This is a genomic window from Alphaproteobacteria bacterium, assembly GCA_026400645.1.
GTDB lineage: Bacteria > Pseudomonadota > Alphaproteobacteria > Paracaedibacterales > CAIULA01 > JAPLOP01.
The window spans coordinates 1-57,671 of the sequence record JAPLOP010000036.1 but is presented as its reverse complement, the minus strand read 5'-3'; the positions used below and the strand labels follow the sequence as shown (position 1 = coordinate 57,671).

At 45.1% G+C, this 57,671-nt stretch carries 55 protein-coding genes, 1 tRNA gene and 1 other RNA gene (1 of these 57 running past the window's edge); 31 read left to right on the top strand and 26 right to left on the bottom strand.

Annotation, left to right across the window (positions count from 1 at the left end; genetic code table 11):
• The 6 genes in view from NTX76_06050 to NTX76_06025 are tightly spaced (at most 15 nt apart) and all read right to left on the bottom strand, a layout consistent with a single transcriptional unit that may run on beyond the window.
• Positions 1–51, bottom strand: the start of a protein-coding gene (locus NTX76_06050; protein MCX7338820.1) for a hypothetical protein. 756 nt of this gene lie to the left of the window's left edge; the window shows 51 of its 807 coding nt (coding positions 1–51); the start codon lies at positions 49–51; its stop codon lies off the left edge, out of view.
• A gap of 5 nt (positions 52–56) precedes the next feature.
• Positions 57–1,262, bottom strand: coding sequence for a type II secretion system F family protein (locus NTX76_06045; GenBank protein ID MCX7338819.1), 1,206 nt, complete (start codon positions 1,260–1,262; stop codon positions 57–59).
• A complete protein-coding gene (locus NTX76_06040) occupies positions 1,262–2,071 on the bottom strand; it encodes a hypothetical protein (GenBank protein ID MCX7338818.1) in 810 nt (269 codons plus the stop codon). Before NTX76_06040 ends, NTX76_06045 begins: the two co-directional genes overlap by 1 nt.
• Before the next feature lie 4 nt (positions 2,072–2,075).
• Positions 2,076–2,603 (bottom strand): hypothetical protein, encoded by a 528-nt coding sequence (locus NTX76_06035; protein ID MCX7338817.1) that lies wholly within the window; start codon positions 2,601–2,603, stop codon positions 2,076–2,078.
• Positions 2,600–3,712, bottom strand: a complete 1,113-nt coding sequence (fliM, locus tag NTX76_06030; protein ID MCX7338816.1) for a flagellar motor switch protein FliM — start codon at positions 3,710–3,712, stop codon at positions 2,600–2,602. The genes NTX76_06035 and fliM overlap by 4 nt, the downstream gene beginning before the upstream one ends.
• Before the next feature lie 15 nt (positions 3,713–3,727).
• Complete coding sequence (locus NTX76_06025) at positions 3,728–4,270, bottom strand: flagellar basal body-associated FliL family protein (GenBank protein ID MCX7338815.1); 543 nt, start codon at positions 4,268–4,270, stop codon at positions 3,728–3,730.
• Between the two features lie 172 nt (positions 4,271–4,442).
• Here NTX76_06025 and NTX76_06020 point away from each other — a divergent pair, with 172 nt between their 5' ends.
• A complete protein-coding gene (locus tag NTX76_06020) occupies positions 4,443–4,925 on the top strand; it encodes an Lrp/AsnC family transcriptional regulator (GenBank protein ID MCX7338814.1) in 483 nt (160 codons plus the stop codon).
• Between the two features lie 192 nt (positions 4,926–5,117).
• On the opposite strand, the gene lpdA is transcribed toward NTX76_06020, so the two are convergent.
• Positions 5,118–6,515, bottom strand: a complete 1,398-nt coding sequence (gene lpdA, locus NTX76_06015) for a dihydrolipoyl dehydrogenase (protein MCX7338813.1) — start codon at positions 6,513–6,515, stop codon at positions 5,118–5,120.
• Between the two features lie 117 nt (positions 6,516–6,632).
• On the opposite strand from lpdA, the gene NTX76_06010 reads away from it, so the two are divergent.
• On the top strand, positions 6,633–7,091 hold the full coding sequence (locus NTX76_06010; GenBank protein ID MCX7338812.1) for a hypothetical protein: 459 nt from the start codon (positions 6,633–6,635) through the stop codon (positions 7,089–7,091).
• A gap of 49 nt (positions 7,092–7,140) precedes the next feature.
• On the opposite strand, the gene NTX76_06005 is transcribed toward NTX76_06010, so the two are convergent.
• From NTX76_06005 to ndk, 4 genes are all read right to left on the bottom strand, one after another.
• Positions 7,141–7,668 carry a cytochrome c oxidase assembly protein gene (locus tag NTX76_06005; protein ID MCX7338811.1) on the bottom strand — a complete coding sequence of 176 codons (528 nt, stop codon included), beginning with the start codon at positions 7,666–7,668 and terminating at the stop codon, positions 7,141–7,143.
• Positions 7,669–7,791: 123 nt separating this feature from the next.
• The gene (locus NTX76_06000) at positions 7,792–8,868 is read right to left on the bottom strand and encodes an AI-2E family transporter (protein ID MCX7338810.1); all 1,077 of its coding nucleotides are present in this window, start codon (positions 8,866–8,868) and stop codon (positions 7,792–7,794) included.
• Positions 8,831–9,418, bottom strand: a complete 588-nt coding sequence (locus NTX76_05995; protein MCX7338809.1) for a CDP-alcohol phosphatidyltransferase family protein — start codon at positions 9,416–9,418, stop codon at positions 8,831–8,833. The genes NTX76_06000 and NTX76_05995 overlap by 38 nt, the downstream gene beginning before the upstream one ends.
• A complete protein-coding gene (ndk, locus tag NTX76_05990) occupies positions 9,375–9,797 on the bottom strand; it encodes a nucleoside-diphosphate kinase (GenBank protein MCX7338808.1) in 423 nt (140 codons plus the stop codon). Before ndk ends, NTX76_05995 begins: the two co-directional genes overlap by 44 nt.
• Before the next feature lie 132 nt (positions 9,798–9,929).
• Between ndk and NTX76_05985 the strand changes: the two genes are divergently transcribed.
• The 3 genes from NTX76_05985 to fliP are packed head-to-tail and all read left to right on the top strand — an operon-like array spanning position 9,930 to position 11,266.
• Positions 9,930–10,253 carry a hypothetical protein gene (locus tag NTX76_05985; GenBank protein ID MCX7338807.1) on the top strand — a complete coding sequence of 108 codons (324 nt, stop codon included), beginning with the start codon at positions 9,930–9,932 and terminating at the stop codon, positions 10,251–10,253.
• A gap of 16 nt (positions 10,254–10,269) precedes the next feature.
• Positions 10,270–10,545, top strand: a complete 276-nt coding sequence (locus NTX76_05980; protein MCX7338806.1) for a flagellar biosynthetic protein FliO — start codon at positions 10,270–10,272, stop codon at positions 10,543–10,545.
• The gene (fliP, locus tag NTX76_05975; GenBank protein ID MCX7338805.1) at positions 10,535–11,266 is read left to right on the top strand and encodes a flagellar type III secretion system pore protein FliP; all 732 of its coding nucleotides are present in this window, start codon (positions 10,535–10,537) and stop codon (positions 11,264–11,266) included. Before NTX76_05980 ends, fliP begins: the two co-directional genes overlap by 11 nt.
• On the opposite strand, the gene lepA is transcribed toward fliP, so the two are convergent.
• Positions 11,263–13,065: a translation elongation factor 4 gene (gene lepA / locus NTX76_05970; protein MCX7338804.1), complete on the bottom strand. Its 1,803-nt coding sequence runs from the start codon at positions 13,063–13,065 to the stop codon at positions 11,263–11,265. The genes fliP and lepA overlap by 4 nt on opposite strands.
• A gap of 37 nt (positions 13,066–13,102) precedes the next feature.
• A complete protein-coding gene (locus NTX76_05965) occupies positions 13,103–13,810 on the bottom strand; it encodes an HI0074 family nucleotidyltransferase substrate-binding subunit (protein ID MCX7338803.1) in 708 nt (235 codons plus the stop codon).
• A gap of 28 nt (positions 13,811–13,838) precedes the next feature.
• Here NTX76_05965 and NTX76_05960 point away from each other — a divergent pair, with 28 nt between their 5' ends.
• Entirely contained in the window at positions 13,839–14,954 is a 1,116-nt protein-coding gene (locus tag NTX76_05960; protein MCX7338802.1) for a glycosyltransferase family 9 protein, read from the top strand.
• Here the strand turns inward: NTX76_05960 and flgC are convergent.
• Positions 14,943–15,365, bottom strand: a complete 423-nt coding sequence (gene flgC / locus NTX76_05955) for a flagellar basal body rod protein FlgC (protein ID MCX7338801.1) — start codon at positions 15,363–15,365, stop codon at positions 14,943–14,945. The two genes, NTX76_05960 and flgC, sit on opposite strands and share 12 nt — an antisense overlap.
• A gap of 15 nt (positions 15,366–15,380) precedes the next feature.
• A complete protein-coding gene (locus tag NTX76_05950) occupies positions 15,381–15,749 on the bottom strand; it encodes a hypothetical protein (protein MCX7338800.1) in 369 nt (122 codons plus the stop codon).
• A 261-nt stretch (positions 15,750–16,010) separates the two neighbouring features.
• Here NTX76_05950 and NTX76_05945 point away from each other — a divergent pair, with 261 nt between their 5' ends.
• From NTX76_05945 to ssrS, 3 genes are all read left to right on the top strand, one after another.
• Complete coding sequence (locus NTX76_05945; protein ID MCX7338799.1) at positions 16,011–16,922, top strand: tyrosine recombinase XerC; 912 nt, start codon at positions 16,011–16,013, stop codon at positions 16,920–16,922.
• Positions 16,923–16,925: 3 nt separating this feature from the next.
• Positions 16,926–17,600 (top strand): lysophospholipid acyltransferase family protein, encoded by a 675-nt coding sequence (locus tag NTX76_05940; protein MCX7338798.1) that lies wholly within the window; start codon positions 16,926–16,928, stop codon positions 17,598–17,600.
• A 36-nt stretch (positions 17,601–17,636) separates the two neighbouring features.
• Positions 17,637–17,794, top strand: a non-coding RNA gene (ssrS, locus tag NTX76_05935) — 6S RNA.
• Positions 17,795–17,841: 47 nt separating this feature from the next.
• Here ssrS and NTX76_05930 read toward each other — a convergent pair.
• The gene (locus tag NTX76_05930) at positions 17,842–19,125 is read right to left on the bottom strand and encodes an RsmB/NOP family class I SAM-dependent RNA methyltransferase (protein ID MCX7338797.1); all 1,284 of its coding nucleotides are present in this window, start codon (positions 19,123–19,125) and stop codon (positions 17,842–17,844) included.
• A gap of 4 nt (positions 19,126–19,129) precedes the next feature.
• The gene (locus tag NTX76_05925; protein ID MCX7338796.1) at positions 19,130–20,014 is read right to left on the bottom strand and encodes a cation diffusion facilitator family transporter; all 885 of its coding nucleotides are present in this window, start codon (positions 20,012–20,014) and stop codon (positions 19,130–19,132) included.
• A 210-nt stretch (positions 20,015–20,224) separates the two neighbouring features.
• On the opposite strand from NTX76_05925, the gene NTX76_05920 reads away from it, so the two are divergent.
• The 4 genes from NTX76_05920 to NTX76_05905 all read left to right on the top strand — a co-directional run bounded on the left by NTX76_05920 (position 20,225) and on the right by NTX76_05905 (position 23,666).
• Positions 20,225–21,292, top strand: coding sequence for a patatin-like phospholipase family protein (locus NTX76_05920; GenBank protein ID MCX7338795.1), 1,068 nt, complete (start codon positions 20,225–20,227; stop codon positions 21,290–21,292).
• A 53-nt stretch (positions 21,293–21,345) separates the two neighbouring features.
• Positions 21,346–22,371 (top strand): SPFH/Band 7/PHB domain protein, encoded by a 1,026-nt coding sequence (locus NTX76_05915; protein ID MCX7338794.1) that lies wholly within the window; start codon positions 21,346–21,348, stop codon positions 22,369–22,371.
• A gap of 13 nt (positions 22,372–22,384) precedes the next feature.
• Entirely contained in the window at positions 22,385–22,846 is a 462-nt protein-coding gene (locus NTX76_05910; GenBank protein MCX7338793.1) for an NfeD family protein, read from the top strand.
• 139 nt (positions 22,847–22,985) lie between these two features.
• Positions 22,986–23,666, top strand: a complete 681-nt coding sequence (locus tag NTX76_05905) for an alanine--tRNA ligase-related protein (GenBank protein MCX7338792.1) — start codon at positions 22,986–22,988, stop codon at positions 23,664–23,666.
• Positions 23,667–23,953: 287 nt separating this feature from the next.
• On the opposite strand, the gene ptsP is transcribed toward NTX76_05905, so the two are convergent.
• Together ptsP and NTX76_05895 are read right to left on the bottom strand one after the other, a co-directional pair.
• Positions 23,954–25,795 carry a phosphoenolpyruvate--protein phosphotransferase gene (gene ptsP / locus NTX76_05900; GenBank protein MCX7338791.1) on the bottom strand — a complete coding sequence of 614 codons (1,842 nt, stop codon included), beginning with the start codon at positions 25,793–25,795 and terminating at the stop codon, positions 23,954–23,956.
• Positions 25,792–27,024: an aspartate kinase gene (locus tag NTX76_05895; GenBank protein ID MCX7338790.1), complete on the bottom strand. Its 1,233-nt coding sequence runs from the start codon at positions 27,022–27,024 to the stop codon at positions 25,792–25,794. The genes ptsP and NTX76_05895 overlap by 4 nt, the downstream gene beginning before the upstream one ends.
• Positions 27,025–27,098: 74 nt before the next feature.
• Between NTX76_05895 and ubiG the strand changes: the two genes are divergently transcribed.
• The 7 genes from ubiG to xseA all read left to right on the top strand — a co-directional run bounded on the left by ubiG (position 27,099) and on the right by xseA (position 35,017).
• The gene (ubiG, locus tag NTX76_05890; GenBank protein MCX7338789.1) at positions 27,099–27,800 is read left to right on the top strand and encodes a bifunctional 2-polyprenyl-6-hydroxyphenol methylase/3-demethylubiquinol 3-O-methyltransferase UbiG; all 702 of its coding nucleotides are present in this window, start codon (positions 27,099–27,101) and stop codon (positions 27,798–27,800) included.
• Between the two features lie 52 nt (positions 27,801–27,852).
• Positions 27,853–28,629, top strand: a complete 777-nt coding sequence (locus tag NTX76_05885; protein ID MCX7338788.1) for a hypothetical protein — start codon at positions 27,853–27,855, stop codon at positions 28,627–28,629.
• Between the two features lie 130 nt (positions 28,630–28,759).
• Positions 28,760–29,287, top strand: coding sequence for a DUF1013 domain-containing protein (locus tag NTX76_05880; protein MCX7338787.1), 528 nt, complete (start codon positions 28,760–28,762; stop codon positions 29,285–29,287).
• A 78-nt stretch (positions 29,288–29,365) separates the two neighbouring features.
• On the top strand, positions 29,366–31,066 hold the full coding sequence (gene kdpA, locus NTX76_05875) for a potassium-transporting ATPase subunit KdpA (GenBank protein ID MCX7338786.1): 1,701 nt from the start codon (positions 29,366–29,368) through the stop codon (positions 31,064–31,066).
• 38 nt (positions 31,067–31,104) lie between these two features.
• Positions 31,105–33,153 carry a potassium-transporting ATPase subunit KdpB gene (gene kdpB, locus NTX76_05870; GenBank protein MCX7338785.1) on the top strand — a complete coding sequence of 683 codons (2,049 nt, stop codon included), beginning with the start codon at positions 31,105–31,107 and terminating at the stop codon, positions 33,151–33,153.
• Positions 33,154–33,164: 11 nt separating this feature from the next.
• Positions 33,165–33,605, top strand: coding sequence for a potassium-transporting ATPase subunit C (locus tag NTX76_05865; protein MCX7338784.1), 441 nt, complete (start codon positions 33,165–33,167; stop codon positions 33,603–33,605).
• A gap of 47 nt (positions 33,606–33,652) precedes the next feature.
• Positions 33,653–35,017, top strand: a complete 1,365-nt coding sequence (gene xseA, locus NTX76_05860; GenBank protein ID MCX7338783.1) for an exodeoxyribonuclease VII large subunit — start codon at positions 33,653–33,655, stop codon at positions 35,015–35,017.
• Here the strand turns inward: xseA and NTX76_05855 are convergent.
• Together NTX76_05855 and NTX76_05850 are read right to left on the bottom strand one after the other, a co-directional pair.
• Entirely contained in the window at positions 34,989–36,002 is a 1,014-nt protein-coding gene (locus NTX76_05855; protein ID MCX7338782.1) for a hypothetical protein, read from the bottom strand. The genes xseA and NTX76_05855 overlap by 29 nt on opposite strands.
• Before the next feature lie 152 nt (positions 36,003–36,154).
• Positions 36,155–36,228, bottom strand: a tRNA-Gln gene (locus tag NTX76_05850).
• Positions 36,229–36,419: 191 nt separating this feature from the next.
• Here NTX76_05850 and NTX76_05845 point away from each other — a divergent pair.
• The 7 genes from NTX76_05845 (at position 36,420) to NTX76_05815 (ending at position 45,651) form a co-directional block, all read left to right on the top strand.
• Positions 36,420–37,538: a Ppx/GppA phosphatase family protein gene (locus NTX76_05845; GenBank protein ID MCX7338781.1), complete on the top strand. Its 1,119-nt coding sequence runs from the start codon at positions 36,420–36,422 to the stop codon at positions 37,536–37,538.
• A 17-nt stretch (positions 37,539–37,555) separates the two neighbouring features.
• Entirely contained in the window at positions 37,556–39,397 is a 1,842-nt protein-coding gene (gene dnaG, locus NTX76_05840) for a DNA primase (GenBank protein ID MCX7338780.1), read from the top strand.
• Positions 39,398–39,460: 63 nt separating this feature from the next.
• Positions 39,461–41,377: an RNA polymerase sigma factor RpoD gene (gene rpoD, locus NTX76_05835; protein MCX7338779.1), complete on the top strand. Its 1,917-nt coding sequence runs from the start codon at positions 39,461–39,463 to the stop codon at positions 41,375–41,377.
• Positions 41,378–41,445: 68 nt separating this feature from the next.
• Positions 41,446–42,348 (top strand): hypothetical protein, encoded by a 903-nt coding sequence (locus NTX76_05830; GenBank protein ID MCX7338778.1) that lies wholly within the window; start codon positions 41,446–41,448, stop codon positions 42,346–42,348.
• Between the two features lie 241 nt (positions 42,349–42,589).
• Positions 42,590–43,645 carry a hypothetical protein gene (locus tag NTX76_05825; GenBank protein MCX7338777.1) on the top strand — a complete coding sequence of 352 codons (1,056 nt, stop codon included), beginning with the start codon at positions 42,590–42,592 and terminating at the stop codon, positions 43,643–43,645.
• Between the two features lie 138 nt (positions 43,646–43,783).
• Positions 43,784–44,647 (top strand): flagellar motor stator protein MotA, encoded by an 864-nt coding sequence (motA, locus tag NTX76_05820; GenBank protein ID MCX7338776.1) that lies wholly within the window; start codon positions 43,784–43,786, stop codon positions 44,645–44,647.
• Positions 44,644–45,651, top strand: coding sequence for an OmpA family protein (locus tag NTX76_05815; protein ID MCX7338775.1), 1,008 nt, complete (start codon positions 44,644–44,646; stop codon positions 45,649–45,651). Before motA ends, NTX76_05815 begins: the two co-directional genes overlap by 4 nt.
• 158 nt (positions 45,652–45,809) lie before the next feature.
• Here the strand turns inward: NTX76_05815 and NTX76_05810 are convergent, their stop codons facing one another.
• From NTX76_05810 to NTX76_05800, 3 genes are all read right to left on the bottom strand, one after another.
• Complete coding sequence (locus NTX76_05810) at positions 45,810–46,787, bottom strand: RluA family pseudouridine synthase (protein MCX7338774.1); 978 nt, start codon at positions 46,785–46,787, stop codon at positions 45,810–45,812.
• Complete coding sequence (locus tag NTX76_05805; protein ID MCX7338773.1) at positions 46,784–47,137, bottom strand: NADH-ubiquinone oxidoreductase subunit NDUFA12 family protein; 354 nt, start codon at positions 47,135–47,137, stop codon at positions 46,784–46,786. Before NTX76_05805 ends, NTX76_05810 begins: the two co-directional genes overlap by 4 nt.
• A gap of 62 nt (positions 47,138–47,199) precedes the next feature.
• On the bottom strand, positions 47,200–48,117 hold the full coding sequence (locus NTX76_05800; GenBank protein MCX7338772.1) for a class I fructose-bisphosphate aldolase: 918 nt from the start codon (positions 48,115–48,117) through the stop codon (positions 47,200–47,202).
• Positions 48,118–48,322: 205 nt separating this feature from the next.
• On the opposite strand from NTX76_05800, the gene NTX76_05795 reads away from it, so the two are divergent.
• Positions 48,323–48,802 (top strand): hypothetical protein, encoded by a 480-nt coding sequence (locus NTX76_05795; GenBank protein ID MCX7338771.1) that lies wholly within the window; start codon positions 48,323–48,325, stop codon positions 48,800–48,802.
• 84 nt (positions 48,803–48,886) lie between these two features.
• On the opposite strand, the gene NTX76_05790 is transcribed toward NTX76_05795, so the two are convergent.
• Positions 48,887–49,759 (bottom strand): tetratricopeptide repeat protein, encoded by an 873-nt coding sequence (locus NTX76_05790; GenBank protein MCX7338770.1) that lies wholly within the window; start codon positions 49,757–49,759, stop codon positions 48,887–48,889.
• 134 nt (positions 49,760–49,893) lie between these two features.
• Positions 49,894–52,545, bottom strand: a complete 2,652-nt coding sequence (gene tssH, locus NTX76_05785) for a type VI secretion system ATPase TssH (GenBank protein MCX7338769.1) — start codon at positions 52,543–52,545, stop codon at positions 49,894–49,896.
• Positions 52,546–52,906: 361 nt separating this feature from the next.
• Between tssH and NTX76_05780 the strand changes: the two genes are divergently transcribed.
• Genes NTX76_05780 through trkA form a run of 3 tightly spaced genes read left to right on the top strand, consistent with a single transcriptional unit; the run spans position 52,907 to position 57,567 of the window.
• Complete coding sequence (locus NTX76_05780; GenBank protein MCX7338768.1) at positions 52,907–54,703, top strand: ATP-binding protein; 1,797 nt, start codon at positions 52,907–52,909, stop codon at positions 54,701–54,703.
• A 26-nt stretch (positions 54,704–54,729) separates the two neighbouring features.
• Positions 54,730–56,187 carry a sigma-54 dependent transcriptional regulator gene (locus NTX76_05775; GenBank protein ID MCX7338767.1) on the top strand — a complete coding sequence of 486 codons (1,458 nt, stop codon included), beginning with the start codon at positions 54,730–54,732 and terminating at the stop codon, positions 56,185–56,187.
• A gap of 3 nt (positions 56,188–56,190) precedes the next feature.
• The gene (gene trkA, locus NTX76_05770; protein MCX7338766.1) at positions 56,191–57,567 is read left to right on the top strand and encodes a Trk system potassium transporter TrkA; all 1,377 of its coding nucleotides are present in this window, start codon (positions 56,191–56,193) and stop codon (positions 57,565–57,567) included.
• Positions 57,568–57,671: the final 104 nt, after the last annotated feature.

The following is a 57,671-nucleotide window of genomic DNA, read 5'->3' as shown; positions in this document are numbered from 1 at the left end:
CCAGAAAAGACATTTGTTTTGAAGCCAGGGAATGATCTGTATTTTGTGCATCGCGCCTAAAAGTCAAGGAGGGCCAAATTCTCATACAGCGGTATTATTGTTGCAGAGACGACCCAAAGAATAATCAATCCCATGGTAATAACCAAAATGGGTTGTGTCCAGGCTAATAACATTTCCAGGCGTCGTATTGAATCTTTTAGCTCTATTTCAGATGCCAAATCCAACAATTGGGCCAGCTTACCTGTTTCCTCTCCGAGTCCGATTAATCGCACGATAAAGGGCGAAAAAACCTTGCCAGAACACGCCTCTGATAACTTGGTTCCTTGCCTGACAGACTGGTATACGGTATTGAGTTCATTTTTTATATAAAGGTTGGTCGTGTTCGCGATGGATCTTTCTATGCTTTCCAGAATTTCTAGGCCCTCCCCCAGCAAGATGGACAGGGTTTGAAGAAAACTCCCCACAAGCATCTCCCTTTTTATTTGACCCCAGAATGGCACCGATAACACGATTTTATGACAGGCTAGCCTAAACCGGGATGACAAGCGATGGGTCATAAAAACGATGCCCAAGCCACAGGTCAAACAACAGACCATCATGTCACCATAAATTTGGATGGCGTTGTTGAGCCATAAAAGCGTTTTGAGCGCTAATGGTTTTTCTGTCATGCCGACAACAGTTAGGTATTCCCCCAGGTGTGGCACCACAAAAATTATCATACAGGCAAAAAGACCCAACAAAACGCCTAACAAAATAAGGGGATAGCGAATCGCTTGATGCAGCTGTTTTTGGTGTTGTTTTTTGTGTTGTAGATACGATTGGATGCTGGAAAATGCTTGGCTGAAATTCCCTGTATTTTCTGCCATTGCCAAGCATTGGATGAAAACATCATCGAATACAGCTGGATACTGCTTGCAGGCTTGCGACACCATCTGGCCACTGTTTATCAAGCTGTGGATTGTCAGTAAAATGGATTTAAAATGTTTATTGGCAACGCTTTGCGCAAGAATTAAAATCGCCTCCGTCAGCGGGACTTTGACTTTGTCGAGCTGTTCCATATGCAAACAAAAATCCAGCAAATCATCCAGCGACACTGATGACCAGAATGCCCACGAAGACGCAGATTTTTTAATTGACCGGCATCGAACAAGGTTCAAGTTTCTTTTTTGAAGATAACAATACAGATCCTGTTCTGATGACCCAAACCAATCCCCTGATTGATAGTGTCCTTGATTGGTCAGGGCAAGATAATGGTAAAACACTACTTCCCCTTGGCCGGTGTGGTGGTGGCGGTTGCGGTTGCGTCAAAGGGATCCCTATGGGTTGCCAAAAGCATCGACAATTCTTTGGCTTTGTTAACATCCATACTCCCCAAAACAACCGAAACTTTTTTCTGGTTCATGCCCTGGACAATATCTTTGAGGATTCTGACATCAAGATGATCAAAAATACGCGCCGCTTCTTTTGGTTTCATGTTTTCATAAATTTTGATAAGTTTTGCGATATGCTCTTTTTTTTCTTTGTCCTTGATGGAAAGCAGTTGCTCTACCTCCTCCTTGACTTTGGCAAGAGATAGCATTTGATTCCTAATTAGGGATTCTGTCGTTTTGATCGCCAGCTCCTTTTTGACAAGCTCCCCCTCGCGTTTATCGAGATCTTGGCGTCGGTTTGATAGCATTTGCAATAACTTAACTTCCCCTTCGGATGAAAGGGCCAGCGGATCAAAAGAAGGATCCTTTGTTTTTGTGGGGCCATTTTCAGCCTCCTTAACAACGGGAACCTTATTGACGGCTGGTGGGGTGTCCGCTTTGGGCGGGGAAATTTCTGGTGCAGCGTGGGCCGATTTTCCAATACGAAACGGGAATATTTTTTTCAAGAACTGGCCGGAATCAAAGGTTGCATAGTTTTCCTTGCAGTTAACAAGACGAATCCCGCAAGCAATGCAGCCCAGGCTGATTCCAAAAAACATCACAAACTGCACGAGGTGAGTTTTTGCCGCCACTTTCCCCCATGCCTTTGACGGGGTCGATGTGGTGCCGCGGTTTGTTTGATATGCTTTTGGAATGGTCATCGGATTACCTGAGGCCCCTTAATGTCGATAACAGATTTCGATCTATGGGGAAATCCCTCACGAATGAATGCACCTGGGGTTCTTGTTCTGGTTGATGGTGGATAGGTTGCACAGAATCCTGTTCCCCATAACCATGAGTGGTGGGTGATGACAGAGGCTGATAGCGCCCACGTGTTGCAAGTTCTACGGTTTGATGAAGCCGTTTTTCTATCTGTTGTGCTTTTCCAATAAGGATATCAAGCCGGGTGGAAATTTTTTCACTGTGTTCCAATAATATATCAAGGTCATCTTTTAGGGATGCTGCCCGGGGAATTTTCTCACTTAATCCATTGTGTCCTTGGTCTGCTGCTTCCCTGAGCGTGTCAATTTGCTGGGATATTTTTCCAATATACGTAGAAAAATGCCGCAGAAATGGCTGCAAATCCCCGCCGATTTGTTTCATACCCTGTAACCTTTTATTAAGGCGCCAGCAAAAAACAATAGCCATCAATAAAAGAACGATCATAAATCCGTCGATCAGAATATTATTCATACAGAGCATCCTTTGTTTTTGCGCAAAACTTCTTCGATCATGATGGAAACTTTTCCAGATTTTTGGCCCATTTTTCCGGTGAATAAACTTTCACTGCCACATGTCACTGTAACCAATGATTCAGGTGTTGTTTTTAGTTGAATTTGTTCGCCAACCTTCCAATTCAACACCTTTTCTAGGGACATTATTTCTGAATCTAATGCTGCCTCGATCACAACATCTGTGTTCCATAATTGTTCGGCTAAGTGATCTTCCCAGATGGAATCGCGACCGAATCGTTCCCCCATGAAATTTTGAAGCAAAAGATCCCTAACGGGTTCAAGGGTGGCATAGGGTAACAAAAGATGAAGCCTGCCCCCCCTCTCGTCCATTTCTACCCTGAAATTGACAATGAGGGCTGCATTGCTAGGGCGAGCAATGAGGGCAAGCCTTGGTGCCGTTTCGAGGCGTTCAAAACTAAAGTTAATAGAACAAATGGGATCGAAGGACGAGCTTAAGTCACCCAGGATTACGCGCATCATTCGTTCAATAAGATTTCTTTCGATCGTTGTATAGGGTCTGTGCTCAATCTTTACGGGGGTTGATGCTGTCCCGCGGCGTCCACCCAAAAGGACGTCGACCACAGAATAAATCATGGGGCTATCAACAATAATCAAGCCATGGTTGTCCCACTCCTCTGCCTTGAAAATGCTTATCATTGCCGGCAGGGGGACAGTGTTTAAATAATCCCCAAACCGAGCGGAGCTTATTCCATCAAAAGAAACATCAACGTTGTCAGATGTAAAATTTCTAAGGCTTGTGGACATCATGCGAACGAGTCGATCAAAGACAACCTCCAACATAGGGAGCCGTTCATAGGAGACGTGATTGTTGCTGATAATCGCATCAAGGCCGCTTGCGGATCCTTGTTGTTTTGAGGGGGAGTCAGCCTCTAAGCCCAGAAGATTTATAAAATTATCAGTATCGATTGAGTTGTCGTTGGGCAATTCAACAAACAAAGATTCAGCAACCTCTTCTTTTTCTGGGCTTACTGATACAGGTTGTTCGCTTGCTTGCTCTTCTGGCTTTTGGGCGTCTTGGTCTGCATTTTTTTCTACGTCATCATCCATAAATTTAATACACCCTTACTGTAGTAAAAATTCTTTTAACAGAACTTGCCGTATTTTTCTGGGACTGATAATCGTATTAACGCGATTGAGGAGTTCTTGGCGAAGCCTTTCAAGACCAACGGCACCCTGAAGATCGCTGACCTCTTGTTCCCGCAAATAACTTTGAAATTGATCCACAATCAGTGGTTTGACGTGATCAACCTCCTCTTTGTCCTCGGGGGAATTCAGCTCGAAAACAAAGCTGGCCTTTAGCATGTTGCCGCGGGGTTTGTCTGATTTAAGATTGACGAGAATTTCTGGCATATTGAGAAACGCAACCTCTAACAAATTAACATCATCTGCCTTTTTTATTTTATCGTTGGTTGGCCAGATTTTGTCCTTAAGTGGGGTCAGGAAAATGGCGGCCGCGGATCCCCCAATTAATATGACGATAAGCCCAAATATCACGAGCAACTTCAAAAGGGTGTGGTCCTTAGAAGGGGTGGATGGTATTAATGCCGCAGGCTCATTTTCAGTTTCCTGGGGGTTTGGCTGTTGGTCGTTGTCATTCGGTATCATTTTACTTATTGTTGTATTTTAATCCTCGTCTGATTTTAGTATCGCGTAATTTTATTAAAATTTTATTAACGTGAGCATAAATTTTCCTTATAATTTAATTAAATTCGTTGCGGGATCACAGAGGCAGCTTTGAATTAACCCTCTCCCGCCACCACACTCAGCATTGGAAACCATTGTGAACTCTAAACTTGATAAAATTGATCTCAGCATCCTGAAAGATTTACAGGCAGAAGGCCGCTTAACAAATGTTGAGCTATCCAAGCGCGCTGGTATTTCAGCGCCACCTTGTCTGCGGCGGGTAAAGGATTTGGAGGATGAGGGGGTTATCGAAAGTTATCACGCGGTTTTAAATCAACACGCGCTTGGGTTTACTGTGACTATTTTTGCCGAAGTTGCCTTGAGCAGTCAAAATGATGCTGATCTTAGGGGGTTCGAGGAGCAAGTCCAAAAATGGCCGCTTGTTCGCGAATGTTATATGGTGACGGGTGGGACGGATTTTTTACTAAAAATTGTTGCCCAGGATTTTGATGCGTACCAGAATTTTTTATCCACAGAGCTGTCGACGATGATCAAAGTCGCCAACATTAAAACTCGCATGGTCATTCGTACGGCAAAAAATCTCCCTGGTATTCCAATTGATTTATACCAGGGCTAGAAATACCGTTTTCAATAAATGATTAGTGAGTTTTTCTGGATGGCCGCGCTTCACTCCGTTCGCTCGCCATGCCGTACGTCATTGCGATGAGGGCGAAGCCCGAGGAAGCAATCCAGAAATCCCCCCGTGCTTTGCCCGACCCCCTTGGGGGAGCAGGGGGATTTACAGAGCTTGGAAGCCTGCCCGCAGTCCCTAAAAATGAATAACTTTTCCATAGGCATCCAACACAGATTCATGCATCATCTCGGACAGCGTCGGATGGGGGAATATCGTGTGCATCAGGTCGGCTTCTGTTGTTTCCAGGGTTTTGGCCAAACAGAATCCCTGAACCAATTCGGTGACTTCGGCACCAATCATGTGCGCCCCTAAAAGCTCCCCCGTTTTGGCATTAAAGATGGTTTTGATAAGTCCATCAGGCTCTCCCATCGCCAGGGCCTTGCCATTTCCACGGAATGGGAAACGACCAACCTTAACATCATATCCGGCTTCTTTTGCTTTTGCTTCGGTCAGGCCGACGCTGGCGATTTGCGGCAGGCTATAGGTGCATCCCGGGATACAATCCTTTTTAAGGGGGTGAAGATCCTGGATGCCCGCTATTTTCTCCACACAGATGATCCCCTCGTGTGATGCCTTGTGGGCCAACCATGGGGCACCAGCAACGTCGCCAATTGCGTAAACGCCGGGCTCTGCGGTTTCGTTCCATTGATTGATAATAATCTGTCCTTTTTCCACGACAACCCTTGTTTTTTCAAGGCCGATATCCTCTGTATTGCCAACAATACCAATGGCAACAATGACTGCGTCCGCTACAACCGTATGCTTTTTCTTGGTTGCATCTTCGATAACGGCCGTCACTGTTTTGTCATCTACCTTTATGTCAGTGATCGTTGATCCAAGGTGAAATTTCATCCCTTGTTTGACAAAAGATTTTTGGGCAAGGGCGGATATTTCTTCATCTTCTTGCGGGAGGATGCGATTTTGCATTTCAACCATAGTGACGTCGGCCCCAAGGGTTCGATAAAAGCTGGCAAATTCAATCCCGATGGCGCCCGACCCAATGATCAATAAAGATTTTGGCATAAATTCCGGGATCATGGCCTGTTTTGCTGTCCATACGCGGGGATGGTTGACGGGCAAGGACGGCAACAGACGCGCCCTGGCGCCCGTCGCAATAATAATATGCTTGGCGGTTAGTGTTTCTTTTTTGCTATCTTTATCGGTAACGGAAAGTGTCCCGGGTGCCTCGAGGCGGGCGTGGCCATTATAGACGGTGATCTTATTTTTTTTGAGGAGGGCTCGAACGCCCCCCGCCAGCTGTTCCGAAACCTGACGGGATCGCTGGACAATTTTTTCTAGGTGAATCTTTGGGGCTGGAACCTCGATTCCATAATCCGCCGCATGATCAATGAGGTGTTTGATTTCGGCGCTACGCAAAAGGGCCTTTGTTGGAATGCATCCCCAATTAAGGCATACTCCGCCAATGTGTTCCCGTTCAATGACGGCTGTTTTGAAACCAAGCTGTCCCGCCCGAATAGCGGAAACATATCCGCCGGGGCCACTTCCGATAACGATTAAATCAAACTGACTCATTGTTTAAAACTCTCGTAAAATTTTGTTTTTGACTCAAAAATCCTTTGTCCGTTAACCAGATCTTAATGCTCTCCGCCTATATCTAGAGATGTAACCAAACCAACAAAGGATCTGTCAATGTTTAAAGAATGCATGAAATATGGGGCTTTGGCCATAACTTTATCAACTCTGTCTGTCGGTCAAGTCAATGCGGCAACTGCGGCCGTTAATGAGGAAGCAGGAAGTGGATGCTGGAAAAGCTTTACGGGTTGCATGACTCAAACATTCACAAGGGAGAATGCTCAGATTGTTCTGACTGGCCTCGATAAAGGTCTGCAAATCGGGATTCAGGTGACTCACACGCTGCAGCCACTTATTGAAGCATTGGATCCAAAGGATGCAAGTGCGGTTCAATCTGCGGTTGCCGTTGCTTTGTCAGCCGATGCGGTTGTGGCATCGCTTCAGAACAACCAGATTAATACCCCGGCGATTGCTAACTTAATCACCACCATTCAGGGCCTGAAAGCACAAGATCATCAGGATCCTCATGTATTCACAGCGTTGAAAACACTGACAGTTGAGCAAAATAAAATATAGTCGGATTATGGAATGGTATGGGTTTGAACCTATACCATTTTCACTATGTTCACTTCTTAAATTCAAAAAATGTATATGATAGCGTTATAACTTTTACATCTTTTAAATCGGGATCTTTGGCAAACTCAGGATCAAGGAAAAATAAAACTGGCATTTCCATGGATTGATGGGGCTCAAGTTTTTGTTCATCAAAACAAAAGCACTGAACCTTGCTGAAATAAATAGCAGCTTTATCGGGTGCAACATTATAGGTAGCCATCCCGATGATGGGACGTTCTGACTGGTTTTCTGCCAGATAAAAAGCCATGGTATTTTCGCCAACTTTAATCTTTGTCTGTGATTGTAGTGGCTTGAAAAGCCAGGGCAAATCCCGGTGTGTGTTTGCAACGAACTGAACGGTGACTTCTCTGTCCTCGATTATTTGCTGGGATGGGGCTTTGGCCATTTGTGTTGTGCCACCAAACCCTGTCTTTTGGCAGAATAGCATGTAAAGCGGAACGGATGCATAAGCCATTCCAAGCATGACAAAGCTTGCTGCTGCCAAAATAATAGCAAGGTTTTTATCATTTTTTTTCAACGCCCCCTCAACCGAGACCGCGCACTTTAATAAAAGCCAAGGCATAAAAAAGTAGGCTGAGTGATAAAAGGGCGACCAGTAGGATAATGTTACGCTGTTTTGGATTCTGGTTTCTTTTCACGTTCATGTATCCTGGACGACGCAATGTTCGCGAATTGATCGCACCAAAACACTGGCAATTGCAGCCATAGGCAGCGCAAACAAAGCCCCGGCAAAACCAAATAAATTACCGCCGGCCAACAGGGCAAACAAGATCCAAACTGGATGCAATCCGATCTTTCCACCGATGAAATTAGGTGTCAAAAAATTTGCATCAATCAACGGAACAATGAAATAAACAGACGCCACGCACGCTATAGAGGTCCAATCCGAAAACTGTGAAAAGGCAATTCCCATACAAACAACATACCCAATGAGTAGCCCAATCAATGGGATAAAGGATAAAATCCCCATGAGTAATCCCACAAAAACAGCCTGATGTAGTCCAACCAACCAAAGGGCAATCATATACAAGATCATAAGCGCCAGGGAAACCGCTATCTGTCCCTTAAGAAAGGCTATAAGCGCTTTATCAACGTTTTGTACGGTTTGACAGATCGTTGTTGCGTATTGTTTAGGCAGCAAAATTGTAATTTGTTTGATTAAATAGGGCCAATCTTTTAATAAATAAAATGTGATGATTGGCGTAAGAATGGTTAATGAAATCAGGTTGGCAATCGCAAAACTACTGGTCAATACGTTAATAAAGATTTGCAATCCCCATTGGAATATATCACCAAGATAATGATTAATGTGTTCCTTGATTAATGCGGGATCAACGTTTCCCATCTTGGTGGATACACGCTCTAAAACAGGAGAGAGGGAATTTAAAAAGGCAGATACAAATTGAGGTAAGTTTTCTGCAAGAACAACCAATTCCCGTTGCAAGTAAGGAAGGGCTACAAAAATCATAACGCTAATAAAAACAAGAAAGGTGATGATAATAAAAGCCGCAGCAAGTCCCCGTGTAAATTTCAGTCTTTCTAATTTTTCCACCAACCCATTTAATAAATAGGCCAAGATGCAGCTGACAATAAATGGCGGTAAAACACCGTTCAGAGCTTGCAGGATATGAATGGTGGCAATGGATCCTAAAATCCCCACCACAAGCAATCGATAGAAATTATCGTGACTGATAGCTTTGGTAAAAAATCCGGGCATAAATCATTCCTGACAGAACGGTTGTTGAGAGGGTGCAATAGACAAAAATTTCCAGATAATCTTCGAATGTAGTAATCCAAGGAAGAAAATCACGCCCTAGCAACAAAAGACACAGCGTGATTTGCAGTACCGTATTGAGTTTGCCGATTAAATGGGGACGCAAGATTAGGGTTAGATTGAAAAGCCACGCCACAAATACACCGCCAACAATCAACAGATCCCGCACGATGATCACGCCGGAAAGCCACCAGGGCATTATTTTTGATAAAGATAAAGCCACACAAACCCCAATCAACAAAACCTTGTCCGCGATAGGGTCTAAAATTTTACCCAACGGGGATTCTGTCTTATAGAGTCGGGCTATATAACCATCCATGAAATCGCTTGCTCCGGCAAACAGAAACACCCAAAAGGCCATTCTGTTCAGTCCGGTTACAACGAGATAAAAAACTACAGGGGCAGCCAAAAGGCGCACCCCTGTAATAACATTGGGAAGGGTTAGGTTGTTACCCAACAATCTCGAGTTTACTAAAGAAGAAAGTGATTTCATGTGCAGCATTTTCCTCAGAATCTGAACCGTGGACAGAGTTTGCTTCAATCGATTCCGCAAAGTCCCGACGTATCGTACCCTCTGCTGCGTTTGCTGGATTCGTTGCGCCCATAATTTCCCTATAGTGCGCAACGGCATTATCGCCTTCTAGGACTTGGGCCACAACGGGACCAGATATCATATAGTCACAAAGATCGTTGAAAAATGAACGTTCTGCATGAACGGCATAAAAACCTTGAACCTGTGCCCTTGTCAATTGTAAGCGTTTCTGGGCAATGATACGAAGGCCTGCGTCTTCTATTCTTTCGTTAATTTTTCCTGTAAGATTGCGCCGTGTCGCATCTGGCTTAATGATGGAGAAAGTTCGTTGAGTTTGCACTGGTACTCATCCTTATTTGGTTACGTTTGTTTATCCTATTTACTGGTAAATCCACTTAAAATTCAAGCTTTTAAATTCGCTCGGGAACCTTCATACTAAAATACCGGCATAAAAATGGGTTTTATTGTGCATATGCAGACCGAAAATGTTGCAAAAAAATTAGAAACAATAAAGGATGCCATCCTTTCCTTGTCAGATGGCTTTGAGGGCGATGGATCAATGCAAAATATCGACCAGTCATTCGCAGAGATCGAGGAGGATCTAAGGGGCATTTTGGACCAGATTAATCAAATGGACAAACCTGCCCGTGATCAGTTGTCGCCGACACTTACGCAGTTTCGAACGGAAATCGAGGTGCGTTATGAGGACACAAAAGAACGATTGGAAGCCCTGCAACGCGAAATGGATGCTGGAAAAACTCATATAAAGGCCATCAAAGCGTACGCAAGACATTAAATTTATAGGGGGCAAAATGTTTTTTACGGCAATTTATTCCTTGGTCGCGGTGCTGGCCCTGATCGGCTTGTTATCAATGGGTGCGCGTTTTATCCAATCAAGGGCACCACGCGAATGGCGGAGCGGACAGAATTTGCAAATTGTTGAAACTGTATATTTGGACAACAAAACAAGACTGCACCTGGTTCAGTGCCATGAAATGTCGTACATGGTCTTGGTTGGCGCCCACAAAGAAACGATCATTCCCTGCTCCCCGCCCCCTTCTCACAAAGCGACGGTATATGATTCTTAGGTATTTTTGGATTTTTATTGTTCTGATTGGCGTCCTGGTCCATCCGCTGGCGGCTGACACATTTAGCCTTGACCTTGGTGATTCAGGGGGGTCGATGGTTGGGCGCATGATTCAGATGTTCATGCTATTGACTGTTTTGAGCTTGGCCCCATCTATTGTTATGATGGTGACATCTTTTACCCGGATCATCGTTGTGTTTTCTTTTGTTCGCAATGCGATCGGGATTCAGCAATCACCGCCGAACATGGTATTGATTAGCTTGGCGATGTTTTTGACAGCCTTTATTATGGGCCCAACTTTTGAGAAAGTTTATGAGGAGGGTATCGCACCCTTGATTGCAGAAAAAATCACCGAACAAGAAGCATTAGAACGATGTTCCGCACCAGTCCGGACATTTATGTTGAAAAATGTTCGAGAGAAAGATCTCCGTCTTTTTATGGAGCTTGCCAAAATAGAGACCGCGCCAAAAGCAGAGGAAACCCCCTTACGTATTTTGGTCCCCGCGTTTATTATCAGCGAATTACGCCGTGCGTTTGAGATTGGTTTTCTGATTTTTATCCCATTTTTAATCATTGATATGGTTGTGGCCAGTATTTTGATGTCTATGGGAATGATGATGTTGCCACCGGTTATGATCGCCCTTCCCTTTAAGATCATCTTTTTTGTTTTGGTTGATGGGTGGCATCACTTGTGCGGCAGCCTTGTGAATAGTTTTCATTAATCATCCCCCATTTTAAGGGCCGCAATAAACGCGCTTTGGGGGATTTCCACATTCCCAAATTGTCGCATACGTTTTTTACCAGCTTTTTGTTTATCGAGCAATTTCCGTTTGCGGGAAATATCCCCACCATAACATTTTGCCAATACGTCTTTTCTGAGTGCCGAAATGCTTTCGCGGGCAACGACCTTTCCACCAATGGCGGCTTGGATCGCGATCTTAAACAATTGACGCGGGATTAGATCTTTTAGTCGAACGCACAACAGACGACCGCGCGATTCTGCCCGACTTTTGTGAACAATTATGGACAGGGCATCAACAGGCTCTGCATTCACCAGGATGCTGACTTTTGCCATCTCCCCCTCGCGATAGCAATCCAATTGATAATCAAAGGATGCATATCCGCGGCTGATGGATTTTAGTCGGTCATAAAAATCAAAGACAACCTCGTTCAATGGAAGCAAATAAACAACCATCGCCCGATTCCCGGCATAGGTTAAATCAATTTGTTCCCCCCGGCGATCGTTACACAGCGTTAATATGGACCCCAGGTATTCGTCGGGGACTAAAATCGTTGCCCGGATCCAAGGTTCCTCCATTCGATCAATCTTTACGACATCGGGCATATCGCTTGGGTTGTGCAGTTCTTGCGTTGTGCCGTTGGTCATATGCAGGCGATAAACAACGCTTGGTGCCGTTGTGATTAGGTCTAGATCAAATTCACGTTCTAGGCGTTCTTGGATAATTTCTAAATGGAGCAACCCTAAAAAACCGCACCGAAATCCGTACCCAAGCGCTGCCGAACTTTCAGTTTCAAAATGAAAGCTGGCATCATTAAGGCGGAGCTTTGCCAGGCTGTCGCGCAAATGTTCGAATTCGGCCGAATCGGTTGGGAATAATCCACAAAACACAACAGGAACGGATGGTTTAAATCCAACTAGCGGAGTCGTTGTGGGGCGCCGTTCTTCGGTTATGGTATCCCCAACGTTACAATCGGCAACGTGTTTGATGCTGGCGGTAATAAAGCCGATCTCACCGGGTGATAATGTTTCAACGATCGTTTGTTTTGGGGTAAAATATCCCACGCGATCGACTTCGTAACTTGTTGTTGTGCTCATCATCCGGATTTTCATGCCGGCTTTTAGGGTCCCTTCGACGACACGGACCAGAATCATCACACCTAGATATGAATCATACCAGCTATCCACCAGCATTGCTTTTAGGGGTGCATCTGGCAAACTCTCGCCGCCTTTGGGGGGCGGCAAACGATGAACGATGGCTTCTAACACATCTTGGATTCCAATTCCCGTTTTGGCAGAAATAAGAACCGCATTTTGTGCGTCCAATCCAATGACATCCTCAATTTGAGTTTTAACGCGTTCTGGGTCGGCCGCTGGTAAATCGACTTTATTTAATATGGGGATAATTTCGTGATTGTTATCAATTGCCTGATAGACGTTGGCCAGGGTTTGGGCCTCCACCCCCTGGCTGGCATCCACCACCAAAAGCGATCCTTCGCAGGCCGCCAATGATCGGCTGACTTCGTATGCAAAGTCCACGTGCCCGGGCGTATCCATCAGGTTCAACGTGTATGTTTGGCCATCCTTGGCCGTGTATTGCAACCGAACGGTTTGGGCCTTGATCGTAATGCCCCGTTCGCGTTCAATGTCCATGGAATCCAGCACCTGCTGTTTCATCTCGCGAGATTCCAGGCCACCACAAAATTCAATCAAACGATCGGCGAGCGTTGATTTTCCGTGGTCAATATGGGCGATAATGGCAAAATTACGAATGGTGTTCATGATGAAGGTACTCAACTATAAAAGAAAAAAGTATAAATTAGGACGTATAGAACCGATTTTTTAACGCATCATATGTGCGTTGCATAACAGGATAATGGGATTGAATGTTTTTGAATATTTGCTTTGCTTGTTCTTGTTTATAGAGATGAGAGGTTTTATTGCGATCGTCCAGCATCAAAAGCCAAACATCCTCATCATCAATAAAATTATACTGAAACGCATTTTTTAAAACATCGCGCGGGGTTGTGGTATCAATTTTTTCGTACGCTAGAAATTTTTTTAACACCTTCCAAAACAATTCGATCGTAAATTCAAATCGCTGGATAGCGGCATCTTGCAAATAATCCACGGCCTCCAGGTCAGGATGCTTCAAGACATCCCCTAGGCGCGCCAACGCATCACCCAGGCTATCAAAATAATCTTTCCAGAATTCTTTGTCCATGCAGTCTGTCCCTTTTTTGTACAAGACTTTTTTAAATCTTATTATATTCTGCCTTATCTTGTCGTCAACAGACAGCTCATCAAAGCGAATACAATCAATTTTGAGCAGAGTATCGGCATTGTCGATAACATCAAGAATTTGCCCCCAATTTATGGCATTTGCTTTTGGACAGAGAATCGCCAGATCAATATCGGAACGGGGGGTTTGGTCTCCCCTGGCCCTTGACCCATAGAGCCATATTTCGTCTATGAATGGCAAACTTTTTAATTTTGCTAGAAACTCATAGTTACCTATGTTTGTCATGCATGCTCAATCTAAACGAAAATACTGGATGGCAGTATATACCGTTAAGGGGTTGAATGTCCAAAAAGATTCCCTTGAGATAAATCAAAAGGCGCGCTACAAACAAATCATTAGCCATCATAATTGCACATATAAAATGAGTCAGGCCCACACCAAGCAATCAATTCTTGTTTTCAGCAATGGCGAGCTCATCGGTGATGGCATGATGAAGCTGCCCTTTATTAGGGCCCTGTCCGAAAGTTTTCCGGGGGCCGAAATAACGTGGCTTTCGGGGCGGCATCAAACCATTTTTAAAACGGCGCTACATCCTTTTGTGTCGCCCTATCTTCATACGATTATTGATCAAACGGGGTTTGGTGGGAAATGGAGCCACATCTGGCAAAAACCATGGAAATCGGTGCTGGGAGATAAAAAATTCGATGTCATTATTGATACTGAACGAAAGCCGATCCCAGCCTTAATGCTAAAACAAATTCCGCATGATCTGTTTGTGTCGGCGGCTTTTAAATGGAATCTGTCTGATAAAAAGCCACAAAAACCGTATAAACAACCGCTGCTTTTGGTGGGGCGCCTACTGGATCTTTTGACCGTTGCTACCGGCAAAAAACCATCACCATCGTATACGGTTGATGTTCCGCCCGAATGGAAAGATTATGCTAAAGAATTGCTGGCTGATTATTATGGAAAAAAGAAAATTGTTTTATTGGCCCCGGGGGCTGGGGGGCGTTTTAAATGCTGGCCATTGGCCTGTTTTATTATGCTTGCTAAAAAATTGGAATCAGATGGCGTTCAACCTCTGTTTATTTTAGGGCCAGCGGAGCCTGAGTGGCAGGCGGAAATTATGCAGCATTTCCCACAAGCCGTTTTTCCCTTGCAGGTAGCCAACAAAAGCTCGCCCTATTTGACGATCGCCCTTGGGCAATTGGCGGATGTTAATGTGGCGAACGATGGCGGTGTTGGGCACATTTTGGCTGCCTCTGACCAGCCCACCATTTCCCTGTGGGGGCCAACGGATCCATTGAAGTCAACCCCGAATGGCAATCAAGTCCATATTATTAAGGCGCAAGATTTTGGGGGGTCGGCAATGGCCGATATCCCCGTTGATGCCGTTTACGATGCGGTTAGGTGTTTATTACTTAAGTAGGCTAATGGTATTTTGAAACATGGACAGGGATTTTTCAAACGCCCGTAAGTTGGCTTCGTGACTGCGGCTTGCTTCCCGCATGTCAGCCAATTCTATCATGGGTTTTACGTTGGATTCTAAAACATACCCATCCTTGTTGGCGGCCGGGTCATGGGGATTATAGCTTTTGTTCATTGGGCTTGTATCGCGGCCGATCTTTTTGAGTTTTAGAAGTTCAACCCCTTGTTTTTTATCAAGGACTGTTTGAAAGCTAATAGTTTTACGTTGATAGGGCATTGTCCCGGGGGTTGCCTTTGCTCCCGCGTTGGCCAGGTTTTGCGAAATAATCAGAATGCGTTGATCCTGTGCTTGCATGCCGGCCGTTGCAATACGCATCGCTTTGGCTAGCGGGGACAGAGTATTCATGTTCATGGGTTCAGTCCCTCTTTATTGTGATTTGCCAATGGCCGCTTTAAACATCTTGTGAAACTGACGCACAACATTGATCAACGTTTCGTGTTCAAGGTTATTTTTGGCCATCTCGAGCGTTTCTAATTCCCTGGCAATCTCTTTATTTGTATGAATAAGATCATTGTCCTGGATCGTAAAATTCTTGACTCGTGTCAGTGATATTCCGTTTGATTTTATAACCGATGGGCTTTTGCTTAAAATTTTTAGAAACGAACGAAGCTCCTCCCGTTTTGCTGACGGATTATCGGCGTTCGCAATGTTCGTTGTCAGAACTTTTGACTGAGCATTTAACCAAGTCAATCGTTGGTTCATTAACGTAGAAAGTGTATTGTTGAACAAAGTCATGACAAACCTTAGTCGGTTATTTCTGCCTAGTGTTAGGATGGGTCATGAATGGTTAATTTTTTATTAAAACTTAGGAAGAATTACACCCATTCCCAATCATTTCCCCCACACGTCCTCCCGCGACCCTGGATCAAGTCCTAGGGCAGGCTTTGATCGCGGGATCCATATGGACCCCGTGGTCAAGCCACGGGGTGACGGGAGGATGTTGTTGCGGAAAATCATCGGGGATGGGCATAGGATGAAAGTGGTGGGGGCCCTCCAATGAATGCGACAATAGACGATTGGTTATTATATTTGCGATCTGGATGCTTGTCCTCCGGTCACACGCTTGCGGCCTATCAACAGGATATTCGGCAATTTCTTTTGTTTTTCACTAATTACTTGGGTGAAGAATTGACCGTGGCGCGCGCAACATCCCTGACGCTTCAGGATATTCGGGCTTGGCTTGCTGATCGGCAGTATCAATCCTATAATCGGCGGTCAACGGCACGAAGCCTGTCAGCTGTAAAAAATTTCTATCATTACCTGCAAAAACAAAAAATTCTAGAAGATCACCCAATATTCGGCGTTAAGCCTCCACGGCTTCAAAAGACGCTTCCCCGCCCGCTGTCTGTTGATCAGGCGTTGGACCTTGTCGATACTATCGGTTGTATTTCCAAAACACCGTGGATTGGCCAGCGTGATAAATCCCTGTTCATGTTGATTTATAGTGCCGGCCTTAGGATCAGCGAGGCGCTTTCCCTGAATTGCTGCGATGTTCGGGCCGAAGAGTATTTAACAATCGAAGGAAAAGGGGGGAAATTCAGAAAGGTTCCCTTTTTGTCCGTTGTTAAAACACAGCTGTTTGCATACCTTGAAATCATGCCTTTTGATCAAACGACAAAAACTGCCCCCCTATTTTGTGGAGCCCGGGGCAAACGATTATCTAGCACGGTGGCAGAGGTTCAAATGCGACGCTATCGAAATTTAATGGGTTTGCCGGAATCCGCCACGCCGCATGCTCTGCGCCATAGTTGTGCGTCTCATTTGATGGGGGCATCGGGTGATCTGCGATCAATCCAGGAGCTTCTTGGGCATGTTTCGCTGTCGACAACGCAAATTTATACAGACATTAACCAAGATTATTTGATGAAGTCATATCAGTCCAGCCACCCGCGTAGCGGAAAAAATTAAGCCATGAAAAAAACCCGTAAAAAAATCCTAAAACACCCCCTTGTTCAGCGATGTTTGGCGTTCATTGGATTTTTATATATTCGTTTTGTTTATGCGACCAACCGGTGGCAATTCATTGGCGATTATTATATTGATGCGTACGTGGCGGCGCAAAAACCCGTGATCATATGTTTTTGGCATGGTCGATTGCTTATGCTGCCGTGTGCCTGGAAATGGAAACAACCCTTTACGATGCTGTTGTCGTCCCACGGGGATGGTCGGTTGATTTCTAGGGTTGTGGATTATCTGCACATTAATACGGTTGCGGGATCAACAACGCGGGGCGGTGGAAAGGCGGCCCTGGGTTTGGTCAAAATCCTGAAAAAAGGAACGCCCATTGGGATTACCCCGGATGGTCCACGTGGCCCGGCGCGCCAGGTAAGCCCGGGTATTGTTACCCTTTCCCGATTGGCAAAGGCTGATATTATTCCCGTCAGTTACGCGACAAGCCGACGCAAAATTCTGGGCACCTGGGATTCATTTCATTTGCCCCTGCCATTTGGAAGGGGAGTCATCGTTGCGGGGGCGCCCATTCCTTATCCTGGATCCGAAGTCGACAGTCAAGATCTAACTGATCGAATAAAAAAAGCGCTCGATGCCGTTCTGATGGAATCCGATGTACGTGTGATCGAAAAATAAATCACAAACAAGGGCAAATGAGTGATAGTATTAAAAGTGGTGCTGCAGAGTTCGTATTTGATTTGAATCCCTTGGCCCAATTAACATCCCCGGGAGCCGTCCCTGCTAAGACCGTGGTTTTAGTATTTATGGCGCCCACTTGGTCGACTGGCCACGAGAGGATCCGTAAATTTAGCGGCTCATGCGGCATCACCATCCGTTCATGTTGGGTCGGATGGTGATGGAAAATCTATAATCTTTATTACGCCGTCTTTTTCATGACCGCAACAAAAAATCCGTCCATATTATGTTGTGCTGGCGTTAGCTGAAGCATGGGCCCCTCGGATGGGCAATCGGACCCCAGAACTTCCTGCCAAACATCCTGAATCGGAATCAACGAAAACTCAGGATTATTACTGATAAATGTTTCGATCTGTCGGTGGTTTTCACTGCGTAAAAGCGAACAGGTTGCATAAATCAATCGACCCCCTAGTTTGACCATCTTGGCGGCCGCTGTCATAATTTCCTGTTGTTTTTGGATAATTTCCAAAAGATCTTGTTCTTGGAATCGGATCTTTAGATCTGGATTGCGACGCCAGGTTCCTGTTCCAGAACAGGGGACATCCACCAAAACACGATCGAATTTCCCTTGTTGGCGTTTTAGCCAGCCTTTCTCCTCGGTCAGCAAACGGCATTCTGTATTGTCTATGCCGGCCTTTTTAAAGCGTTCCTTTGCCCGGTTAAGGCGCCAATCAAAAATATCGGTCGCAACTAAGCGCCCCTTATTGTTCATGGATGCCGCCATGGCCAGACTTTTCCCGCCCGCCCCTGCGCAATAATCTAAAACAACCATGCCTGGTTTTGCATCGCATAACAGGGAAATCATCTGTGACCCTTCGTCCTGAGCCTCGAGCGTGCCATCTTTCCACAAGGGGTGATTCCCAAAAGGAACGCGCGTTAACAAGCGAATGCCCAGGGGGCTAAATGGTGTTGGGATGGCCGGTATGTTTTCAGCCTGCAGCAATTCCAAAACAATTTGACGTGTATTTCTTAGGCTGTTGACTCGTAAATCAACGGTCGCCTTATTATTGAGGGCGGTGATTTCATTTTGGAAAGAATCCGCACCAAAAGAATCTTCGAAATGCGAGCAAAGCCATTCGGGAATGCTGAGGCTAGCCCAAAGCGGCATGTCGGTCGCCTCGGATGATCGTTGGAGGAGGTTTATTTCCCCAGGCGTAAGGGGCGACGGATTGTATTGGCCGCCACAAAAAGTTTCCTTAAGCTTGGCAACATCATGATCTTCATGTCGGTAAAGGTGCAAAAGAACTGCCCGCCTGGCGTTACTATCGGTATCAAGCCATGCCAATTGGGGGTAGTTTCTAAGTACCCGATAAACTAGATCGCCAACGGAATTTCGATCATGGCTGCCGATATATCGATTATGGCGAAAGTAATCTTGGGCAATTCTGTCAGCGGGAACTTCTGATTCTTGAAGGATACGATCCAACAAATCAATGGCACTTTGTATGCGGGCTTCTGGTCTCATGGGGTTACTCTTTCGTTGTTAGGATTGGATCTTGGTGGACAAGGACTTCTGCATCAGGAAATTCAGTATTAATGGCATTCATGACGTCTTCAGAAATTCTGTGGGCTTCTTTAAAAGAAAGTGCTTCGTCTAAATCCAAATGCAGTTGGATGAATTTATATTGTCCCGATGTGCGAGTGCGTAGATCATGGACGCCTAGTACCTCGGGATTCTGCAAAACGATGGCCGTAATACGCGCCAAAATATCGGGGGGTAATTCTTTGTCCATCAGAACATCAAAAGCATCTTTTGCAATTCGCCATGACGAATGAAAAATATACAGAGCAATAAGGGCCCCGACAAGGGTGTCGAACCATCTCCATCCAAAATAGGTTGAGATAAAAAAGCTTCCAAGGACGCTTAGATCCGTCAGAAAATCTGTTTTGTAGTGCAGGGAATCTGCCGATATCCCAAGCGAACCCGTTCGTTTGATAACATATTGTTGCCCCAGAATAAGCATCAAGGTCAAAAAGGAGGCAAAAACCATAACAATCAAGGTTGTTGAATTAAAAACAAAGGGCTCGGGATGAGCCGTTCGATAAATGACTTCTTTGGCAATCCAAATGGATGCAATCGCTATAAACACAGATTGTCCAAGGCTGGAAAGGGATTCTGCTTTGCCATGGCCGAAACGGTGGTCTGCATCGGCCGGGCGCAAGGCATGCCTTAGGGCAAAAAAATTGACCAACGATGCACAGGCATCCAATGATGAATCAATCAGCGATGCCTGTATGCTAAGTGACCCGCTGACGTACCAGGCGTATGTCTTTATGCAGACAAGAATGGATGCAACGCCTACGGCTCCATAGGTGGCCAATCGTATAAGGTGTTCATTTTTTAATCTAGTCATGGCCTGTTCTACAAAAACGCAACGGTGCAGGAAATTGTCTTGTCTTCCTTCTTGTACACCAAGCCCATGGCTTTAAGCAAGAGAGTGGAAAAATGCGGGCCAATTTTAACGAATAATTAAGGATCTTTGTTTATTATAAGCAATAGGAGTCCAAAAGATGATCCGGCCCGAAGGGTTCTGGATACGTAGCTGTATGAATGGAGATTATCAGTGCAGAAGAAAAAAGTTGCCCTTGCTTTTCAAGGTGGTGGTTCTCATGGCGCATTTGCGTGGGGAGTCGCCGATCGATTGTTAGAGGATGGTCGTTTCGACATTGTTGGTGTTTCTGGTACCAGCGCGGGCGGTATGAATGCTGCTGCTTTGGTTCAGGGTCTGATTAAGGGCGGGCCAGAACTGGCACGAATAACGCTCAAGGATTATTGGCAGTCTGTATATCAGCTTTCCAAAAAGACTTCGCCATACATGAAAGATCCCTTTGAGGGCCACGATCAAATCAAGCAGTTACTTGGTAAATTTATGCCACAAAAGGAAAAGTCCTTTAATTTGGACAAGCACCCATTATTTCCAATATTGTCTCATATTCAGACTCATTTATCGCCCTATCAATTGAATCCAGACAACAAGAATCCATTCGGTGAATTCTTGAAAGATTTTTTTGATTTCAAGGCTATTCGCAACAGTAAGGACCGAAAAATATTTCTGGGAACAACGCATGTCAAATCAGGGAAAATTAGGGTATTTTCCAATGATGAATTTTCGCCAGAGGTTCTGATGGCGTCTGCCTGTTTGCCGTTTATATTTCAATCTGTAAAAATCGACAATGAATATTATTGGGACGGTGGATATATTGCAAACCCCGCGATTTACCCATTAATTAATAATTGCGATTGTGAGGATATTATCCTTGTTCAATTGAGAAAAACGTATTGCGATAAATTACCCCAAACGCAACAAGAGATTGATAATCGATTAAAGGAAATTACGTATAACGGGTGTTTGGTTCATGAAATGCGGGCCATCTATTTTATCACAAAACTAATCGATGATGGCGTTATCAAAGAAGGGGCCATGAAAAGGGTTAATATGCATCTGATAAAGAATGAAGATTCTTTCAAGGGGCTTAACTTAAGCAGTGCCCTCAACACCGATTGGGAATTTTTGATGATGTTGTTCGAGGAGGGACGCAAATCAGCCTCTGAGTGGATAGGGGATCATTTTGACAAAGTTGGTGCCAAGAAACATTCTATCGATACCACTATGTTTGGTGATTTCGTTTAGTGTGAAAGTGGTGCATACTGCCAGAAAGATCATTTAAAAGAACGGATTGAATCATGGAAATTATTGCTATTACAGTTGTTATAATTGGAATTTTATTCGTGTTTCAATCCGTTCAAATTGTCTCGCAAGGATTTGAATATACGGTGGAACGTTTTGGTCGCTATACGGAAACGTTAAAGCCTGGCCTCCATATTATTATGCCCTTTATTGATCGTATTGGGGCAAAGGTCAATATGATGGAACAGGTCATGGCGGTCCCATCGCAAGATGTTATTACAAAAGATAATGCCGTTGTTACCGTCGATGGTATTATCTTTTATCAAATTTTGGATGCGGCGCAATCTGCTTATGAAGTCTCGAGCCTGAAGAATGCAATTATGAATCTGACCATGACAAACATTCGTACTGTTATGGGATCTATGGATTTGGATGAGTTGTTGTCTCACCGCGAGAAAATAAACGCCCGCCTTTTGATGGTTGTGGACGAAGCAACTAATCCATGGGGCACAAAAGTAACCCGTATTGAAATTTTGGATATCAAGCCACCACGCGATCTGGTCGATTCCATGGCGCGTCAGATGAAGGCGGAACGTGAAAAACGTGCCCTTATTTTGGAGGCTGAAGGTGAAAGACAATCAGCCATTTTGGCTGCTGAAGGGTCACGTCAGGCGAATATTTTGAAAGCAGAGGGCCTTCAGCAGGCCATGGTTCTAGAGGCCGAAGGACGCAAGGATGCTGCTCATTTGGATGGTCAAGCCAGGGAACGCTTGGCGATGGCAGAGGCACGCGCAACCATAGAAGTATCGCAGGCTGTTGCCCAGGGAAGCTCGCAGGCTCTGAATTACTTCGTGGCCCAAAAATATGTAGAGGCATTTCATGCATTAGCAAAGGCCCCCAATCAAAAAGTGATCTTGATGCCAATGGAAACCAGCGGCCTGCTTAGTTCTATCGCAGGCGTTGCCGAGCTGGCCAAGGAAGCATTTGCGAAAGATGCACATGACGATCAATCTGCGGATGCACGGCATCCGGAAATCAAGGGACGACCCACGCAAAGACCAACCGTACCTTCCTCTGTATAGAAAGGATCACTAAATGGATTGGATGTCATTTTACGCCACATTGATGGCCTGGTCGTTGTCTGGATATTGGCTGGCAGGGGGGATGGCCCTGTTGTGTTTAGAATTGCTTGCCCCTGGGGCTTTTTTCTTGTGGATCGGGCTTTCCTGTTTGGTGGTTTCTTTTTTGTCTTGGGCCTTTCCTTTATCGGTGCTGGTCCAGTGTATTTCATTGGCGATTCTGGCCCCCTTGATGACATGGGGTGGGCGTAAGCTTTGGCATCACAAGGCCGATGTGGTTGTTGCCACCCGGCTAAATCAGCGTGGACATAACGTGCTTGGACATGTCTTAACGTTAAACGAACCCATCGTTAATGGCCATGGATACGTAACCATTGACGACACCCGGTGGCGTATTCACGGCCCCGATATGGCTGTTGGGACCCAGGTCCATATTCAATCTATCCAGGGCAATGTTTTGACGGTTGAAAAAGTATAGATAATGCACCAAATGATCATGCCTATTGGAAGGCATGCCAACATAGGAAACGGCCGTTGATATGTGTAAATTTGATCAACTTTTTGAAATTCTTCCCACGGTTCTATCGTATCTTTCTAATACTTATCAGTTTGAGGGCGTGAGCAGAGTTGTTGGCAGGGGAGAGGATCCAAACAGAGGAAGCTTTTTAGTCTTTGATGAAACGGTGTTTTACCCACAGGGCGGCGGACAACCATCAGACACTGGTTTGATAACAATTCACAACAAGACTTATACAGTGAATTTTGTCTCCTTTTTTGATGGATTGGTAAAACACTACATACAAGAAAATATTTCGGCCATCGAAAAAGGATCATTAGTGCTATCAAAGATCGATCCTGAAAGACGTATATTAAATGCAAAGGCGCATACAGCCGGACATCTTTTGGGAAGCATTGTTGAAAGTCTTGCTCCCGAACTAATCGCGTTCAAGGGGTTTCATTTTCAGGAAGGACCCTATGTGGAATTTGAGGGGCAGTTGAAATCCATGTCTAGCGCCGATCTAATAGAGCGGGCAAATCTTTTAATAAATCAGGCGATAGCATCCAATGTTAATGTGATCTGTAGTGTAATCAGCTCGCAAGAACCATCAAAATTCTGCATCGAAAGTCCGCTCCAAATCCCGTCCGGCAAGACAGAACGCGTTGTTACTATGGATGGATTTGAGCCTGTTCCTTGCGGAGGCACTCACCTGAAAAATATATCCGAATTAGGGTCTGTTAACATAAGAAAGATTCAGGGGCGTAATGGTAACACTAAAGTAAGCTACAAAGTTCAGTAATTGTTGCATATTTTGACTTCAATGAAACTCACTAAGAAGTAGTTCAACAAACTTATGCTCGATGATAGTTCGGTTGTTTATTTGATCATAAGAAATGATCCCCCGTCCTCCCGCGACTTGATCGCGGGATCTATAACAGAATACATGGATCCCGTGGTCAAGCCACGGGAGGACGGGGGTATTCTTTGAGATTAAATTAAAATAGTAAATAGAATGAATTTGTATTTATGTAATAAATGCAAATTTGTTGAACTGCCTCTAATCCTTTTTGAAAATGATATAAGAAATTAGACAATAATACCATGGTCCATGGCAAAAATACCCAATTTTTGACGAATGCTGCTGGCTAAACCAAAGGGTCTGTTTATGAAATCAGAGGGTGTTTGCTGACAGATGGACAAAAGATAGGGCATAAACTTTTGCACATTCAGGGAACGAATCATCGCTTGCACGGATTCAAGGGAACCCGGTGTGACCGATAATCGTCGTAACCCCAGCCCTAAAACGGCCATCGCTTCCAGGGGATGGCTCGCCATTTCACCGCACATACTCAAGGGGATCTGATACGGGGAAACCTGATCCTGAATGCTTTTGATAAACAAAAGAAACGACGGTGACAAAACATCAAAACGACGCGAAAGATCGGTATTTTCGCGCTCAATAGCATAAAAAAATTGAAACAAATCGTTGCTTCCGATAGACAGAAAATCAACAACTTTAACTAATGATGACAATTGATAAACAAGGGCTGGGACCTCTATCATGGCGCCGACCTTGATGGATTCTGGCACGGGATTTCCCAGTTTTTGTTCCCGTTTCGTCTCTAGCGCCACCAAATGTCGTACAGCCATAAATTCTGCAAGATCAGCGATCATTGGGACCATCAGATAAAGCGGGTCTTCTGGGTGTTGGCTTTGGCACCGGGCCCGTATCAGGGCGCGCAATTGCTGTCGCATGATCATGGGGCGGTCAAGCGTCAACCGAATATCTCGCCAACCGCGCCAATTTTTTGATGGACTTTTATTCGTTTTGTTTGATTGTGCGAGTATCGATCTTTTGCCTTCGCCGACATCGAGCGTTCGAAAAACAACGGGCTTTGTCCCCGCAAGGTCTAATGTTTGCTGATAAAAACGTGTTTGTGTCTCGACACTTGGTATGCCATCAGACAGCATGAATGGAATTTCGGTACGGTACAAGCCAACGCCTTGTGCAATTCCATCATCAAGATGCCTCAGATCCTCCGATAGATTAGCATTTAAATGAAGCTCTATTTGTATACCATCTAGCGTTGTTGATGACCCCGGGGATGAGTTTGCTCCGTTAGGTATGTGCCTAGCTTTCTTTTTATCCAAAGCCCGAATAATGTTTTCGGCAGGCCGAATATAAACACGACCGATGTCTCCATTAACAAGGATGGAATCAGTTGAATGAATCTTGCTAGAAATCGCATCAATTCCCCCCACGACAGGAATGCCCAAGGAACGAGCAATGATTGCTGAATGTGATGTGCGGCCGGTTTCAGCCAAAACCACGCCTTTTAGGTTCCTTTGATGATATTTTAATAACGCAGCAGGGCCTAAATTTTGGGCGATGACGATGATCGGAATGGATGGATCTGTGTTTTGGGCATATTTTTCTTGTTTCAGGTAAATCAATAATCGTTGACTGATGTCATCCAAATCAAACAGACGTTCTTGCCAAAATGGATCATCGGAGAATTGTTTTTTTAAGGTGTCTAGGACACGATCAACGGCTTGGGTTGCTGATTTACCGTGGTCGATTTCCTTGAAAAGCCGTCTTTTCCACCCCTGGTCGTTGACCAGCAATTGATAGGCTTCCAGGATTTTTTTTGGTTCTGATTGAGAGTTGTGAAAATTAACCAGAAGAAGACCGTTAATTTCCTTTTGTAGGGCATCGAAAGCCTGGTCGAGTTTTGTTTTTTCATCTTCGTGGGAAAGCTCTTGCTTTAACGAAAGATCCACGCTTGTTTGATCGGGGGAAGGATTCGCTGAATGGAAAAACGCATACCCCATCCCAACACCTTTGCTTAAACTAACCCCCTCGAAAATGGATGGAACAGATAGCCAGTCCGGGTGTTCTTTCGATGGGGAGTATTTAAGCGGGCTCATGATTGGATATCATCCCCCTCGTCCAGGTTAAAGGCGGAATGGAGGGCGCGCATCGCAAGGGATGTATGTTCACTGCCAATTACAACACTGATTTTGATTTCCGACGTTGAAATCAGTTGTGTGTTAATGTTTTTTTCCGCAAGTGTTTTAAACAGGGTGCTGGCGATTTCCAGGTTGCTTTTCATTCCAACCCCGATCACAGAAATTTTAACAATATCCCTGTCCGCAATAATATCTGAAAACCCAATCTTGGTTTTGAGGTCTTGAAAAACGATCAGGCTTCGATCGAGATCATCCCTTGGAAGGGTGAATGTTAAATCTGTTCGTCCATCCAAGGAATAATTTTGTACCAACATATCAACGTTGATACGGTATTGAGCTAGGGTTCCAAACAGTGTTGCCGCGATACCGACTTCGTCTGGCATGCTTGTGAGTGTTATTTTGACTTCATTTTCGCTATGAACAACGCCACAAACAGGGGTGTTTTCCATGATTCCCCGTTCGTTGACCACTTTTGTGCCGGACGAATTCATAAAGCTGGATAATACACGAACATTGACGTTGTTCTTCATGGCCAATTCCACAGAACGTGTTTGTAAAACTTTTGCCCCTTGGGCCGCCATTTCAAACATTTCTGTATATGTTATTGTTGGTAATTTTTGGGCTGCTGGAACTAACCTTGGGTCTGCTGTATAAACACCATCAACATCGGTATAGATATCGCATCGATCTGCCCCCAATGCCGAAGCCAACGCAACCGCCGTTGTGTCGGATCCTCCTCGGCCTAGTGTTGTAAGGCGCCCTTCTGGGTTGATGCCCTGGAACCCAGCAACAATCGGGATTCCCCCTGCTTTCATAAAAGATTCCAACTCGTTCGTTGGGATATGGGTGATTCGGGCATGTGCTGGCGCAGAATCAGTCAGTATGGGAATTTGCCACGCTAAAAAGGAACGCGCATAAAACCCCAGCCGCCGCAAACAAAGAGCCAGCAGTCCGCACGTTACTTGCTCGCCAGAGGATAAAATAACGTCATGTTCCGGTGTTATTTCATCCGGACAAAGGGCCCGGGCATAATCGGTTAATTGGTTGGTGATGCCGGCCATGGCGGAAACAACAACGACCAATTCGTGACCATTCTCCGCCTCATTTTTAATGATATTGGCGACATGCTCTAGGCGGGTGATATTGGCGACGGATGTACCGCCGAATTTTAATACGTAACGAGCCATATTTGACTGTGCTAAAAATTTTTATGTGGGGTATTATTAACCGATATCATAAATAGAAAATAACCAAAAGAACAATGCAAAAATCAACGGTCAATCCAAAAGGATACCAATTCGATCAAATCGCACCTGAATGGTGGGATGAATCCGGGCCGTTTTCTCCTCTCCATAAAATCAATCCAGTGCGACTGCGGTTCATCGTGGGCCATTTGCGCCAATCACTGGCCGGATTAAAAATAATCGACATTGGGTGTGGTGGTGGATTGGTGTGCGAACCCTTGGCCCGTCTTGGTGCAACGGTTACCGGTATTGACACCAGCCCAAAGGCCATAGCAACTGCCTGGGCCCATGCCAAAGATCACGGCCTTGTTATTGATTATCGATGTGGTGCGATCGAAGACGTCCAGGCAGAAAAATTTGATGCTGTTTTGGCCCTAGAAATCATTGAACACGTGGAAAATCCGGCTGAATTTATTGCACGCTGCGTGGACCTGTTAAAAAAGGATGGAGTGTTGATTTTATCAACGCTGAATCGAACATGGCAATCGTACCTAAAAGCCATTATGGGTGCGGAATACATTCTGAAATGGGTTCCAAAAGGAACGCATGATTGGAATCAATTCTTTACTCCGGCTGAGCTGGCTGATTTATTGCGACCTTTTGGCGTTTCGTTTATTGATTTGAAGGGGATTGATTATCATCCCATTAAGCGAACATGGTCCCTGGGGTCCTCGCTTTCCGTTAATTACATTGGGGCCGCAAAATTCACACAATATTAATCTTTTTATCTTACAGTGAAAGATAAGAAGTATTGTTATGGTGGAGTTAAAAATGCGGTCGTTTGTTTTTTTTCTTTTTCTTTGCGGAATGATCCAGCCGGGGTGGGCTGCAACAAAGGCTCAGTTGGAAAATGGTTTAATTGGTGGGCTGGTGGGTCAGCTTAATAAAAAGAAGAAATCTGGTTCACCCGATATTAATGCCCTAAAATCAAAGATTGCAGACCTGGAACAAGAAAACACACATTTGAAACAAGAAGTGGCTGTGGTTTCTCGTAAGGCTGCACTGAGCGCCCCAAAGGAAAGCCCCGCGGAAAACTCAACAGAGGATGGAACGTCGGATGTGTCTGATCATTCAGCTGAATCAGGCAATGGAAATGAGGGGGGTGCGGAAATTACAAATCAGGAGCCAGAAAATCAAGAGCCTGTGCAGGCGCCACGCAAGCCTGCTAAAGGAGTCACATCAAAAAAAGGCCAGAGTAAGAAACAGATTCAACCCGTAGAACAGCAACTCGTCGATCAGAGCTCTGGGACTGCCGATGAGCCGGCCTTGGTTGAGCAAAGTATGCCCGATCAAAGCCTGCAAGAAAAACCCAAGAAGGTAGTTCATGATCTACTCTCGCGTTTCAAGGACGTCACTCTGAAGAATGGCAACAAAATTTGCCAACTAAAGTTAATTTGTGCGCCCGCGGTAGATCCCCTCCCGGTGGCAGTAAAGCCGGACACCGTGACGGAGGAACCCGCATTGGTGGAAGAAACGGTTGAAAGCCCCCCGGTTCCTGTGGCTCCTGTTAAAAAAATACAAAAGAAAAAAGCTAAAAACAAAAAGTAAAAAATGACCCCAGGAAGTTTTATTACCCCAATTCATTGGTTTTGGTTGAAAAACTCTCCGTCCTATGAGAGAAATGAGAAGAGACATCCACAAGTTTTTATGCAAGAGTCCAGTTTCAGAGGAGATCACCATGGCCCTACCCTTAATGCCCAAAGCGACAGCGGTTTGGCTGATTGAAAATACATCGCTGACTTTTGGTCAAATTGCGGACTTTTGTGGTTTGCATATATTGGAAATACAAGCCATAGCCAACGAAGAATCCGCTGGAAGATTGGTTGGGTTGGACCCTGTGGCATCGTCTCAGTTAACGCTGGAGGAAATAAAGCGGTGCGAGCAAGATCCATCGGCTGACCTGGAAATGCGTCCAATTGTTAATGCCGACACGGTCCTTGGGAAAAAACGCGGGCGCTATACGCCGGTGTCCAAGCGACAAGACCGACCCGATGCAATTGCATGGTTGTTGAAATATTATCCAGACATGACCGAACTGCAGATTTGCAGGTTGCTTGGGACTACAAAGCCAATGATCAAATCGATCAAGGGGCGTACCCATTGGAACAGTGCCAACATAAAACCAAAAAGCCCATTACTGCTTGGCCTTTGTACCCAGGTTGAATTGGATCAGGCAACGCATTCTTTGAAAGAGGCCTGCGCGTAAAGGCTTTATTAATCTTTTTCTGGCATACTGACCTTAGCTCTTTCTAAAAGAGAGCACTCAATTAAGATTAGGGTTGGTATGTCGTTTTATTATCCTGTACTTTTGCAAATCTTTGTTATCCTTGGGACCATTCTTGTTTTGTCATTAATGGTTGGGGAATATATTGGTCGCGTTCTTCAGCGTTTGCCGACGAACCTGGATTTTATTCTGGACCCCCTTTCGGACCGTATTTACCCTAGGATCGGTGTGCATTCCCATCAAGATCAGAAATGGCACGATTATTTTCGGGCTGCGATTGTGCTGAATTTGGTGGGGATTATTTGGGTGATCGCGCTTCAGCGGGTGCAATATTATATGCCCATGAATCCACAGGGGTTTACGGCCGTACCCTGGCTTCAGGCCATCAATACATCGATCAGCTTTGCGACAAATGCTGATTGGCAAACATACACCCCCGAAACGTCTATAAGTCCCTTTGTTCAAATGATGGGGCTGACAGTTCAAAATTTTATTAGCGCAATTACTGGCCTTACAATTGCAATTGCATTGATGCGATCCTTTAAAACAAATCAACAAATCATTTATGATCGCAAGCATCCAAATTACGAGGAGCTAACGCGCTATCATGCGAAACATTTTGGCAACTTTTGGGTTGATGCCATTCGGCTGACTTTGTGGGTTTTTTTGCCGCTTTGTCTTCTTTATGGGCTGATTTTTATTGGCCTTGGCGTTCCGCAAACGTTCAAGATTTTGACGGCCTATACATCACTAGAGGGGCAAGCAGGAAACCTGATTACAGGGCCAATTGCCAGCCAAGAAGCCATTAAAATTTTGGGAACCAATGGGGGTGGTTACTTTGGTGCGAATTCCGCCCATCCGTTTGAAAATCCATCCAACATTACGAACTTTCTGCAAATGGTTGGCATGTTTGTCATATCGGCGGGGCTTATCGATGTTTTTGGGCGTAAAATTAATGATCGTCGGCATTCATTCACGTTGCTTTTGAGTCTGCTTTTTTTATTGTTCATGACATTGATTCTGGGCGTTTTAGCGGTAAAGTTTTTTCCTTATGGTCAAAATGGACTGGAAAATCGATTCGGTGTTTTTGGTAGCGCATTCTATAGCCTTTTGACAACAAGCTCGGGGTGTGGCGCTAACAACACAGATTTATCCGCACTCAATCCAGGGATTCAATGTTTATTATTTTTCAAAATGGCGCTGGGCAGCATTGATTTTGGGGGTGTTGGATTTGGTTTTTACCAATTGATGGTTTATGTTCTTTTGACTGTTTTTTTGGCCGGCTTGATGGTTGGCAGAACGCCGGAATACCTTGGTAAAAAGATTGAAAGCCAAGAAATTAAATACATCGTATTGATTATATTGATACAGCCGTTTTTGATTTTATCCTTTACGGCGTTGTCCTGCCTTTATGGCGGGCTTGGCAATGAACCCCATATGCTTTCTAAAATCCTGTACACATTTATATCGACGGTGACTCATAATGGCAGTAGCTTGGGGTCTTTTGACGCGGTGTCCACTCCATTTTTCCTCAACATGACGTCGGCTGCGATGTTTATCAGCCGCTATATCATCATGTATGGAATTTTGGCCATAGCGGGTTCCTTTTCTGTGAAACTAAAGGCTCACAAAACAAATGGCACATTCCCTGTTCACGGTCTTTTGTTTGCGTGTTTGTTAATCGGTGTCATTTTAATTACCAGCGGTTTGGTTTATTTTCCCGTCTTTTGCCTGACCTGCATTACCGAGGTATTGTCATGAAAGAAATGAAACCTGCCCCCTTAACCGTGAATCAATCAATGGTGAATTTTGCCCCTATTGTTGGAAAGGCGCTTTTATATTCGATTGGTAAAATGAATCCGTTGAGCTTGGTTCGAACGAACCCCATTATTTTTTTGGTTTGGCTGGGTGCGATCATTACGAGCGGACAGGTTGCATTCGACCATTATCAGCATGGATCCCTATCGCCGCAGTCTTGCTTTAGCCTAAGGATTAGTGTCTGGTTGTGGCTGACAGTTCTTATGGCTGTTTTTTGCGAAGCCATAGCCGAGGGGCGAGGTCGGGCCCAGGCTAGTTTCCTTAAAAAGAACCAGAAAGACTTGTGGGCTAACCGATTGGAATCCGATGGATCAATTTCGCGTGTCGGTTGTGACGCGTTGGTTGTTGGGGATATCGTGATCGTCAACCAGGGGGAAATCATTCCAAGCGATGGGGAGATTATTAAGGGCATTGCCGCCATCGATGAATCGTCCATTACGGGTGAATCAGCGCCAGCCATTCGCGAAAGCGGTGGGGATCGGTCCGCTGTTACCGGCGGAACATTAGTTCTGTCTGATCAAATCACCGTTCGTATTACGGCTGCGCGTGGTTCCACCGTGATTGATAAAATGATCGCCCTGGTCGAGGGGGCCGAACGTCATCTGACCCCCAACGAAATTGCTTTAAACTATTTGCTGTTGGCCATGACAGCGATTTTCCTGATTGTTGTATTTACGCTGCCTGCTTTTTCGTTATTTTTGGGGCATCAACTTGATCTTACGACCTTGATCGCCCTTTTGGTGACGTTGATCCCAACAACGATTGGGGGATTGTTATCGGCGATTGGCATTGCTGGCATGAACCGGTTGCTTGCCCTTAATGTTCTGGCAAAAAGCGGTCGTGCTGTCGAGGCGGCCGGGGATATCGATATCATGCTGTTCGACAAAACAGGAACCGTCACGGTTGGTAACCGATGCGCTGTTGAATTTATTCCCTTGCTTGGTATTCAATTGGCGGACTTTGTAGAGGCTGCCTCTATCGCCTCTTACCAGGACGAAACGGCAGAGGGTCGTTCCATCATTCAGTTGGCCAAACAGAAATACAAGTGGATCCCGGCGGATGATATTGTTGCATGGGAACACAACGCGTGGGATTTTATCCCCTTTACTGCAACAACGCGGACAAGCGGCGTCAAAAATGAGTGCACGGAGATTCGCAAGGGAGCCGAAGACAGCATTCTTGATTTTGTTCGGGCCCAAAGCGGGAATGAAGATTACCAACCCCCCGCAGAATATTGTCTGGCTAGCACGGCCATAGCCGAACAGGGTGGCACACCATTGGGCTTGGCGAAAAATGGTGTTTTGATGGGCGTTATACATCTTAAGGATCAAATCAAGCCCGGGTTTAAACATCGCGTGACCCAGTTACGACGAATGGGGATTCGAACCTGCATGATCACGGGGGACAACCCCATAACGGCGCGCGCCATTGCGGCAGAAGCCGGCATTGACGACACCATCCCCCAGGCGACCCCGGAACAAAAGCTGAGTTATTTGATTCAATATCAACAAACAGGACACATGGTTTCTATGTGTGGGGATGGCACGAACGATGCGCCGGCTTTGGCTCAGGCTGACGTTGGTGTTGCCATGAACACGGGGACTCAGGCCGCAAAAGAAGCCGGCAATATGGTCGATTTGGATTCTGACCCCACAAAAATTATGGATATTGTTGGGGTTGGCAAGCAGATGTTAATGACGCGGGGGGCTCTTACAACATTTAGCATTGCGAATGACGTTGCCAAATATTTTGCCATCCTTCCGTCGTTGTTTGGGGGCATTTATCCACCCCTAAACAGGCTCAATATTATGCATTTAAAAACACCAGAATCAGCCATTTTGTCGGCTATTATTTTCAACGCCCTGATTCTGATTGCTTTATTACCGTTAGCCTTGAGGGGTGTCAAATTTAAGGCTAGCCATGCATCTGATATCCTAAGGCGTAATTTTTTAATTTATGGGCTTGGGGGAATTATAACCCCGTTCATGGGGATCAAATTAATTGACTTGATCCTCCAAATACAGTGGTGAGGGGCGTTGGAATGAATATACTCAAGGATCTTTTTACGTCGATACGATTTTTGATCATTATGACGGTCATTCTTGGGGGTATCTATCCTGCGATTCTGGCTGGTGCTGGGCAGTTTTTGTTTCATCATCAGGCCAACGGTAGTTTACTGATGAAGGGTGACAAGGTTTTGGGGTCTGAATTGCTGGGACAAAAATTCGAGAAACTGATTTATTTTCACGGCCGCCCAAACGAATTTGATAAAACAACCGGTGCTAGCGGAATTGATCCTTATATCACCCTTGAAAATGCCCTGCTTCAGGCCAAGCGTGTTGCTGATTCCAGGCACGTTTCGCAGTCGATGATCCATGCCTGGATATATCAGTATAACGAGGCCCCGTGGGTAGGTTTGTTCGGGGAAAACAAGGTGAATTTTGTTATGTTGAACGAGGCATTGGATCGATTGGTGTCTTAGGGTAAAAAATCCCTGCTTTTCGTATGCAGGTATGATAGTTTCAATTTATGAAAATATCCGATCCCCTTTTTCTTGTCCCCGAACAAACGCAAGCATCATCCGCAATTCTGTCGGTCAGTGAACTATCACTGTCCCTTAAACGCGTGGTAGAGGGAACGTTTTCCAGCATCCATGTGCGGGGGGAAATATCTGGCCTCAAACGTCACACATCTGGGCATTATTATCTGTCACTCAAGGATCAGAATTCAGTCATTGATGCGGTGTGTTGGCGCGGGACAAAATTATCCATTGCATTGGAAGAAGGGCTAGAAATCATTGCTCATGGGCGTCTGACGATTTATGCGGGGCGATCCAAATATCAGCTGGTGATTGACGATGCAAAGGCTGCAGGTCAAGGTGCGTTGCTAAAGCTTTTGGAGGATCGCAAGATCCGGCTGGAGGCCGAGGGGCTGTTCAAGGACAAAAAACCACTCCCCCCGTTTCCAAAGCGGATTGGTATTGTGACATCCCCGACGGGCGCTGTGATCCAGGATATTCTTCATCGGTTGCAGGATCGTTACCCGTGTTCGGTCCTGTTGTGGCCGGTCCTTGTGCAGGGTCCAGGGGCCGCTGACCAGGTCACCACAGCCATTAATGGAATGAACGCCCTGCCCCTGGATCAACGGCCTGATTTGCTGATCGTGGCACGTGGTGGTGGCAGTATCGAAGATTTATGGACCTTTAACGAAGAAAACGTCGTGCGCGCCACAGCCAACAGTGCGATCCCTGTGATTTCAGCAATTGGCCATGAAACAGACACGACGTTGATTGATTATGCATCGGACCGGCGCGCCCCAACACCAACGGCGGCGGCTGAATTGGCAACGCCCGTTTTGTCGCAAGTTTTGGATGCGATTCGGTCCCTGGCGGATCGTGTGTCGGCGTTAGTGAGCCGGATGCTCCACAGTCATGCCATTCATTTGGTCGGGCTGGGGCGTGGATTGCCGGCCCCGGAACATGTGCTGGAAACGGCATTGCTTCGTTTAGATGACTGGACAGAACGGTTGTCGGGTGCCGGAATTGGCGTTTTGCAAAACAAGGAAAACAGACTGACGCACATTATTATCCGCTTTCGATCCCCCCAACAGCAATTAGATAATGCGCATATTTTTTTAGATCGTATGACAGAAAAGCTGGCCGATCATCAGGGACGTTTTTTTGAAAAGAAAGCCGATCTTTTGAAATGGCAAAGCCTTCGTCTTGCGCAGAATTCTTACGAACGTGTTTTGGAGCGGGGATTTTGTTGGGCATCATTCGATGGCGGCGTGATCACAAGCGCGGCAGATGTCAAGGCCGCAGCCAGCCAAACAATCGCACTTCACTTTGCCGATGGAAAGGCCCTGGTCAGACCAATTTTGGACGAGCGGGCATAACCCACGCACAAAAACCAGCTTGCAAAACACCATAAACCAAAAAGAATTCCATAAATGATAGGTGCCCCCAGTGAGTAAGCAGGGTCAACGTTCCCATTATTATCACCGAACAAAAATACAGACTGCTGACCGCTGTGTGGGAATACCCGGAATCATGCAGGATATGGAACATGTGGTCGCGATGTGCCTCGGTTAATTTCTTTCTGCCAAAAATACGACGGATCAGGGTCGACCCCACATCAAACCACAGAAAACTCATGGGGGTGAGTGTAAAAATAAACCCCTTGTTCACAAAGGCGGTGTCGGTTGGGAATGAATAATAATCTTGGGCGATAAGCGCTAGGAACCCCAGACTGAGGCCCAAAAATGTGCTGCCGACATCCCCCATGAATATCTGCGCCTTGGGAAAGTTAAAAATTAAAAATCCAAAAACCGAAGCAAACAAAGTCCCGTATAAAACAAAAAGCGCTAGGCTTGGAACTTGTCCCTTGGGGGAAATGATAATAAAAAAGGCAAAAATAATCGCAATTAAATAGGATCCGGCAAGCAGCCCATTCAATCCATCAATAAAATTCGTGCTGTTAATTAGGGCGATTAACGTGAATGTAGTGACCGCCATGGCAATCCAGGGTGATGGCTCAAACGCAGGAAATTGAATAACCATGCCCCGCTGGATGAGGAATAAGACGCAAATTAATTGTGCTGATAAACGAACACGATAAGACAGCGGCGTGCAATCATCTTTGAAGCTGACAACCGCTAATATAAATGATGCTACAAAGTACAGGGCAATGTGTCCCAGCAAAGGGGGCGGCGTTACAAAGCTTTGAAAAATATTTCTAGGCTCCAACAGAAACGGGCTATGCAGCGCGATCATCAGTGTTACATAAAAGGATGCAATAAAAGCAATGCCCCCGGCAGTTGGAGTTGCCTTGTTGTGGAAAGATCTCCATAGGGGAGGGGTTGAAATGTTAAGTGCAATCATTCGTTTTGTCAAAAAATATGATAAACAAAATGGAATTCCAGTCAAAATTAATAATGAATCTGCGAAACGTTTTAAGGGTAACAGGCAATCAATATATCCAAATACAGTAAAAGCCATAGATGATGATGCGGTCAAAAAGAAAAACTCTTGTTTGGCTGGGGGACCTGGATTCGAACCAGGGTTTCTCGGTCCAGAGCCGAGAGTTCTACCGCTAAACTATCCCCCAAGATTTTGTATTGCAATCATAGTCATCTTGAGGGCACGGAAAATCTTTTGCTCAAGACAAAGTTAGATCTACCATATTCTGCCTATTTTTTGTAGAGTGAAGAAAGTGGATTTATCTAAAAACAAAAACTAACAAACTAACTGTAATAATTTTAACACATTTTTGGTTTAATACGCCCTTGGTGCATATACTTGGTTGGAAATCTTGTCGTCTCATCCCCCGAAAACACTGTTGCACAGAATGCTGCGCGCACGATGGGGCATTGCGAGGCACATCACCCCATTTTGGCAGCAATCGATTTGGGCACAAACTCATGTCGCCTTTTGGTGGCCAGTGTTAATGTTGCAACGTTAAAAAAAAGTTTTCTTCGTAGGCGTCCAAATCTTATTGGATGGAAGATTATCGATTCGTTTGCGCGCATTGTTCGCCTGGGGGAGGGATTGCATCAAACGAATGAGCTTTCTCTTGAAGCCATTGATCGAACGATTGATGCCTTGAAAATCTGTAAAAGAAAAATCGATTATCATCATGCAACACGTGTTAGGGCGGTCGCAACAGAGGCCTGCCGCAGGGCAACCAATGGACATGTTTTGGTGGAGCGTGCGCTTGTGGAGCTCGACTTGAATATCGAAATCATTTCTAGTCACGAAGAGGCAAAGCTGGCCTTGACGGGCTGTGCCGCCATTTTGGACCCAAAGATCCCCTATGCGATCGCGTTTGATATTGGCGGCGGCAGCACAGAGGTTATCTGGCTCAAAATGAAACCAGAAGAAAGAAAAAGACCGGGCTATCCCATTCCATTCGAGGTCATTGATTCTTTTTCTATCCCCTATGGTGTTGTGACGGTTAGCGAATCTTATGCGCAGTTTGCGTCAAGTCCCGAAATTCATCATGATGTGCGGACCTTTGTTCATAACGAACTTTTGGCTTTTGTTCACAGAAACGACATAGATCGGTATATTGAAAAAGACCAGGTTCAGTTGATTGGATCCTCTGGGACCGTGACGACGCTTGTGGCCGTTCAAATTGGTTTGCCGAAATATGAACGAAGCCTGGTTGACGGTTTGTTTATCACAATTAAAGACATTCATGAAATTAGCCATAATATTTTGATGATGAGCAAAAAAGAACGCGCTGAACACCCCTGCATCGGCGGTGGTCGTGCCGACCTTGTCATTGTGGGATCAGCCATTCTCCAGGGAATTTGCGATGCCATTCCCGTTACAGATTTGCGTGTCGCCGATCGCGGTGTTCGGGAAGGGATTCTTTCTGAATTATTGATGGCGATTCAAAGCCCACGAAGATATTAATTTCTGGATAAACGACCATGACGGAACTATCCCTTTATTTGGATCAAATTAAGGCACGATTGACCCTTTCTGAAATCGTTGGGCAAGATCGCAGGCTCAGCCGCAAGGGTCACGAATACATTGGGTTATGCCCCTTTCACGAAGAAAAAACCCCATCGTTCAAGGTTAACGATCAAAAAGGATATTACCATTGTTTTGGGTGTGGTGCCCATGGGGATGCCTTTTCCTATGTTATGCATCGATCGAACATGCAATTTATGGAAGCTGTTAAAGAGCTGGCCGATAAAACGGGTGTCTCTTTGCCGGATCGAAGTCAACAATCTTATAAAGAAAAAAACCCAAGGAATCAGGATCTTTATGCCTTGTTAGAGGAGGCGTGTTCGTGGTTTCAGCATGTTCTGACCACAAGCGTTGGGGAGGATGCTCGGGATTATTTACGCCACAGGGGATTTATCCCTGACACAGTTCGGCAATTTCGTTTGGGATTCGCGTCTTCCCAGCATAACAATTCATTATATGGGCTGCTTGTTAAAAAGGGGTTTTCAAAGGATTTGATTCTTTCCTCTGGTTTGATTATCGTGCCAGAAGATCAAAAAAGAGAACCCTATGATCGATTCAGGGATCGGTTGATGTTCCCCATTTTGGATGCAAAAGGGCGTGTCATTGCGTTTGGGGGGCGTTTGCTAAGGGAAGGACAGCCAAAATATCTGAACTCGTCCGACAGCGAGTTATTTCACAAGGGGCAAGTTCTTTATGGATATTCGTTTGCCCAAAATCATGTCAGCAAGGACCACCCCTATTTACTGGTAGAGGGATATTGTGATGTGATCGCCCTGCATCAAGCAGGATTTAAAACTGCCATTGCTCCCCTTGGGACCGCCGTAACTGCCGAGCAATTGCACCTTTTGTGGCGTCGAAGTCCGGAACCGATTCTTTGCTTCGATGGGGATGAGGCCGGGACGCGGGCGTCGTTTCGCACAGCGCAGCGCGCCCTCCCCTTTTTGGCAACAATGCGAACGCTCAATTTTTGTTTTCTGCCAAAGGGCGAAGACCCAGACAGCCTTTTAAGACAGGGAAGCCCACAACTGTTTCGCGATATCCTTCAAAAGAAAATACCACTGGCAGAGGTTTTGTGGAAAAGTCATATAGAAAATGGCGCTGTTGTGATCAATGCAACGCCAGAACAAAAAGCCACGCTTAAAAAGCAGTTGGCTGAAACGGTTGCTCAAATTACCGATAACGATATCCGGTATTTCTACCAGACGGATTTTAATGAACGTTTCAGGAATTTGTGGTATAAGAGTTACACTCGTGCCGATCAGCCTCGTAAATTTCAGAGTGGTAAATTTAAAGACTTTCGATCCAAGGAATCAGAATCTGATTCTTCGCAGGGGAATGATTTTATTAAAGATGGCCTTCTTTATAAAAAAAGTGACCTAGCACAAAAAATATTGTTGGCAATTCTTGTTAATCACCCCACATTAGTATCAGAGGTTGCTGAGCAGCTGGCGGCGCTGGAATTTAATCACGGAGAATGGCAAAAATTAAAAGTGTTTCTTTTGGAGTATGCGGATGATGCAAATGATTCGTTTGAGGATTGTTTGGCGCAGCATGGTTTATTGGGGATACTAGACAACATATTCGATAGAAATCTTTATAATCATGCGCCCTATGCTGCAAAACAGACAGACCCGCGTATCGCCCTTGAGGGATGGTTGGACATTTGGGATCAAACGGTCCATCGTGCCCGATTAAAAGAGGACCTAGAAAGTACATATCAAGATGTGAAAACATCTTTTAACGACAAAGATTGGCAAAGATTAAAAGCTTTGAAGTCTAACTTATTTAAACAAACGTAGTTAGTTTGTTTAAAATTTGGTAATTTATTTAAAATTTGGTTAATTTAAGGAGTGTAGTTGAAAATGGCAGGCAGACCAATGAAAAAAACTGTTGTTGGGCATCAAGCAGAGTCTGACGCAGATCTCCCCTTGATTGAGCTGAGTAAATCGAATCCCCTTCTAAAACGCCTTTTGGTTAAGGGCAAAGAAAGAGGATACATTACTTATGACGAATTAAACGAAGCACTACCACAAAATCAACTTTCTGCAGACCAGATCGATGAATCGATGAGCATGATTGCGGATATGGGCATCAGTATTGTGGACAGCGACGAGGCGGAAGAAACCCCGCTGTCAGGTAATCTTGCCGAGACCACAAAGGCCGCAACGCCAGAGTTTGGATTCGATGAATCAGCAGAAGAAGCCGCAGACGAAGTGGCCGGTCGTACCGATGATCCCGTTCGTATGTATTTGCGTGAGATGGGCAATGTCGAGCTTTTGTCCCGTGAAGGCGAAATCGTTATTGCAAAAAAGATTGAATCCGGAAAAGCAACCATGTTTGGGGGGCTTTGTGAAAGTCCGTTAACGACCGTTGTTATAAAAAAGTGGAAAGATCTTTTGGAATCACGACGTATGGCGATTCGTGAATTGATTTCCATTGATACGGGTAATGGCGAGGAAGAGCAGGCCCACGAGGATTCCGAATTTGAATCGTTGGAAGCCGAGGCAGATCCCGTTCATGAAGCCATAGTGCTGTCCGATGCAGAAGAAGCCGCACGGACAAAGGCGTTGGCATTTTTGGATATCCATATTTCTTTGTACAACGATTTGTTTAAATGCCAAAAAGAGGTCCTTCATGCCAAAGGGACAATTGTTTCGGATACACCAGAGCACCAGGAAATTAAACAAAAGCTTATCAATAACCTGGAAGAGATTAAACTCAATGCGGCCCGTATCGAAGAGCTTATAGAAAGCCACAACACCGTTAACAGGCATGTCGCGAATATCGAAAGAGACCTGGCTGCAAAAGCAGAACAGTGTGGCGTGAAGCGCGATCAAATCATGCGTCAGTTTGTTAATCAAAACTTTAACGATGATTGGATGCGTAAGGTCAAAACACTGACTGATAAATCCTGGTCGCGCTTTGTTGAACGATATGCTGGCGAGATTGAAACGCTTGTTACAGAAGTGACGAAAGTCGAAGAAAAAATTGGCGTTCCATTTTCTGAATTCCGTCGGATTGTTACCATTATTCAAAAAGGTGAGAGAGAGGCATCCCGCGCCAAAAAAGAAATGATCGAAGCCAACCTGAGGTTGGTTATCTCTATCGCCAAGAAATATACAAACCGTGGATTACAGTTTCTGGATTTGATTCAGGAGGGTAATATTGGCCTGATGAAAGCTGTGGATAAATTTGAATATCGTCGGGGATATAAGTTTTCAACCTATGCAACATGGTGGATTCGACAAGCCATTACGCGATCGATTGCTGACCAGGCGCGGACCATCCGTATTCCGGTTCACATGATAGAGACGATTAATAAATTGGTTCGCACATCGCGCCAAATGATGCACGAAATTGGCCGTGAACCAACCCCAGAGGAGCTATCAGAAAAGCTGATTATGCCATTGGATAAGGTTCGCAAGGTTTTGAAAATTGCAAAGGAACCGATCAGTCTTGAAACCCCAATCGGGGACGAGGAAGACAGTCATTTGGGTGACTTTATCGAGGATAAAAATGCTGTATTGCCGATTGATGCTGCTATTCATGCGAACCTACGTGAGACAACAACGCGTGTTCTGGCAAGCTTAACCCCCAGGGAAGAACGGGTTTTGCGTATGCGGTTCGGCATTGGCATGAACACGGACCACACGCTAGAAGAAGTTGGGCAGCAGTTTGCCGTCACACGGGAACGTATCCGCCAGATCGAGGCAAAAGCCCTGCGGAAATTAAAGCACCCGAGTCGGTCTCGCAAATTGCGTAGTTTCTTGGATACCTAGGACTATGCCTGTCCCAGATTATTTCTGTGCTAATTGACCCCAAAAAGAAAAAAGGAGAAAGAGTTTTGATGGAATTTCTTGAGCGATCAAAAAAGTTTTTGGATGCAATCCTCTCCTTTTTTTGTGGACTGATAAAACAGAATCAGGGTCTGAGTAAGGGTATGCGGTATGTTAAGAATCACATCGATAGCACCCTGCCGGCGCACATGATTATGCCGCAGACGATTTTGGTTTTTGATGCACTGATGGCATTTTTATCCTTTTTTGTTGCCTTGTATCTTAGGATTGGGGAGGAGTTCTTGGATTACTCCCCCGCCTTTGTTCTGAAGAATATGGCCGTTTTTGCCATTGTCAGTGCTAGCATATTTATCTGGATGCAAACACATCGCGCTGTTTGGCGGTATGTATCGATAGAGGACATGCTACCCCTGTCTTTATCAGCCGTTCTGGCAAATATTATATTTTTTCCCCTAATGCTGTTGATGGCCCAACAAGAATCGATACCGCGTTCTGTTCCGCTTATTAATGCGTTTGTGTTTATCTGTTTTCTGGGGTTACCCCGTTTCATTCATCGGTATGCATATGATTGTCAGGTGATGCAAAAACGCCGACTCAATATCATGGCATCCGTCCCCGTTTTATTGATTGGGCCCAGCGATGCGGGGGAATCCTTTATCAGCGAAGCATTTCATTCCCCTGATTTGCCGTATAATCCGGTTGGCCTTATAACGTTTGAGGATGAAGAAGCCGGGTGTTCCATTCATGGGGTGCCCGTTTTGGGAGCGCTTGATGATCTGGGTACGATTATGATGATGTTCGGTCATGAAATAGAAGCCCCCAAACAAATCATCATTGTTGGTGAAAAAGTTCCCGCAAAGTTAAAATCTCGAATTATTGACTATGCCACAGCAGAGGGGTTGCCCCTGATGCATATGCTTCACCATTTTTCTATTGATACGGTTGAGTCTTAGGGTTATTGTACAAATGTATGAAGGACCCTTGAATTCATCGGAATTCTATATTTTGGTTGTACCATTTTCAATAAATCTTCATGAGTTTATGGAGATTCCTGGATTGCTTCTTCGGGCTTCGCCCTCATCGCAATGACGTCGTCATGGCGAGCGAACGAAGAGAGCGTGGCCATCCAGGAATCTCACTAATCGTTTTTGAAAATAGTATTAATATTTACAATTTATTACCTAGGAGACATTAGTGAAAAAAATGATTAAAAAAAATGTGCAGCTGGCATTCTTGCCCTTTGGTATTCTGGCCGTGAGTGGTTGTGTGGCGATGAGTTCCGTCCCTTCTGGTATTGGTTTGGATGAGCATGAAACTGCTGCTATGGCTCATCAAGCAGGAGGTGCCGTTATCCTTGGTCAGGGTGGCGATGAAATTGAATTTGAGGTGCATAAAAATCTAGGTATCATTGATCAATCTTTTGGAAATAAAAAAGATCGAATCAATGAGCAAATTCGCAGGTGCAGCGAGGAATTGAAAGACGTTAAGGAGGAAGTGTCCAGGAAAGGCATGCCTGCTTTTGGTTTGATTTTGCTTGCTGATCAGGAAAGGATTGATCGTAAGGAGTATTTTCTGAGAGCCTGCCGTGAGGAATTAGAAAAAATAGAGACAGAAAGGTCGTTAATGCTTGAAGGCTTTGATTCTTTTCATGTGCTCAAAAAAATAGCAGGGGCTGGTTATTTTAAGGATGACTCTGTGAATGGAAACGAAATTCAAGGATGCATTGGCCGTGATAATTTCCAGCACAAAATACAAAATAAAAAATATCATGCTATGTTTGATAAATATTCGAATGGTTCGATGCAGGTTTTTGGTGGTAATTCGGATACTCCGGAGGGTCTGGAATGGGAAGAAGAGAGACGGAGAAAACGCGAACAAGACGTAAAAAGATTTAACGATCAATTCGCAGCACGCGATGACATAGATAAGTCGGTGAAGTTTATACAGTTCTTGTCTCAAAAGCAGCAATATGGTGGCGCTTCTTGTTTTTATCAAAACGAAGCCAGTCAGCAGGACTTTGCCTTGAAAAGAAGCCCTCAGAATCAAGAGGCGGGGTTGTGTGAATTGGTTCAAAAGATTGGCGATGCCCTAAATCTCTCCGATGACAGTAGGGGGATTTTGAAAACCTATATACGTCCGGATTACTCTTACTCTCCATATTATGACAGTGGTTATTTAGATTATAGAGTTTCTTGTGCGTACAGGGATATTTTCGATGCGCTTATAAAGCTTTGCCAGCAGTATTCATAATTAAGATATCGCCCTCTCCCTTTTTAAGGGAGGGGTCTCCACAAAACCATTTCCCCAAAAATTAACACAAATGTAACGTTTATCTGATGTAATAGAGGTGAGATCCACTTTTTAAACCGATCAACCAAAAAACATCAGATGAAAATATTTATCGGCATAGGCGTTGTTATTGTATCGGTTTTGATTGGATATACGGCATCTGGTGGGCATTTATCTGTTCTGTGGCAGCCTTTTGAATTTCTTATCATTATCGGATCCTCTGTTGGGGCGTTTATCATTGGTAATCCCAGAGAGGTTCTGGGCAAGGTGTCGATGTCGCTAAAGCAGGCGGCCAGGGGCGAATCCTACAAAAAGGAAGATTACGTCGAACTGCTCACGATGTTGTTTACAATCATTAAGTTTGCCAAAAACAAGGGGATGCTTGCCCTGGAATCCCATATCGATAATCCACAAGCAAGCCCCCTGTTTAATCAATTTCCAAAATTCCTAGAAAACGAACGTGCCACAATGTTTCTGTGTGATTATTTTCGCATGTTAACGATGGGAAGCGATAACCCCCATCAAATGGACGATATCATGACGGAGGAGATTGAAACTTATCATAATGAGCTTCATCAAGTTGTCGTCGCATTCCAAAATATGGCCGATGGAATGCCTGCCATGGGAATTGTGGCTGCCGTCTTGGGGGTTATTCACACGATGGGATCGATCAGCCAACCACCAGAGATTTTGGGAAAACTGATTGGCGGGGCGTTGGTTGGGACATTCGCTGGCGTGTTGCTGGCTTATGGTTTGGTTGGCCCGCTCAGCAATTGCATCCAGGGGGTGTTTGATTCAAAGGTTAAGTATTTTGATTGTTTGCGACTGGCGATTTTGGCTTACCTTAATGGATACGCGCCTTTAATCGCTGTTGAATATGCCCGTAAAACAATAGATGAAAGTTGCCGGCCAACCTTTAGTGAGCTGGAGCAGGCTATCGCATCTGTGGAAGGGGCATCATGAGCAAGCCACCACACACAATCATCTATATTAAAAAGAAAAGCAAAGGACAGCACGCCCCTCATCATGGCGGAAGTTGGAAAATTGCTTATGCTGACTTTGTTACGGCAATGATGGCTTTTTTTATGTTGATGTGGTTGATCAGTATTACAAGTGATGAGCATAAAAAAGGAATAGCTGATTATTTTGCAACCGGCATCATTAACATGAACATCAGGAATGGGAGTCGTGGAATGATGGCGGGCACACAAGTATCCCCTGATAATAATAGCGAGAGGGAAAAGAGTGACCCCGCGAACACTGAACAGCACCAATCCGTCCCAGAAAAGGAAGACAAAAAAACGGATGCTGAGGTTGAACAGGTTGCAAAAAGCGGCGAAAAGGCAGAGCAAAACAAGGCGAGCGTTTCTGATAATAAAATAAATTTACTTGAGAGCAAAAAAGAAAAAGACGCAAAGTCGCAGGACTCATCCAAGGGCAAAAATGAGTCGAAATCAAAGGCAGAGCGTGAAAAAAACCGCGGCGAAGAAGAAAAGCAATTTCAGGAAACGTCCCAAGAAATCAAAAACATCATTCAGCAAAATCCATTACTGAAAGATCTCACGAACCAGGTGACGTTCGAATTGCGTTCAGAAGGGTTGCTGATCCAGATTATGGATGCTGACAAGCAAAAAACCATGTTTCCGCCAGGTAGCAGCGCCATGATGGTGTATGCAAAGGGGTTGGTTGGAATCGTGGCAAAAACAATCAGTAAAATGCCCAACAAAATCGTGATAACGGGGCACACTGACGCAACGCCCTATAGTAATGCTCAGGATTATGGAAATTGGGAGCTGTCAACAGATCGCGCCAATGCCTGTCGTCAGGTCCTAGAGAAAAATGGCGTCAACAAAGACCGAATAACATCCATTGTTGGAAAGGCGGATACTGAGCTTTTTGTTAAGAACGATCCAAATGCATCACAAAACAGACGATTTACCGTTTTGCTTATGCGGGAAAAGGCTTGATGAAAACCTGAGTTCGACGTAAGGGCCGTATCAAAACAGCGCCCACCGTAGTTTTCCCCAGCTGATAAAGATCGTTTTCTTTCTCTGGACCCTATGGTCAAGCCATAGGGAAACTTGCGTTTGTCTGGGTTTTATTGACTTGTTACGTCGAACTCAGGTTATAAAAACGTATTTAACGCTTCCAAAAGTTCCAGAAAATCCTCAGGTGGGGTGGCTTCGAATGTCATTGTTTCCTGTGTATGGGGATGCAAAAAGCTTAACGTGACTGCGTGCAAAGCCTGGCGTTCAAATTGGATGACTCTGTCCGGAACCAATCGTGCCTTTGGCAGGGTTTTCTTTCCGTACAGGGGGTCCCCAATAATGGGGCAACCGATGTGTTGGCAATGAACGCGAATTTGATGTGTTCGGCCGGTTTCAAGTGTGAATTCCAGCCAGCTTAGTTTCATTTCGCCCTTTGATCCGAAATTCCATACTTGCTTTGTTGTATAATGCGTCACCGATTCTTTTCCGGAATTTCCGTGAACCACCGCCATTTTCTGACGATTCTTTGGGTGACGACCTATGGGCGTTTCGATTTTTGATTGGCTGGGCAGTGGATGCCCCCAAGCAAGCCCCCAATAGGTTCGCTTTAATTGTTTCCCTAGGTCAGGATTGGAAAATTGTTCCGATAAAGCCTGGTGTGTTTTATCATTTTTGGCCACAACCAACAGACCACTGGTGTCTTTGTCCAGTCGATGAACGATCCCGGGGCGTTTTACACCGCCTATGCCGGACAGGGAATCACCACAGTGCGCCAAAAGGGCATTAACCATAGTTGATTCATAGTGGCCTGGCGCCGGATGGACAACCATGCCAGGTGCTTTATTAATAACCACCAGATCATCGTCTTCATAAACAATATCCAGGGGTAAAATTTCGGCTTTTGGAATGGAGTCTTGCAACGCCGGAATGGTCAGCGTAAAGGTTTGCCCATCTTTAACTTTGTAATTTGTGTCGATGATTGGCTGTTCGTCCAGGCAAACACATCCCCGCTCGATCCAATCTTGCAAGCGGTTGCGGCTTTGCTCGGGAAGCATTTGAACCAGAAACTTGTCTAGTCGTTGACTGGCGGTGTCGTTCGTTACGAACAGTTTCATTGAAATTTTGTGTTCTCCAAAGAATCGGGATTCCATGATTCATAGTTTTGTTTTATGGGCGATCCCTTGTTTGGATCGTGGGCCAGCGGCGTTCCCGTTAGATTTGGCAAATGTTTCTGTTGCCAGTCATAGCGTCTTTCGCCAGAGGGTGGTTCTGATGCCGTATAATGCAACCATCCGCGCCATCCAGCGGGGATCTTTGATGCTTCCGCTTTGCCACTATACAGGACCCATCGCTTTATTGCACATCCTGATTTCGGATTTTTGGTTTGATAATATCGATTACCAAATTCATCCTGACCGATCCATCGTCCCCGAAACCAGGTGAGCAAATAAATTCCTATGTTCATGCCATACTCATTTCAGATCATTTCCCAGGGAGACATGGAAAATAATATAAAAGGGGCTTGGTCTATTGATAAACAGCAATCATATCGCTCAGCAATTTCATCGCTTCTTCACGGGGGCGCTGGAAACAGTTCCGCCCAATGATGGATCCATTGCCGCCGCCTTCACGAATGGCCTTTGCGTCCTCTAGTACGCCATTGCTGCCCTTGGCTTCTCCACCGGAAAAGATTACCAAACGACGACCCTTAAAGCAGCAATCAACTACATGTCGCACGCGATCAGGCATTGTATCGATTTTGACGGCACTGTCCAGATACTGTTGCTTTGCCTCAGGGACCTCCAGGTACGAGGAGGGAAGCTTAACCTTGACAATATGAGCCCCCAGCAAAGCTGCAATATGGGCGCCATAGCCAATTACATCAATGGCGGTCTCGCCATCCTTGCTTAGGTTGCCACGTGCATAGGACCATATAACAACGGCCAATCCACATGATTTTGCTTCCTCTGCCAGGGCGCGAATTTCTTCGAACAGGCTAAGTGATGCTTCTGATCCTGGATAAATTGTAAATCCAATCGCAGAACATCCTAAACGCAACGCATCCTGAATGGACCCGGTTGTTGCTTGATTTGGTGGGTTTGCTTTTGATAACAAGCTATTGCCGCTGTTGATTTTTAAAATGGTTGGTATCGCGCCGGCAAACGTGTCGGCCCCAGCTTCCAGCCATCCCAATGGCGCTGCATAGGCTGACAAACCCGCATCGACGGCCAATTGAAAATGGTAATGGGGATGATATGCCTCTGGGTTCATGGCAAAACTGCGCCCTGGGCCGTGTTCAAACCCTTGGTCGACTGGAAGAATGATCATTCGACCCGTTCCCCCCAATTTACCGTGCATTAAAAGGCGAGCCAGATTCGTTTTTACGCCCGGATTATCGCTTTCATAAAAACCAAGAATATTTTTGACAGATTGTGTAAGTTGCATGATATCAAACGCCGAGAAAATTACTGTTATCTAGAATGATAAGAAAATTCCCACCAAAGAACAATGATTTTGTTGTGTGCTTTGCCAGTTCTGTTGCATATGCTTTTGATTGACTATAATTATTATGACATTTTAATGTATTTCATGTTATATATAGAGTGTGCTGAGTGGTCGAATACAAATATAAATTTTTATGGAGCTTGTTATGATGAAATTTTTTAAATATTTAAGTTTATTGTTACTGTTGTCTGCTACATTTTTGCCGGATGGCAACGCCGCCGCTTTGGCTAGTTGGCAGGATAAAATTACAAATCGTGCCCCGCTAACCTCTGGCGCCATGAGGGATCTAACTGCAGTGCTGATTCAAACAGGAAATCCAAAGGGAGAGGTCATTGTAGGCGACAATGTTCGGTGGGAATATACTGTACATAAATCGGTAGATAAGAGCTTACCTGAATCCAGGCCAAATTCCTCTGTATTACCTGGAGAGGCAGGGGGTTATAAGTTCGAGGAGGATGGTTGCAATCCTTACATAGGTGATGGTTATGATGCCGACTTAAGGTCACACAGCAAAGTGTTGTACGCTTTCACCGCAGACTCTGATGCTGATAAGTATAGCATTGTGATTTGGCGACATCTGCCAGAGGCAAACGAAGTCAATACCAAGGAAGAATCTGGGAAATAATCCCGTCCTATCTTGAAACAAAGGGCCCTAAAAAGCCCTTTTGGCATCCAATATTATGCCGGTTCTGGGTGAAAAAACAGGGATCTATTCCCTGGATATCGTGTCGAAATAATCAGGAGTTGATCCAAGGCCCTGATCAGAGGCTAGCTTTCGATATCTTTTGGCCTCTTCAATATTTTTGTCCCCGCCTTCGCCATTTTCAAGCATATCAGCATAAATATGCTGCGCGGGGGCAAGTCCTTGATCTGCAGATAATTTCATATATTTACGCCCTTCTTCTGGGTTTTTATCCCCACCCTCTCCCAAATAGAGCATGTAACCATAGCCACCCTGTGTCTCTGCCAGCCCTTGATCGGCAGACATTTTACAATATTTTCGTGCTTCCTCTTGGTTTCTATATCCGCCTTCTCCATCATAAAGCATATCGCCATAATGACCTTGTGCTATTGCATGCCCTTGATCGGCGGCACGCTTAAGGTATTTGCGAGCCTCGCCAAGATTTCTGTCTCCGCCCTCTCCATAACGAAGCATTTTCGCATAGTTGTTTTGCGCCTTTGTGTATCCTTGGTCGGCTGCCAGTTTATAATATTTGCGTGCTTCTTCGGCGTTTTTGTCCCCACCCTCTCCATTACGAAGCATGGTGGCATAATTGTGTTGCGCCGTCGCCTGCCCTTGATCGGCCGTATGTTTAAAATACTCTCGGGCTTTTTTTAGACTATTAATCGTCCCTAGTTTATACAGATCAAAGCCCTGTTGATTTTCTAAGTCTCCTGCTCGCAAGAGGTCATTTTTATGAAGAGCATCATTTTTTAACGGCGTGTCGTTTCCGGAGCCTGTTTGTTCTTTTTTTTCAGGCATATTGATTGCCTGGGCTCCATAACGAATAATCAAAAGCATAAGCCAGCAGCCAATGAATTTTGATTCTATCTTATTGGGTTTAAACCTGAAGCCTGTCATGATTTTTATGTATTCCCCATTATCTTGTTAAAAATTAATGCACAAAACTACCTGTGGAAATTTTATGATGCGTAATTATTAACGTTATATATAGTATTAAGAACGAGTAAACTCAAGACAATACTGACAGGAATTTAAATCCCAGAAGTTCCCTTTTGCTTTGCTAATTCCGCCGCGACGTGTTGTCGAAGGTACGTATCGATGAATCGAAGGTCTTTGTCCTGGCCATCGAACAAATGGACAATTGATTCAATCAATTCATCGGAATGATCTAACGAATGCCCGTACTTTAATGTTATTTTCTGTTGCAGATGATCCAGCTTTAATCGAATGATCTGCTTGATGGCATCGGTTGTTAATGGCAAATAGGGGATCACCGCTATGCGTGACATAAAGGATGATCCGAATGTTCCCCGCAGATCATCGCTTAGTTGATTTGTTAGGTTGTTAAATAAAATTTGCCGATCCTCGGTTTCTTTTAATCGCTGATGCTTGCCTTCGATCAGCCCCTCCCCCTGATTGGTCGTTAGAATAAACAACGTGTTTGAAAAATCGACCTCTATCCCCTCGCTATCCTCTACGATGCCTTTATCGAAAATCTGGGCAAACAGGCTGATAATATCGGAATGGGCCCGATCGACTTCATCCAGCAGAACAACACTATACGGATTTTGGCGCACAGCCTCCGTCAGCGTTCCCCCCTTTCCATGGCCAATGTATCCGGGTGGCGCCCCCTTTAATATGGCAATAGAATGGGATTCTTGAAATTCTGCCATATTCAGATGAACAAGATGCCGTTGGTGTCCCGTCATTGTTTCTGCCAGGGCCAACGCTGTTTCCGTTTTTCCAACGCCGCTGGGTCCCGCCAACAGGAACACCCCAATTGGCTTATTGGAATCGTTCAATCCAATCTGATAACTCACGATGCTTTTGGCGATCGCATGCAACGCATAATCCTGGCCAATAATTCTTTTGCTAAGCGTGTTAACCAAATCCTCCAGAACAATATTGGTGCCCTGGGATAAAATCATATCAATCGGAATCCCGGTCCAGCTCGAAATCACACGCGCGACCGCCAGTTTATCAACCGCATGGGATACCAAAAGCTCATGCGATGGTGTTTGTTGCAGTGTCTGATGAAGGTGGGCAAGCTGTTTTTTGAGACTGATCGCTTCACTGGAATGTTCCTGTGCTGATCCAAGTTCCGCAATTTGTTGTTTGATATCCAGGGTTTGCTGGATAAGCTGTTTTTGCTGTTGCCAGCGATCCGTTACGGCTTCCTTTTGTTGATGGAGTTGAGCAATTTCAGACCCTATTGTTTCAAGTCGACCATGTAAAGCAGAGGCATGCAAGGCGGACGGCCCGGATTCATGTGGAATCATCGCCTGTTTTTGTTCCTGATGAATGATTTGGCGTTCCAATTCCCGTACATGGAGTTTGCTCATACAGGTTTGCAGTTCCTCAGGAAATCCAGACAGTGACAGGGCAACCTGCGCGCATGCCGTATCCAAAACACTAACAGCTTTATCGGGCAATCGACGTTCTGGCAAAAACCGATGGGAAAGATGGGCTGATGCTTCCAGGGCTTCTTGTAAAATATTAACATCGTGGTGCACCGCAAATTGCTGATGAATTTGATACAGCATAGGAACGGTTTCTTCGGGGGTTGGTTCCTTGACCTTGATACGTTCAAACCGTCGCGTTAATGCCGCATCCTTTTCGATATAGCGTTTGTATTCTGCCCAGGTCGTTGCGGCAATTGTTCGCAATTCCCCCCTGGCCAAAGCTGGCTTTAACAAGCTGGCTGCATCGCCCAGGCCCTGTGCGCCACCTGCCCCTAGTAACGTGTGGGCTTCGTCAATAAACAAAATGATGGGATGTGGCGATAGCTGGACTTCTTGTAAAAGTTGATTGATGCGTTCCTCGAACTGTCCCTTGGCGCTTGCGCCGGCTTGCAATAACCCAACGTCAAGCCGATGAAGGTGTGCTTGCTGCAGAAATGGCGGGACGTTCCCATCGCGGATTCGACAGGCCAACCCCTCGACAATGGCTGTTTTGCCAACCCCGGCATCGCCAACCAGAATCGGGTTATTTTGACGCCTGCGGGATAAAATTTCTATCATCTGGCGAATTTCAACATCACGACCATGGATCGGGTCCAATTTGCCTTTTTGGGCGGCCGCTGTCAGATCAATCGTGTATTGATTTAAGGCGCTTTTTGATTCCGGTATGGCTGGTTCCGCCTCGGATTGTGCACCCCCATTTTGTTCACCTGTGGGGGTTAAAGCCGATGACCCCTTTGATGTGGAGTCGGATGGACAGGTTTCCTTGCTGGATCCCAACAAATCATGTATATCCCGGCGTAATGATAACCGGGAGATTCTGAGCAATAACGGACAGCTTTCTAGTAAAATCCCCCTTAATGGGTCAATATCAATTAACGCCAACAATAGTGCGCCTGACCGTATTGACGGATATCCCAAAGTCAAAGACGACGCGAGCCAGGCTTCCTCCAGTGCATTTAAAATATGTTTTGAGAAAACAGGGGTACCACTATTTCCGCCTGGAAATTTATCAACAGCAGAAATAAAGTGTTTTAAAACTGTTTGTAAGTCAATTTCATAATATCGCAAAATAAGCTGGGCATCGGTTTCGGGCAGCTCAAAAAGCTTGAGCAGGAAATGCTCCAGCTCAATATTATAGTGTCCCTTTGCCATGCAAAGGCCGGCAGCCCCTTCTAGGGCTTTTTTACATATTGGATTCAGCTTTGCGATTAGCATTTTCATGGAACGAAATTGCCCTTTAAATAAGCGTGTTTTTGGGGAAAGCCCATATCTTCTAAGCTTACATATTTTTACAGAATTTTAAACGAAATTTTATTTTCATGGATTTTCGGCTAATGCCATTTTCAATAAATCTTCATGAGTTCGGAGCGATTCCTGGATTGCTTCCTCGGGCTTCGCCCTCATCGCAAAGACGTCGTTGCGAGGAGCATGGCGACGAAGCAATCCAGGATTACCAAGGAAAAATGTGAGATTTTTGGGGATTCTTATATCGAACTCAGATTAAATAAGGTATATTTTTCCAGGATGACCCTGACTGAAGAGGCCCATTATTCTTGCATTTTCGCCCGTTTATGCCCGTTTTTTGGCGGTTGCGCATAACTCTAATCTTTCCCGCAAAATACCGTTTGCCTTAAGCTTTCTGGCGCTTCTTTCGGGTATTGGGACTTTTTGGGTTCTTTTTTCCGAAAGTTCCAACTTAGAAGCCAAAACCAGAACGATTCTTCCCTTTATTTATCTTGATTTGATCTTGTTGCTTTTGCTGGCTATTTTTATCGCCAAAAGGTTGGTTGAATTATGGCTGGAGAGAAAACGCGGGTTGGTCGGATCCAAACTTCACGTTCATATTGTTGCCTTGTTTTCCACAGTCGTCATTGTCCCGGTCATTTGTGGGGCTGGCTTTTCTGCATTATTTTTTAACGTTGGTGTTGAAACATGGTTTGGTCAGCCGGTTAAGGATACCCTAGAGGAGGCTCGAATTGTGGCCGAGGCCTATCTTAGGGAACATAAAAAGGCGGTCGTCATTGATGCGCTGAATTTGGCCAACAAATTGCGTCCCCAAGTTTCTTTATATATCGATAATCCAGAAGCCTTTTCACAAATTTTGAATGATGCCGCAGATGAGCATGGACTGGAAGAGGTTCTCATTTTTAATGGAACAAAAGAAGTTGTGGCCCGTTCTTATCTGACATTTGCTTTGGAATTCGAGAAAATATCTTATTCTGATTTTGACACAGCGCGGTCCGGGGATACGGTAACAACGGAATCTGGTGACCGTGTCAGGGCGCTTATCAGGCTGGACCCCACAACGGACACATACCTGTTTGTTGGAAAATTTATCGATCCAACGGTTCTGCAGCATTTGACCAACACGCAAAATGCTCTTCAGGATTATTTACGTTTGGCTGGGCAGCATTCGGGGTTGCAAATCACCTTTGTCGCCTTCTTTTTTCTTGTGGCCCTTCTTTTACTGTTGGCTGCTATTTGGATTGGCCTGACATTTGCCACCATTTTGATCAAGCCAATTAGTCGGCTGATGGCAGCGGCAGAATCTGTAAGTCAGGGGGATCTATCGGTCAAAATCGAGGAGGAGCCCATGAATTACGAATTGGATAAGCTGGTTCATTCCTTTAATCAAATGACACACCAACTTCAACAGCAAAAGCATGATTTGATCATTAGCCAACGCAAGGCAGCTTGGTCTGATGTGGCCCGAAAAATAGCGCATGAGATCAAAAATCCCCTAACGCCGATACAACTATCCGCTGAACGGTTAAAGCGGCGGTATCTAAGGGAAATCAAATCCGATCCACGGACGTTTCAATCCTGCATCGATACCATTATCCGGCAGGTAGAAAATATTGGTAATTTGGTTAATGAGTTTTCTTCGTTTGCCAGAATGCCGGAACCAAAAATAGAAAAAGTCGATCTAACCGAATTGATAAGGCACACCCTTATTCTTCAGCAACAAGCCCATTCATCGATTCGCATAACATACAGAAAGCCAGAGGCTCCCGTTACGTGGTTTTGCGACAAACAGCAGATCAGCCAGGCTTTGACAAATCTCCTCCAGAATGCCATAAATGCTGTCAGTGAATCGCACCCAGCTGCCCAGCTAATCAAAAAACTAGCGACTATTATTCTGTCATTGGAAATAAAGGATGAAAAAGTTGTCATTACAGTTGAAGACAACGGACCTGGATTCCCACAAGAAGGGCGTGAACGATTGACCGAACCCTATTATACAACCAGAGAAAAAGGCACCGGACTTGGGTTGGCTATTGTTTCCAAAATTGTTTCCGATCATAATGGTCACATGCATTTAGGGGATAGCATATTGGGCGGCGCCTGTGTACAGTTGACCTTTCCATTTTCTCAATAAATTGAACTATAAGGACTGAAAAAACTATGTCACAAGACATCCTTGTTGTTGATGATGAAGCCGACATCCGCGAATTAATAGCCGGCATTCTCTCTGACGAAGGATATAAAACGCGTGTTGCCAGCGATGGTTTGGCTGCGCTGGACATTATCAGGGAACGTCAGCCGCATCTTGTGATTCTTGATGTTTGGTTGGGTGATAGCGAACGGGACGGTCTAAAAATCCTTGATATTATCAAGCGTGACCATCCTTATGTTCCTGTTGTCATGATCAGCGGGCATAGCACGATTGAAACGGCTGTCTCTGCCATTAAAAAAGGGGCGTACGATTTTATTGAAAAACCGTTCCAAGTGGAGCGTCTGTTGCTGATTGTTCAGCGGGCTATCGAATCTTCTCGTCTCAAGCGGGAAAATGACGAACTTAAAATCAAAGCCCAAATCAGCAGCGCTGCCTTAATTGGTAATTCCCCAGCCACAGCACATGTGCGCCAGGCAGCAGAAAAAGCAGCTGCCGCGAACGGACGTGTTTTTATTTCTGGTCCAGCGGGCGCCAACAAAGATGCGCTGGCGCGTCACATACATAACCTGAGCAAACGGTCAGCGTGCCCCTTTGTTTCCATCAGCTGTCAAGCGTTCCATCCCCAGCAGCTAGAGGCTGAACTGTTTGGAACGGAAATTGCGGGGGCGCAACAAAATGCCCCCAGGAAAATTGGGCTTCTTGAAAAGGCCCACACAGGCACGATTTATTTTGATGAAGTTACCCAGCTGCCCCTGCCGATTCAGTCGAAACTTGTTCGGGTTTTGCAGGAACAGGCTTTTACACGGGTGGGGGATTCTCGAAAAATCGATATTGATGTTCGATTTATCGCCGGAAGCTCTGATCAGGTTATGATCATGATCCAAGAGGGGAATTTCCGCGAAGATCTTTTCTATAGGCTCAGCGTGGCCCACATCCAAGTCCCATCCTTAAAGGACAGGGTGATTGATATTCCCTTATTGATCCAACACTTTATGGGGCAGGCAGCAGCAGCCAAAGGGGTTGCGCCACGCCAATTTAGCCAAGAAGCAATCGTTATTTTGCAATCTTATTCCTGGCCTGGCGATTTGCAACAAATCAAAAATGTTATCGATTGGGTGTTGATCATGGCCGGCGGTGATCCACGTGATCCGGTTCGAAAGGAACAATTGCCATCCGAAATTGTGCAGGGAAATGTCTTTGCAAATAACTGGCAACAAAAAACGGCCGATATTGTTGTGCTGCCCCTAAGGGAAGCACGAGAAGCCTTTGAGCGAGAGTATTTATTAACGCAGGTTCAGCGTTTTTCGGGGAATATCTCTCAGACGGCTCGATTTATCGGGATGGAGCGTTCTGCCCTCCACCGTAAACTAAGGGCGCTTGGTGTTCATGACACGAAGTCACCTCATGATATCTGTGATTCACCTGCGCATGACCCCAGCGCGATTGTCCAGCCCATGGTTGTTTAGCTTATGAAGGTTATTATCCTAGGGGCTGGACAGGTCGGTTATAGCATAGCGCGATATTTGGCCCTTGAAGAAAATCACATCACGATCGTTGATCAATCCCCCGATCTTTTAAAGCGAATAAGTGATAAAATTGACGTCCAACCGATTGTTGGATTTGCCTCTCATCCTGATGTTTTGAAACAGGCCGGGGCAGAGGCTGCAGATTTATTAATTGCCGTAACGGGTTCGGACGAAGTCAACATGATTGCTTGTGAGGTTGTGCAGTCTCTGTTCCAGCTAGAAACAAAAATAGCCCGGATTAGAAATCAAAATTACCTGAAGCCAGCGTGGTCCAATATGTTCCACCCGCAACGGTTGGCAATTGATGTTGTGATTTCTCCTGAAATGGAAGTTGCTAAAACGCTCAGTCGAAACACACAAATTTCGGGCGCATTTGATGTTATTTCTTTGGTACTTGATCGCGTCAAAGTTATTGGGGTGCGTATTTTGGCATGTGCACCGGTTCTGAACACACCCTTACGGTTGATTTCTAGTCTATTTTCAAAATTAGAGTTGGCTATTCTTTGTATTTCCAGAAATGACGTATTTTTTTTCCCGCAGAAGGATGATGTGCTTCAGATCAATGATGATGTCCATTTTGTTATCAGACATAGCGATATTCATTTGGCCATGGAGGCCTTTGGTTACATCGAAGAAGAAGGTCGGCGTGTCGTTATTATCGGCGGTGGAAATATCGGAAAAACGTTGGCCAGTGAACTTGAAACAAATCATCCCAACATAAAAGCCAAGCTTATTGAAAAAGATTTAATTCGATCCGAGGCGGCAGCCCATCTTTTAAGGAACACGGAGGTTCTTCATGGTGATGCGCTTGATTACGAAGTGTTGGCCGAAGCCAATGTTCATAATTGCGAGACAGCCATATCCGTTACAAACGATGATAAGGTCAATATACTGGCCAGTCTTCTTGCTAAGCGATGCGGGGCAAAACGATCATTTACCCTTTTGAACAATATTAATTATTCATCCCTTGTTACATCATTGGGCGTCGATAGCATCATCAACCCGCGGGCTATTACGGTTTCAACAATATTGCAGCACGTCCGGCAGGGAAGAATCCGGTCCGCCCACACGTTGGGCGATGGGTATGCCGAAATCATCGAAGCCGAGGCCCGCGAAACAAGTCATATTATTGGGCTTAGCGTTGATGATGTATCAATCAAGGGCTCTATCATGATTGCCGCCCTTGTGAGGGAGGATAAAATATTGCTCCTCCCCAAGAAAACAATCGTCAGTGTTGGGGATCGACTCATCATCTTGGCGAAAAAAGATGCTATCCGAAAAGTTGAAAAGATTTTTTCTATTCGCCCGTCTTATTTGTAAGTCACAGGGGCGCCTAGTTAATGGCATTCGGTTAGTATGCAATTCACATCAAACAATGCGCACCCCCCGTCATCCCGCGACTTGATCGCGGGACCCATGTATTC

Excerpts from the sequence above, each read along its gene's own strand:
- NTX76_06040 (MCX7338818.1), bottom strand. The coding sequence starts at position 2,071 with ATGACCATTCCAAAAGCATATCAAACAAACCGCGGCACCACATCGACC.
- NTX76_06035 (MCX7338817.1), bottom strand. The coding sequence starts at position 2,603 with ATGAATAATATTCTGATCGACGGATTTATGATCGTTCTTTTATTGATG.
- fliM (MCX7338816.1), bottom strand. The coding sequence starts at position 3,712 with ATGGATGATGACGTAGAAAAAAATGCAGACCAAGACGCCCAAAAGCCA.
- NTX76_06025 (MCX7338815.1), bottom strand. The coding sequence starts at position 4,270 with ATGATACCGAATGACAACGACCAACAGCCAAACCCCCAGGAAACTGAA.
- lpdA (MCX7338813.1), bottom strand. The coding sequence starts at position 6,515 with ATGAGTCAGTTTGATTTAATCGTTATCGGAAGTGGCCCCGGCGGATAT.
- NTX76_06010 (MCX7338812.1), top strand. The coding sequence starts at position 6,633 with ATGTTTAAAGAATGCATGAAATATGGGGCTTTGGCCATAACTTTATCA.
- NTX76_06000 (MCX7338810.1), bottom strand. The coding sequence starts at position 8,868 with ATGCCCGGATTTTTTACCAAAGCTATCAGTCACGATAATTTCTATCGA.
- NTX76_05995 (MCX7338809.1), bottom strand. The coding sequence starts at position 9,418 with ATGAAATCACTTTCTTCTTTAGTAAACTCGAGATTGTTGGGTAACAAC.
- NTX76_05985 (MCX7338807.1), top strand. The coding sequence starts at position 9,930 with ATGCAGACCGAAAATGTTGCAAAAAAATTAGAAACAATAAAGGATGCC.
- NTX76_05980 (MCX7338806.1), top strand. The coding sequence starts at position 10,270 with ATGTTTTTTACGGCAATTTATTCCTTGGTCGCGGTGCTGGCCCTGATC.
- fliP (MCX7338805.1), top strand. The coding sequence starts at position 10,535 with ATGATTCTTAGGTATTTTTGGATTTTTATTGTTCTGATTGGCGTCCTG.
- lepA (MCX7338804.1), bottom strand. The coding sequence starts at position 13,065 with ATGAACACCATTCGTAATTTTGCCATTATCGCCCATATTGACCACGGA.
- NTX76_05965 (MCX7338803.1), bottom strand. The coding sequence starts at position 13,810 with ATGACAAACATAGGTAACTATGAGTTTCTAGCAAAATTAAAAAGTTTG.
- NTX76_05960 (MCX7338802.1), top strand. The coding sequence starts at position 13,839 with ATGGCAGTATATACCGTTAAGGGGTTGAATGTCCAAAAAGATTCCCTT.
- flgC (MCX7338801.1), bottom strand. The coding sequence starts at position 15,365 with ATGAACATGAATACTCTGTCCCCGCTAGCCAAAGCGATGCGTATTGCA.
- NTX76_05950 (MCX7338800.1), bottom strand. The coding sequence starts at position 15,749 with ATGACTTTGTTCAACAATACACTTTCTACGTTAATGAACCAACGATTG.
- NTX76_05945 (MCX7338799.1), top strand. The coding sequence starts at position 16,011 with ATGAATGCGACAATAGACGATTGGTTATTATATTTGCGATCTGGATGC.
- NTX76_05940 (MCX7338798.1), top strand. The coding sequence starts at position 16,926 with ATGAAAAAAACCCGTAAAAAAATCCTAAAACACCCCCTTGTTCAGCGA.
- NTX76_05930 (MCX7338797.1), bottom strand. The coding sequence starts at position 19,125 with ATGAGACCAGAAGCCCGCATACAAAGTGCCATTGATTTGTTGGATCGT.
- NTX76_05925 (MCX7338796.1), bottom strand. The coding sequence starts at position 20,014 with ATGACTAGATTAAAAAATGAACACCTTATACGATTGGCCACCTATGGA.
- NTX76_05915 (MCX7338794.1), top strand. The coding sequence starts at position 21,346 with ATGGAAATTATTGCTATTACAGTTGTTATAATTGGAATTTTATTCGTG.
- NTX76_05910 (MCX7338793.1), top strand. The coding sequence starts at position 22,385 with ATGGATTGGATGTCATTTTACGCCACATTGATGGCCTGGTCGTTGTCT.
- ptsP (MCX7338791.1), bottom strand. The coding sequence starts at position 25,795 with ATGAGCCCGCTTAAATACTCCCCATCGAAAGAACACCCGGACTGGCTA.
- NTX76_05895 (MCX7338790.1), bottom strand. The coding sequence starts at position 27,024 with ATGGCTCGTTACGTATTAAAATTCGGCGGTACATCCGTCGCCAATATC.
- ubiG (MCX7338789.1), top strand. The coding sequence starts at position 27,099 with ATGCAAAAATCAACGGTCAATCCAAAAGGATACCAATTCGATCAAATC.
- NTX76_05885 (MCX7338788.1), top strand. The coding sequence starts at position 27,853 with ATGCGGTCGTTTGTTTTTTTTCTTTTTCTTTGCGGAATGATCCAGCCG.
- NTX76_05880 (MCX7338787.1), top strand. The coding sequence starts at position 28,760 with ATGGCCCTACCCTTAATGCCCAAAGCGACAGCGGTTTGGCTGATTGAA.
- kdpA (MCX7338786.1), top strand. The coding sequence starts at position 29,366 with ATGTCGTTTTATTATCCTGTACTTTTGCAAATCTTTGTTATCCTTGGG.
- kdpB (MCX7338785.1), top strand. The coding sequence starts at position 31,105 with ATGGTGAATTTTGCCCCTATTGTTGGAAAGGCGCTTTTATATTCGATT.
- NTX76_05865 (MCX7338784.1), top strand. The coding sequence starts at position 33,165 with ATGAATATACTCAAGGATCTTTTTACGTCGATACGATTTTTGATCATT.
- xseA (MCX7338783.1), top strand. The coding sequence starts at position 33,653 with ATGAAAATATCCGATCCCCTTTTTCTTGTCCCCGAACAAACGCAAGCA.
- NTX76_05855 (MCX7338782.1), bottom strand. The coding sequence starts at position 36,002 with ATGATTGCACTTAACATTTCAACCCCTCCCCTATGGAGATCTTTCCAC.
- dnaG (MCX7338780.1), top strand. The coding sequence starts at position 37,556 with ATGACGGAACTATCCCTTTATTTGGATCAAATTAAGGCACGATTGACC.
- rpoD (MCX7338779.1), top strand. The coding sequence starts at position 39,461 with ATGGCAGGCAGACCAATGAAAAAAACTGTTGTTGGGCATCAAGCAGAG.
- NTX76_05830 (MCX7338778.1), top strand. The coding sequence starts at position 41,446 with ATGGAATTTCTTGAGCGATCAAAAAAGTTTTTGGATGCAATCCTCTCC.
- motA (MCX7338776.1), top strand. The coding sequence starts at position 43,784 with ATGAAAATATTTATCGGCATAGGCGTTGTTATTGTATCGGTTTTGATT.
- NTX76_05815 (MCX7338775.1), top strand. The coding sequence starts at position 44,644 with ATGAGCAAGCCACCACACACAATCATCTATATTAAAAAGAAAAGCAAA.
- NTX76_05810 (MCX7338774.1), bottom strand. The coding sequence starts at position 46,787 with ATGAAACTGTTCGTAACGAACGACACCGCCAGTCAACGACTAGACAAG.
- NTX76_05805 (MCX7338773.1), bottom strand. The coding sequence starts at position 47,137 with ATGAACATAGGAATTTATTTGCTCACCTGGTTTCGGGGACGATGGATC.
- NTX76_05800 (MCX7338772.1), bottom strand. The coding sequence starts at position 48,117 with ATGCAACTTACACAATCTGTCAAAAATATTCTTGGTTTTTATGAAAGC.
- NTX76_05795 (MCX7338771.1), top strand. The coding sequence starts at position 48,323 with ATGATGAAATTTTTTAAATATTTAAGTTTATTGTTACTGTTGTCTGCT.
- NTX76_05790 (MCX7338770.1), bottom strand. The coding sequence starts at position 49,759 with ATGACAGGCTTCAGGTTTAAACCCAATAAGATAGAATCAAAATTCATT.
- tssH (MCX7338769.1), bottom strand. The coding sequence starts at position 52,545 with ATGAAAATGCTAATCGCAAAGCTGAATCCAATATGTAAAAAAGCCCTA.
- NTX76_05775 (MCX7338767.1), top strand. The coding sequence starts at position 54,730 with ATGTCACAAGACATCCTTGTTGTTGATGATGAAGCCGACATCCGCGAA.
- trkA (MCX7338766.1), top strand. The coding sequence starts at position 56,191 with ATGAAGGTTATTATCCTAGGGGCTGGACAGGTCGGTTATAGCATAGCG.